Origin of the sequence: Nonomuraea terrae, from assembly GCF_044465245.1 — a bacterium.
Lineage (GTDB): Bacteria > Actinomycetota > Actinomycetes > Streptosporangiales > Streptosporangiaceae > Nonomuraea > Nonomuraea terrae.
In genome coordinates this window covers 280,791-336,218 of record NZ_JBITLL010000007.1, presented here as the reverse complement: position 1 = coordinate 336,218, position 55,428 = coordinate 280,791, and the positions used below count along the sequence as shown (strand labels likewise).

The window sequence follows — 55,428 nt, the reverse complement described above, 5'->3', positions numbered from 1 at the left end:
GGCGCGCGTCTGCGTCGTCGGCGCGATGAGCGCCCCGCACAACGGCGACCGGCTGCGCATCGAGATCGTGGTCGGCCCGGGCGCGGACCTCGAGGTGACCTCCGCCGCCGCGACCGTCGCGCTGCCCGGCCCCGTCCCCGGGCATGCCACGCTGGACCTCGTCCTGTCCGTGGCGGACGGCGCACGGCTGCACTGGCTGCCCGAGCCGGTCATCTCCGCCGGCGGCAGCGACCTGCGCCAGCGCATCGGCGTCGACCTCGCCCCCACGGCCCGGCTCCTGCTCGGCGAACGGCAGATCCTCGGCCGCGCGCACGAACCGACGGGCCGGCTGACCAGCCGCCTCACCGTGCGCCGTGACGGCCGGACGATCCTCGACCAGGAGACCGCGTACGGCCCCGGCGCACCCGGCTGGGACGGCCCCGCCGTACTGGCCGGCCACCGTGCCACCGCGCAGTTCCTGCTGATCGACCCCGCTCTCGACACGGAGCCGGCCCCGGCCCGGTTCCTCTGGGACGACCCGGCGGCCGGCCACGCCATGATCACCCCGCTCCCCGGAACCCCCGCCCGGCTCCTCACCGCCATGGCCCCGGACGCCGGCCCCCTCCACCCCGCCCGCCTCCTCCACCACCTCCACTCGGCCCCCTGATCAGGCAGCCCCCCGAGGAAGCGACGGTGGTGGTGCGCTCTGCGCGTAAAGGGGTGTCCAGGACGGGGGTGGGGTGGGGAGCATGGGGGCGATCGTCCGGCGTGGGAGGGGTTGTCGTCAGTAGGGTCGCGGCGCTTGCGAACCCACGGTTCCGCCTGCTGCTGGTCAGTCAGACGGTGGCGGTCATGGGGGAGCAGATGCTCGCCGTGGCGATCACCGTCGCCGTCGTGGCGGCCGGCGGTGACGCGGTCGCGCTCGGCCTGGTCCTCGCCGTACGCGGGATCACCCTGGTCGCCTTTCTGCCCGTCGGCGGCGTGTGGGCCGACCGGCTGCCGCGCCGGCTGCTGATGACGGCCGCGTACGCCGCCCAGGGGCTGGTGGCCGGGGCGCTGGCGGTGCCGGCGGCGCTGCCGGTCGGGGCCGCGGCCGCGGCGGTGTTCGTCCTGGGGATCGCCGAGGCGTTCGTGCGGCCGGCCTTCAACGGGCTGCTGCGCGGCGTCCTCGCCGACGAGGAGCGCGTGTCCGGGAGGTCCCTGGTCAGCGTGTCCATCCGTACGGGGATCATGGTGGGGCCCGCGGTGTGCGTGGCGGTGATCGCCGCGTCGGGCACCCGGGCGGCGTACGCGATCACGCTGGCGGTGTTCGCGGCGGCGGCGCTGGCGTTCTGGCGGGTGGCGGAGCCGCGGCGGGAGCCGGCGCCGCGGGCGTCGTTCGCGGCGGACATCCGCGCCGGCGTGGCCGAGGCGGGCCGCCGTCCGTGGGTGCGCGCGATCCTGGCGTTCTCGGCGGTGAACCTCATGTTCGTGCTGGCGCCGACACAGGTGCTGTTGCCGATCGTCAGCACCGCCGAGTTCGGCTCCGCCGCCGTGTACGGCGTCGCGCTCACCTGCTACGGGGTCGGCGGCCTGGCCGGCGGGCTGCTGACGATGGCGTGGCGGCCGCGCAGGCCGGGCGTCGTCGCGCTGGCCGCGATGACCCTCTACGCGGCCGCCCCGGCCTCGCTGATCTTCTCCACGGACGCCTGGCCGGTGTTCGCGGCGTACGCGGTCGCCGGGGCGGGCGTGGAGATCTACGCGATCCACTGGGAGGTCGCCCTGCAGCGCGAGATCCCCGACCACCTGATCGGCCGGATCAGCTCGTTCGCCTGGCTGTGCGGTTTCGGGCTGTTGCCGTTCGGCCAGGCGCTGACCGGGCCGCTGGCGGAGCTCGCCAGCCCGGCGGCCGTGCTGGGCGCCGCGGCGGCCCTCATCCTCGTCCTGCCGCCCGCGTTACTGCTGGTCAAGGGGATGCCGCACTTCCGCACCCAGGCCTGACGACCGGTGCGTCCGACGCCGATGCGCCGGCGCTGACGTAGCCGATCCGGATCGTGCCGGCGGACGTGACCTGCGTCACGAACGATCCGTGCACATCGACGGTACGCCTCATGGGCGAAGGCGACATCCAACCATGACCAACGATCTGGCCGACGGTTCGGGTCGAGATGATGTTACGGGGGAAAATCATGAACCACGCATATGATCCGGAACTGGCTCCGTCGCGGATGCCGTTCGCCCGTCTTGATCTGACCGACCCGATAGCCACACGGAACCTTCTCTTCGAGGCGCAGACCGCGATGCCCGCGCCGGAGGTCCCCGCCGACCTGCGGGTACGCGACGCCGTCGTACCGGGCCGGGCGGGAGCGCCCGACGTACCGGTGCGCGTCTACACGCCGACGCACGGTGCGAGACCGTTGCCCGCGCTGCTCTACATCCACGGCGGCAGTTTCGTGCTGGGCGACCTGGAGATGACGCACCCTCTGCTGATGCGACTGGCTCTCGACCTGGAAGCGGTCGTCGTCGCCGTTGACTACCGGCTGGCGCCGGAGAACCCGTTCCCGGCCGGCCTCGAAGACTGCTACGCGACCCTGACCTGGATGGCGCGGAACGCCGCCGACATCGACGTCGACCCCGACCGGATCGCGGTCGGCGGCGACAGTTCCGGCGGCACGATGAGTGCCGGGCTCGCCCTGCTCACGCGGGACCGCGGCGGCCCCCGTATCCGCTTCCAGTACCTGGGCGTTCCGGTGCTGGACGATCGGCTGGAAAGCGACTCGATCCGCGAACTCGTCGACGTACCCGTACTCGACCGGGAGATCCTCGAACTCACCTGGCGGCATTACCTCAGCGGATCCTCCACCGTCGACGGCAAGGACGGGATGAGCTACGCGGCCCCCGCCCGTGCCGAGGACCTCTCCGCGCTGCCTGCGGCCTTCGTCGCCGTGAGCGAACTCGATCCGCTGCGGGACGAGGCACTCGACTACGCGCGGCGCCTGATGAAGGCCGGCGTCAGCGTCGAGCTGCGTCTGTACGCCGGCACCGTGCACGGCACGTACCTGCTGGCGCAGACCAAGGCGGCTCAGCGCATGCGCGCTGACCTGGTTCAGGTTCTGCGGAGGGCGCTCTCGCCTGAACGGGCATGAACGCTCTTGTCGTCCGCGTCCGTTCGGTGACGAGGTGTCGATCCACCGGCTGACGGGGGTCACACTCTCCGGCGATTCTGTCGGTGCCGGCGTGCAGGATGCCGTCATCCCGTACGGCGAGGACAGGAGACGCCCGATGGCGCTGACGAATCGGCAGGTGGCCGGCCACCCCTTTCTTCAGGGCATGTACGACGACGGCTGGTTCCCCGGCCACCTGGTCGACAAGGGCCGGGCGATCCTGCTGCGGTTGTGCGCCAGGATCGAGGCCGAGCGGCCCGCCGGCCTGACCGCCCTCTACGCGCTCACGGATGCCGCGACGGAGGAGTTCCTCGCGGCCGACAGCGAGATCGAGACCGTCGCGCGGGAGCTGATCGCCGCCGACTTCGCGTTCGTGGCCGCCGCGTACGGATTCCCCGACGCCGACACGGAGACGCTGATCGGGGCACGCGACTGGTGAGCGGGCGCCGCCGCAGCGGGTAGGGGCCGTACTGGAAGGAAAGGGGCATAGTTGTGCAAACCAGACAGATGGCCTTGGTCACAGGAGCCTCATCGGGGATCGGGGCCGAATACGCCCGCCGTCTGGCCGCCCGAGGCTGGCACACCGTCCTGGTCGCCCGCCGCGGGTCGCGGCTCGACGAGCTCGCCCACAGATTGCGCAAGGAGACCGGCACGACGGTCGAGACGCTGGTCGCCGATCTGTCCGCGCCCGGCGACCTGACCCGGGTGACCGAGCGGGCGGCGGCCGGTGACATCGCGTTCCTGGTCAACAGCGCGGGCATCAACGGCTACGGCCCCTTCGCCGAGCTGGAGCCCGGCCTCATGACCAAGGTCATCGACGTCAACGTGACCGCGCTGACCACCCTGACGCGCGCCGCCGTGCCGGGCATGCTGGAGCACGGGCACGGCACGATCGTCAACGTGGCCTCCCAGATCGCCTTCGCCGGGTCGTTGCCGCCACACCCGCTTCCCCACCGCGCGATCTACGCCGGCACGAAGGGCTACGTGCTGACGTTCACCCGCACGCTGGCCAGCGAGCTGTCCGGCACGCCGCTGCGCGTGCAGGCGCTGGCTCCGGGGCTGGTCGACACGGAGTTCCATCTGTCACGCGGCCTGGAGCCGGTACGCGAGCACGACACGCCGGCGCGTCCCCTGGGCGGCATCCCGGCGACCCAGGTCGTGGAGGCGTCGCTGACCGCGCTCGACGCCGGCGAGGTGGTCTGCGTCCCCGGCCTGCCCGGCCACGACCCGATCGAACGGCTGGTCGAGGCCGAGGTGGCCATCAGGAGGTCCTCCCGCGCCGCCGGCGGGAGCGTCCCGACCCAAGGGGCCAGGAGCCGTCAGGCGTAGTGGCGGTAGAGGGCGCGGGCGACGCAGGCCGGTTTCGCGGAGCCGTCGACCTCGACGGTGAGGTCCACGACCATCTGCACGCCGTCTCCCGGCACGTCCTCCACCGACACGACCGTGGCCGCCAGCCGGATCTTCGAGCCGACCTTGACGGGGCTGGGGAAGCGGACCCGGTCCAGACCGTAGTTGACCCCCATCGAGATGCCCCGGATGTCGAGCAGCTCGCCGAAGAGCGGGATGACCAGCGACAGGGTGAGGTAGCCGTGCGCGATCGTGACGCCGAACGGCCCGTCCTTGGCCCGCTCGGGGTCGACGTGGATCCACTGGTGGTCGGCGGTGGCGTCGGCGAAGGTGTTCACCCGGTCCTGGGCGACCTCCAGCCAGGAGCTGTGGCCGAGGTCGCGGCCGGCGAGCTCCTTCAGCCCCGCGAGGCCGTGCACGGTGACGGTCATGGTCGCTTCCCTTCGTGGAGGCCGAGCAGGCGTACGGCGTTGTCCTTGAGGATCTTGGGGCGGACCTCCGGCTTGATGTCGAGCCGGTCGAAGTCGGCCAGCCACCGGTCCGGTGAGATCACCGGGTAGTCGGAGCCGAACAGCACCTTCTCCTTCAGCAGGCTGTTGGCGTACCGGACGAGCTGCGGCGGGAAGTACCTCGGCGACCAGCCCGACAGGTCGATGTGCACGGTCGGCTTGTGCACCGCCACCGCGAGGGCCTCGTCCTGCCACGGGAACGACGGGTGCGCCAGGATGATCTTCAGGTCGGGGAAGTCGGCGGCGACGTCGTCCACCAGCATCGGGTTGGAGTGCTTCAGCCGGATCCCGGCCCCGCCGGGGACGCCCGCGCCGATGCCGGTCTGGCCGGTGTGGAAGAGGGCGACGGCGCCCAGCTCCTCGATGGCCTCGTACAGCGGGTAGGCCATCCGGTCGTCCGGGGAGAAGCCCTGGATGCTCGGGTGGAACTTGAAGCCGCGCACGCCGTACTCGCTCACCAGGCGCACGGCCTCGCGGACGCCCGCCCGCCCCTTCCACGGGTCCACGCTCGCGAACGGGATCAGCACGTCGGCGTGCTCGGCGCAGCTCTCGGCGATCTCCTCGTTGGAGATGCGCGGGTGGCCGGTGGCGTGCTCGGCGTCCACGGTGAACACCACCGCGGCCATCCTGCGCCGCCGGTAGTACGCGGCCATCTCGGCGACGGTCGGGCGCTCGTGCGAGCCGAAGTACTCTTCCGACGCGCCGAACAGCCGGGGGCTGAGCGACCCGTGTCCGTCCTTGGAGACCTCGGCGTGGGTGTGGACGTCGATGGCGACCAGGTCGTCGACGTTGACAGGACCCGGCTTGCCCGGCAGATCCATGCACGCCACCTCTTCACGAGATATAGGGCAAATTTCAGACCTGCGCCACAGTTTTGCCGAGTAACCGTGATCCGTCCACACCCCGACCAGCGCCCCGGGCGTAGGTTCGCCCCTATGGGAAGCACGCGCCTCGGCGACGAGTGGGAGCTGCACCGACCCGCCGTCTTCGGCGCCGCGTACCGGCTGCTGGGGAGTGTCGCGGAGGCCGAGGACGTCGTCCAGGACGTCTGGCTGCGCGCGGCGGCGGCCGACCTGTCGCAGGTGGCGGACCTGCGGGCGTGGCTGGTGACGGTGGCGGCGCGAAGTGCCTACAACGTGCTGAACTCCGCGAGGGTGCGCCGGGACGCCTACGTCGGCCCGTGGTTGCCCGAGCCGCTGCTGACCGGCCCCGACGCCGGTCACCGGGTGCTGGTCGACGAGTCCGTCAGCACGGCGATGCTGCTGGTCATGGAGGAGCTGCCGCCGCCCGAGCGGGTGGCGTTCGTGCTGCACGACGTCTTCGAGCTGCCGTTCGGCGAGATCGCGGGCGTGCTCGGCCGGTCGCCGGTGGCCTGCCGCAAGCTGGCCTCGCGGGCGCGCGCCCGCCTCGCGCGGGCGCGGCGGCGGCCGTCCGCGAGCCGCGCCGAACGGGAGCGGGTGCTGGACGCCTTCCGCGCCGCATCCGAGAAGGGGGACTTCGCCCGGCTGGTGGAGCTGCTGGACCCCGACGTCGTGTACGTGGCCGACGGCGGCGGCAGGGCGACCGCCGCCCGGACGCCGGTACGGGGCCGCGAACGCGTGGCACGCCTGCTGGCGCGGCTGGGCATCCGCCGCCCGGGCACCACGATGCGGGTGGTCGAGGTCGGCGGCGAGCCGGGCCTCGCGACGTACCGGGACGGGGCGCTCGTCTGGATCGACACAGTCGATATCTCCGGCGGGCGCATCACGTCGTTCCGCCGGGTGGCCAATCCCGACAAGTTGCGGCACGCCGGTCACGTTCCTGTCTCCTGACTTGTCTCCCTCGCGGCATGACGTTCCGAAGGAGATGAGGACATGTCACACGTTGTGATCGTCGGAGGCGGGTTCGCCGGGGTCTGGGCCGCCGTCGCGGCCGCCCGCGTACGCGGGGGCCTGCGCATCACCCTGATCGCGCCGGGCGACGACATGGTGCTGCGGCCCCGGCTCTACGAGCCCGATCCGGAGCGGGCGGCGCTCCCCCTGCGCGCGGTGCTCGCCCCGATCGGCGTCCGTCACCTGCGCGCCACCGTGGAGGCGATCGACGTCGAGGCCCGCGTGGTGCACGCCGATGGGGCCGCCCTCGGCTACGACCGGCTGGTGCTGGCGGCCGGCAGCCGGCTCGTACGCCCCGAACTCCCCGGCGCGCGGCGGTTGTTCGACGTCGACACTATCGAGGGCGCGCGGCGGCTGGCCGCGCATCTGAAGGGCCGCCGCGACGTGACCTCCGTGGTGGTGGGTGCCGGGTTCACCGGGCTGGAGATCGCCGCCGAGCTGGCCGCGCGGGGCCGGGTGGTGCTGGTGGAGCAGGCGGAGGTGATCGGCCCCGACCTCGGCCCGGGCCCGCGACCGGCGATCGAGCAGAGTCTGGACGACCTCGGCGTCGAACGCCGGCTCCGCACGACCCTGGCCGCCGTCGAGGACGGCGTCGCCGTGCTGTCGGACGGGACGCGGATCACGTCCGACACGGTGGTGTGGGCGGCCGGGATGCGGGCCAGTTCGCTGACCGCGCAGATCCCCGGCCGCCGGGACGCGCTCGGCCGCCTGGAGGTGGACGCCCGGATGCGCGTGACCGGTGATGTCTTCGCCGCCGGTGACGTGGCGGCCGCCCGCTTCGACGCCGAGCACCGGGTCGTCCAGAGCTGCCAGCACGCCACCCCGATGGGCAAGACGGCCGGGCACAACGCCGCCGCCGACCTCCTCGGGCTCCCGCCGATCGACTTCGACCCGGCGCCGTACGTCACCGACCTGGACCTCGGAGCGGCCGGCGCGGTGTACACCCGGGGCTGGGAACGCGAGGTGGCCTTCACCGGCGCCCGCGCCAAGGAGATCAAGCGGTGGATCATGGAACGGATCCATCCGCCGGTGGACGACGTCCGGCGGCTCCTGGCCCTGGCGGGCCAGGTGAACCTGCCGGTGCCGTTCTGACCTGATCGTCAGGCCGCGACCAGGTCGGCGAAGCGGCTGACGTCGATGTTGCCGCCGGAGATGACGACACCGATGCGGCGCGGGACCTCGGGCGACCGTCCGGCGAGCAGCGCGGCCAGCGAGACGGCGCCGCTCGGCTCGATGACGATCTTCATGCGTTCGAACGCCAGCCGCATGGCCGCCACGATCTCGTCGTCGCTCACCAGGACGACGTCGTCCACCAGGCGCCGGTTGATGGAGAACGTCAGCTCGCCGGGGATCTCGGCGGCCAGCCCGTCGGCGATCGTCCGCGTGACCGGGACGGGCACCCGCTCCCCCGCCTCCAGCGACCGCTTGGTGTCGTCGCCCGCCTCCGGCTCGACGCCGACCACGGTGATCCCCGGCAGCAGCCCCTTGGCCGCGGTGGCGCTGCCGGCGATCAGCCCGCCGCCGCCGACCGGCACGACCAGCGCGTCGAGCTCGCCGACCTCCTCGATGAGCTCCAGTGCGGCGGTGCCCTGCCCGGCGATGACGTGGGGGTGCTCGTACGGGGGGATCAGCGCGAGCCCGCGTTCGGCGGCCAGCGCCTGGCCGATGGCCACGCGGTCGCCGGTGTAGCGGTCGTAGGTGACGATCTCGGCGCCGTACCCGGCGGTGGCCTCGCGCTTGAGCCGCGGGGCGTCCTCGGGCATGACGATCACCGCGCTGCTGCCCAGCTCGCGCGCCGCCAGTGCGACGGCCTGCGCGTGGTTGCCGGACGAGTACGCCGCGATGCCCCTGGCGAGTTGCGCCGGCGAGAGCCGCGAGACGGCGTTGTACGCACCCCGGAACTTGAACGCGCCGACGCGCTGGAAGTTCTCGCACTTGACGAAGACCTCGGCGCCCACCAGGGCGTCCAGGGTGCGCGAGCGCAGGACGGGCGTACGGTGGGCGACCCCCTTGAGCCGGGCCGCGGCGTCGTGGACGTCGTCCAGGGTGACCGGCAGTGCGTTCGTCATGCTTGCGGCTCCTTCGCTAGGTGTCTCAGCAGGAAGTCAATCAGGCCAGGAACGCGGCGACGGCGGCGAGCCAGCGGTCCGGCTGGTCCACGTGGGCCATGTGCCCGGCCTCGTCGAGGACGACCGCGCGGGCGGAGGGGATCAGCTCGGCGCCCTCTTCGGCCAGCGCGGCCGGGAACGTCATGTCCTGCCTGCCGTGCAGCAGCAGGATCGGCAGGCCGAGCGCGGCCAGCCGTTCGGGGGCGCGGTCCGGCCGGGCGGGCGGCAGGGTGCCCGCCCGCCAGGGACGGGCCCACTCGGCCGAGAAGCGGACATGGGAGAGCCGTTCGCGGTAGGCGTCGAGGGCCTCGGGACGCCAGACGTCGGCCTCGGCGCCGGCCAGCGCGGCGGCGCGGGTGAGGTCCGGTCCTGAGAGCCGCGGGTCGGACCAGATCGCGGCCTCCGCGGCGCGGCGCCGGTCGCGCTCGGCCCAGCCGTCGTACGCGTCCGGGGGCACGGGGAGCACGGCGCTGGAGGCGATCACGAGCCGCCGCACCCGGCCGGGGGCGGCCACGGCCAGGCGTTGCGCGAGGAACCCGCCGTAGGAGAAGCCGAGCACGTCGGCCTGGCGTCCACCGAGCGTGTCGAGCAGCGCGACGAGGTCGTCCGTCGCCGCGGCGGGCGTGTAGTGGTCGTCGGGGAGCCCCCGGGTGGATCGTCCGCATCCGCGCAAGTCCGGAAATATCAGGTTGTGACGGTCGGCGAGCTGCGTCAGAGGATCCCTCAGATAGGTGTGGTCCCAATCGGGCCCGCCATGGATCACCAGCAAGGGGCATGAACCAGCCGCCTCACCGGTGTACGCGACGAACAGCTCCATCGCCGGAGACACCCGGATGAACGTCTCCGCGACCATTACCGTCCTCCCACCGAGCCGCCACAGGCCTGAGGCGTCATGGAGCCCGACGTACCTCCCGAATCGATCCCACCACACCACTCGCGCCACTCCTCCGGTCTCTTCTTCAGCGCGGTTTTCTCCTCATGAGTCGCACGTCATCCCCCAGGGCCTGACCCACCACAACATCCTCGCCAGGCCTCGCCCCTGATCACCTCCACAGGGCGGACGCGTAATGCGCCGACTCGGGGGGCTCATGTCGCTGACTGATTCATAACTGGCGATCTTCCTGTCGAGTGAGGCGGGTCAGCCGCCCGAGAGGGGGACCATCAGCGTCGTGATCGGACGTTCCTCCACCTGGCTTCACTGGTGCCGCTTTTCTCCGGCTGCGACAGAATCCCCGCGTGACCAGCCTGTTCATCACCGGGATGCCCATCGGTATCGCGGTCTTCCCAGCCATTTCCACCTACCAGAACGAAAACCGGCACGCCGCGGCTTTCCTGCGCTACGGCATGTCCTGGCAGACTTCGCGCAAGACGATCCTGTACCCGCCCGCCCATTCGGAATTCGAATGGGTCGGAGACGCCGGCAGGGTGGAGTGAGCCACCCGCCTGCTAGCTTCGTCCCGATCTCCGGCGGAGCACGACGGCAGCGGCGAGCACGGCGGCGGCCGCGGCGAGCCGGCCCACGCTCACGTTCGTGAGCCAGGCGGTGAGCGCGGACTGCGCGGACGTGACCGCGCCCACGATCGGGTCGTCGGCGGCGGCGCCCGCCAGCACGCGGAGCTCGTACCAGCCGTAGTAGGCGACGTACAGGCCGGCCAGGACGAGCAGGGCGCCGCCGGCCCGCGAGACGTACGGCAGCAGCCGCCGCAGCCGGGCCACCGCGGCGGCACGGGCGAGGCCCACCGCGAGCGACAGGACGGTGACGACCAGGCCCATGCCGAGCGCGTACGCCGCGAAGGCCGCCGCCCCGCCCGCCAGCCCGCCGCCGGACAGCGAGGCCGAGGTGACCGCCAGGAACGGCCCCACCGTGCAGGACAGGGAGGCGACCGCGTAGGAGAGGCCGTAGCCGTACAGGGAGAGCGGCGCGGTCGTGGGGCGGCCGGTGGCGAGCCCCGGGACGCGCACGATCAGCTCCCGCCCGGACACCAGCCAGACGCCGAGCCCGAGCAGGAGCAGCCCGATGACGATCGTCGCCCACGGCAGGTACGCCCCCACCGACACGGCCAGCCCGCTCACCGCCAGCCCGAACAGCCCGAAGACGGTGACGAACCCGGCCGTCATCGCGCCGGAGAGCACCAGCGCCCGCACGACCGGCCGCCCACCGCCTCCGTCGCCGCCCCCGTCGCCGTCGCCGTCGCCGACCAGCAACGTCAGGTACGCGGGCAACATCGCGAAGCCGCACGGGTTGAAGGCGGCCACGGCGCCGGCGGTGACGGCCAGAGCGAGGGGCAGCTCCGTCATCGGGACAGCAGGGTTCGCAGGTGCCCGTCCAGCTCGTCCTGGGTGAGCGGACCTGAGGCTTTCAGAGTGGATCCGTCCGGCTTCATGAAGACGAACGTGGATTGTGAGCTGACGCCCAGCTTCGTCCAGACCGCGCCCTCATGGTCGGACAAGTGGGTGAGGTCCCCCGTTCCGGTGCTCCGGACGAAGTCCTTCATCGCCGGCTCGGTGTCGAGGCCCGCCACGCCGACGAACGCCACGTCACCGTGCTTGGCGGCGGCGGCCTTGACAGCGGGGGCCTCGGAGCGGCACTTGGGGCACCACGGCGCCCAGAACCAGAAGGCCACCGGCTTGCCGGCCAGGCTCGTGCCGTCGAAGGTCCGCCCGTCCAGCGTCTTCGCGGTGAACCGCAGCGCGTCGGGCACGCCGGCGCCGGACGAGGACGCCGGCGGGGAGAACGTCGTCTCGGTCGGCGTCGTGCCGCCGCACGCGGTCGCCAGCAGGACCGCGGATAACGCGGCCGTCGTTCGCATCGCCCTCATGGCGCCGAGCGTAGAGCGGCGCGGGCAGGCGGGATCTTACGTCCCGATGACGCTTACGTCCCGCTGACGGCCGTCAGGAGGGCTCCGGCGGGAGCAGGCCGGCCTGGCGGTAGACGGCCCGCAGGTAGCGGAGCATCTCGTCCGTGTCGGGCGGGTCGGGCTGGAGCGCGCGGTACATGACCGCGCCCACCATCATGTCGATCAGCACGTCCGCGTCGGCGTCCGCCGCCAGCAGGCCCTCCTGCCGGGCCCGTTCGATCAGGTACGCGGCCAGCCTGCGGCGCGGCAGGATGTACCGCTCCCAGGTCACCGCCATCAGCGACGGGTGACTCACGGCGGAGCCCCAGATGCGGGCGATCAGCGCCCGGTATCCGGGGCTCGCGGCCAGCTCGGCCGCCGCCGGAAGCGCCCGCTCGGTGATCTCGTACGGCGACAGGGCGTCCAGGTCGGCGAGCGAGAGCGTCAGCTCGTCGCTCACCATGGTCTGGATCGCCTGGGAGACGAGCTCCTCCTTGGTGGCCCAGCGCCGGTAGACGGTGAGCTTGCCGACGCCGGCCCGCTTGGCGACCTGCTCGATGCTCAACCCCTCGATGCCCCGCTCGACGAACACCTCCAGCGCCGCCCGCAGGATGGCGGCGTCGGTCTCCGGATCACGCGGACGCCCACGCCCCCGCGCGGGCGCCGTCACCGGCCGCCCCCAAGCGCGTCGCCCAGCCAGCGTTCGATGTCAGCAGCCCCACCCCGGCAGGCGAGATGCCCATCCGGCCGAACCAACCACACCCCACGAGCCTCCTTGCCGGTCGCGACCTCACCGGAGCCCATCTCACCATGCGCCTCGACGGGCGGGAGCCCGCCGGGTGCCTCTCGGAGCTGAGTCACCGTCGTCCCGCCGAGTCGTCTCCGGGCGGCGGCCAGCGTCTCACCGTCGCCTCCGAGAACAACCCAGTGCTCGCGGAGCTCCTCGTACAGCCGGACCCGGGCGCCGTCGGGACGCACGCAGGCGAGGTCGGCGACGCGCTCGCCCGGCCGTGGCCGGCGCCCGCCGCCGCCCAGCGGGCCGCGCCGGTAGCTCACCCAGAGCTGCGAGGTGGCGTACGTCGTGTACCGCTGGATCCATGGCATGCCGAACACCCGCACCAGGACCCGGTCGCGCAGGAAGCGGCCGATCGGGGTGGCGGCGATGTTCATCCGCGTGGTGGCGGTGCTGCCGCGCAGCACCTGGGTGGCCAGCGGCCGGCGTTCGGCCTCGTACGTGTCCAGCAGCCGTTCGTCCGCCCGCCCGGCGACGACCAGGGCGAGCTTCCAGGCCAGGTTCTCCGCGTCGCCGAGCCCGGTCAGCATGCCCTGCCCGCCGAAGGGCGCGTGCGCGTGCGCCGAGTCGCCGGCCAGCAGCACCCGCCCGCTCCGGTAGGCGTCCGCCAGCCGCCGGTGCACGCTGAACAGCGACGCCCAGCTCGTCTCGGCCAGCCGCGTGCCGGTCCGGCCGATGCGTTCGGCCAGGATGTGCCGCATGCGCTCGGCGATCTGCTCCTCCGACGGCTTCTCGTCGCGGAACTCCGGGTCGTACGCCAGCAGCCGCCACTGACCGTCGCCGGGCATCGGCATCGCGCCCAGCATCCCAGCGGGATGCACCCAGCCGTGCGAGCCCGAACGATCGAGCGGCGTCTCCAGCCGGCCGTCCACCAGCAGGAACCGTTCGCTGACCCGCACCCCGGGGAACCCGATCCCGGCGAGCTTCCGCACGGTGCTGCCCGTCCCGTCGCACCCGGCCAGCCACGCCGTACGCACCCGGCGCCCGTCGCCCAGCACCGCCGTGACGCCCGAGCCGTCCTGCTCGATCGCGGTCAGCGCGGACCCCCATTCGGGTACGACGCCCAGCTCGGCCAGCCGGTCGCGCAGCGCCGCCTCGACCCTGGCCTGCGAGATCATCATCGGCGGCGCCGCGGTCCTGAGGCCCGGGTCGCCGAACCGCACCTTCATGATCGGCCGGTCGCCGGCGTACGTCGTGATCGTCATGGCGCGTACGGACTCCTCCGGCAGACCGCCCAGCGCTCCCAGCCGGTCGAGCACCTCCGAGGCGCGGGCGTGCACGAAGTTGGCCCGTGACGTGGTGGCCGGTCCGTCGGCCCGGTCGACCACGCGCACGGAGAGGCCGTGCTGCCGTAGCCCGCAGGCCAGCGCCAGGCCGACCGGTCCGGCCCCCACCACCAAGACGTCCGCGTCCATGATCTCCTCCATTTTGTTTACGGAACGGTACCGTTAACAAAATCGAGTCTAACTCCATGTGGTGAACCGGCGCAGCACGTATTCGACGGGGCCGTAGCGGTGGCCGCGCAGCCAGAGGGCGCTCAGCCACAGCAGGACCGTGTAGATCACCAGGGCCACGCCCATGACCGCGAGCGGCGAGAGCGTGCCCGCGAGCGCCAGGCCGTACCCGGTGAAGACCAGACACGCCAGCACGGACTGGCCGATGTAGTTGGAGGCCGCCACCCGCCCGGCGGGCGCGAGCGCCCGACCGGCGGCCGGGTAGCGGCGTACGAGCCTGAGCAGCGTCGCGACGTACGCGGCGCCGAGCAGCGGCGCGGTGACGGCGGTGACCGCGAGGCCCACCAGCTGCCACGGGCCCTCGTCGGCCCCCGTCAGGGCGAACAGGACAGCGCCGGGAAGGCCCGCGCCGAAGCCGACCCACTGGACGCGCGGCAGCAGCCGCGACCACCGCTCGGGCTCCTCCAGCAACCTGGACTTGCCTGCGGCCAGCCCGAACAGGAACATCGCCAGCGCCATCGGCCCCTGAAAGCCCCAGATCACCGCCACGAGCATCGGGTAGAGCTCCAGCTGCAGGGTCAGGTAGTCGAGCGGCCCGCCGGTGGCCAGCGAGAGCGCGCGGGCCGCCGCGGCGGGATCGCCCACCGGCGCCTGGCCCGCCTCAGGGGCGAGGGTGGACAGCCACGCCAGCGCCAGGAGCAGCAGCGCCGGCACGCTGATGAGCGCCGAGCCGACGATGACGGCCTTCCTCGGCCGGATGTCGCGCAGGCCGAGCAGGATGAGGCCGAGCACGGCGTAGAGCGTGAGGATGTCGCCGACCCACAGCAGGATCCCGTGCAGCACGCCGATCACGAACAGGCCCAGGCACCTGCGCAGCGTCCTCGCCCGGACGCTCACCCCCGCCCGCTCCGCCGAGCGCATCTGCAGCGTGAACGAGTAGCCGAACAGGAACGAGAAGATCACATAGAACTTCGTCAGCACGAGGATCGTGATGGCGGTGGTCACCGGGTCGTCGGTGCTGGGCAGGCCGCCCAGGAAGCTGTGGCCGGGGTCGGCGAAGAAACCGATGTTGGCCACCAGGATCCCCGCCAGGGCGAACCCGCGCACCACGTCGATCTCGTGAACGCGCTGGGCTGGGGGTGTGCGGCTTTCCGTCATGCGGGGAGGCTACGGAGATCAGGCGCGACGACGCCTCAGACCTTGGTCGCGACCTTGGTGACCGAAGCACCGGATGAGGGCATTGGTGGGGTAGCCGGGGCAGAAGGTGATGATCTGCACCAGAATGGTGGGATGGCACAACCCCCTCAGCCCCCGCAGCCGCATCCCCACCAGCCAGGCGCTTGGGGCGGCGACCAGGGCGGCCAAGGAACGCCGCAAGGCTACGGCTCTCCCCAGTTCCCCGGACACGGCCCTTCGCCCGCCTCCCAGCAGAGCGCGCCGCCGTACGGCCAGGTCCCTTACGAACCGGCAGCCGCCGCTTACGGCCCGACCGGCCAGGGGCCCGCCTCCCACGGGACGCCGGGGAACGAGGCGCACGGGAGCCGGCAGGGGCCATACCAGCACGGCGGCCAGCCGAGCGCTTACCACCACCCTGGGCAACCAGGCGCCCACCAGCAGCCAGGCGCCTGCCCACCCGGCCAGCCGAACGTCTACCAGCAACCAGGCCGCCATCACCAACCTGGCCAGCCGGACGGCTACCCACCGGCACAACCTGACGCGTACCCACCCGCGCAACCCGGCGCATACCAACAACCAGGCCCCCATCACCAACCTGGCCAGCCGGACGGCTACCCACCGGCACAACCTGACGCGTACCCACCCGCGCAACCGAACGCCTACCAGCAACCAGGCCCCCATCACCAACCTGGACAATCGGACGCGTACCCACCCGCGCAACCCGGCGCATACCAACAACCAGGCCCCCATCACCAACCTGGACAGCCGGGCGCCTACCAGGCTGGGCCGCAGGGCACCTATGAGCACCCGGGCCGGCCGGGTGCCTACCCTCCCGGGCAGCCGGGGGCTCACCAGCAACCGGGCCGACCCGGGGCCCATCAGCAAGCCGGGCAGCCGGGCGCGTTCCAGCACCATGGGCAGCCGGGCGGCTACCACCAGCCCGGTGGGCAGCCGGGGGGCCACCCGTTCCCAGGGGGTCGTCCGGGGGCGTTCCCGCCCGGCGGCCAGCCCGGCCCCACGGGCGCCAAGCGCAACAACGCCCTGGTCATCGGCCTGGTGATCGGCGTGGCGGTGCTGCTGCTGGGCGGCGGCGGCGTCGGCGCGTACCTGTACGTCAACAACCCGCCGGAGCCCCCGCCGACGCTAGCCTTGCCGAGCACCGCCCCGCCGACGCCGACGACCACGCCGACGACCACGCCGACGCCGTCCGACCCGCCCACGTCAGAGCCGGCGGTGCCGTCCCCCAGTGAGACGCCGTCCGGCACCCACCGCGCGGCGCCGGGCTCGCCGATCACGCACAACGAGTTCGACGACTGGCGTTTCTCCATGGGGACGGTCAAGTTCAACGCCAACAAGGTGGCCGGCTGGACGTACGACTCCTGCGACCCGGTGGACGGGCGCGGCGTGCTGGCCAAGAACAAGTGCCAGCGAGCCATCCAGCTCGCCTACTCCGCGTACGGCGGGCACCTCAAGGCGGTCCAGATCGCGATGTCCTTCCCCACCGACCAGGCGGCGAAGACGACCGCCGACCGGCTGGCGAATCTGAAGTCGGACGCCGTCCGGTGGCGCGTGGACAAAACACACACCACGTACGCGTACGGCAAGATCATGTCGGCGGCGTCGAAGAAGTACCTGGTCATCACGATCGTCACCGCCGACAAGTCGGCCCGCGCGGCGGCCACGAACTTCCACGCCTACCTCCAGGCCGACCACGCCGGCTACTTCATGTCCCGCGACATGACCATCACCAGCTGAGCCCAGGAGCGCGACGGTCAGTCGATGCTGAAGCTGCCCTCGAAGGGCGCGCTGCGCACCCCGCCGAACAGCGCGCCCGCTTCACACCTCCCCGCCCCGCCGAGCAGGCTCGTGTCGAACGCGCCCCGGAAGCGCCGCCCCTCGAACGCGCCCTCCCGGACGACACCCCACATCGTGACCCGGTTGGCCGTGGTGTCCTCGATGGTGACGTCCGCCGTGCTCGTCGGCTTGGCCTGGCCGAGCCGCCACTGGAGCGTGGCGGTGCCCGTGCCGCGGCCGAAGTCACGATCCACGCACGCGAGATCCACGTCCTCGAACTCGGCGCTGAAACGGACGGCCGTGATGCCGAGCGCGCTGTGGTCGATGCAGTCCTGCTGGGTGCCGCGATAGGTGACGTGCTGCGACTGCCCGGACATCTGCACCCCGGGCAGGAAGTGCGCGTTCCCCGCGGCCCGGCACGAGATCTCGGTGGCGGCGTACGCCGGAGAAGGAGCGGTGAGAAGCGGCAGAGCGACGAGAGCGGGCAGTGCCCGGACGACAGCAGACAAGAATCTGCTCCTTTCGAGACCAGGAGGAGCCCCCGGCCTCCCGTGAACGAAGGGTTTCCCGGTCACCGGACGCTACGGCGCACCCCGCAAAGACCCCCCAAAGCCGCCACCCGTGGCTCCCCAGATCTCACCCCACCCCGGGGACGGATCCATGATCTCCACGTCGGGGCCGGCGGCACAGGTGGAAGTGCAGCGGCTTCGTGGTCTCCTCACCACCGCAGCAGCCGGATCCTGCGGCTCAGGCCGCTGCGGTGGTAGAGGTGGGCGACTCGGCCTCGGGCGCCGGCCCCGCGGGCGCGCGCGGAACCCGGAGCCGGTCAGCCGAGGAGGCCGCGTCGGCGGGCAGTGGCGGCGGCCTGGGTGCGGGTGGAGACGGCGAACTTGCCGAGGATGTTGGACACGTGGACGCTCACCGTCTTCTGCGCGATGAACAGCCGCTCCGCGATCTCCCGGTTGGTCAGCCCCTCGGCGACCAGCCGGAGCACCTCGACCTCACGCGCCGTCAGCCCGGCATCGGCCGGCGCCGCGGGACCGCCGCCGAACCGGGCCCGCCGCCCGAACTCCAGCAGCGCGTTCTCCAAGGGCACGGCCCGCAGCTTGCCCGCCACCTCCCGGGCGAGCTCCCACTCCGCGTGCGCCGCCTCCCGGTCGCCGGCCGCGAGGAGCGCCTCGGCGAGGCGCCACCGGGCCCGCGCGGTCTCGTAGACGAACCCGAAGTCGAACGCCTCCACCACGCGCCGCCACAGCTCCACGTCGAGCCGCCCGTGCACGCGGTGCCATTCGGCCTCGACGCGCAGGCCCCACGCCTGCCCTTCAGGCCCGATGTGACCGCCTTCGCCGGTGGGCCCGAGGTCGAGGGCGAAGCGGGCGCGCTCGCGCAACTCGTCGGCGCCCTCGGTGGTGCCGAGCTCGGCCAGCGCCCACAGCCCGGTGGCGGCCAGCCGGATGCTGCCGACGTCGCCGTCGATCAGCCGCGCCATGACGGCGCGTACGTGGTCGAGCGCCGTCGCCGGGTCGCCGTGCCACAGGGCGTGCTCGGCGGCCAGACCCCGCGACATGTAGGCGATCAGCTCGTCATCCCAGAACGGCCGCAGCCACCCCAGCCGCCCCTCGACCGCGGGCAGGTCGCGCCCGACCTCGACGAACAGCGCGAACGACGACAGCAGCGCCTCCGGCAGCGTGCCGACCCGCGCGCCGAACATGGCGGCCACCGTCTCGGCCTGGTCCCACTCGCCGGCCGCGTAGTGGACGAGGAAGCGCAGGAACCGCAGGTCGGTGCCGTATGTGCTCCACTTGAGCCCGGTCTCGGACGCCATCTGGATGCCCTCGTCGGCCGCCCCGGCGGCGTAGGCGAGCAGCCCCTGGTCGTAGTGGATGCGGGCGTGGTGGAACCGGGCGCGAAGGTCCATCGCGAGGTCGCTGCTGCCCTCGGCGCAGGCGGTGTCGACCAGCTCGTGCGCCCTGGTCAGGTCGCCGCGGTGCTCCAGGAACGTGGCCAGCGTGAGCAGCGCGCCGACCTCGGCGTCGCGGGCTCCGGCCGCGCGGGCGGTCTCGAGGGCCCGCAGGCAGTAGGTCTCCACCTCCTGGTGGCGCGAGCTCCACAGCAGTGTGCGGGCGTAGGTGGCCTGGGCGCGGGCCAGCTCGGACGGGCTGCCCGCGCCCGCCACGGCGTGCTCGGCCGCCGCCATCGCGCCGGCGCTGTCGTCGAGCTCGTAGAGGTAGTACGCCAGCCGCTCGCTCACCTCGGAGGTCTGCGGCAACGCGCGCAGCTGGGTGACGGCCCGGTGGTTGTCGCCGCTGTCGGCGGCCATGACGGCGCTGCGGAAGGCCAGCCGCTCGCGGCTTCCCCCCACCAGCCGCGCGGCGTCGTCGACGCGATCCCACAGGCCGAGGGCGCGGTCGTAGTGGCGGTGGGCCTCGGCGGGCGCGCCGACGCGCTCGGCGGCCCGCCCGGCCTCGGCTGAGGCCGCCAGCGCCCCGGCCAGGTCATGACCGGCGAGGTGGTGGTGGGCCAGCTCGGCCGGCGAGGTGAGCAGCCGGGCGAACGCGGCGTGCAGGCGGGTGCGCTCGCCGGGCAGCAGGTCGGTGTAGACGGCCTCCTGCAGCAACGCGTGGCGGAAGGCGTAGCCGGGGCCGTCGATCCTGAGCAGCCCCCGCGAGACGATCTCCCTGACCGCCTGCTCGAACTCCGCCAGCGGCAGCCCGGACACCTCGCGCAGCAGGTCGTCCTCCACCCGGCGGCCGGCCACGGCGGCGGCGCGCAGCACCCGCTGCCCGGCCTCGGACAGCACCTCGACCCGTGACAGCAGCAGGCTGGCCAGCCCGTCGGGCAGGCTGTCGCCCTCGGCCACGGCGGCGAACAGCTCCTCGGCGTAGAACGGGTTGCCCTCGGCGCGGGAGACGATGAGGCCGAGCCCGTGGGCGTCGAGGTCGCCGAGGCTCGCGACGTAGTCGGACAGGGCGCCGGGGTCGAGCGGGCCCAGCTCCAGGCTCATCACCGTGGGCAGCCGCTTCAGCTCGGCCAGCACGGACCTGAGCGGGTGGCGGCGGTGCAGGTCGTCGGTGCGGTAGGTGCCGACGACGCAGACGCGCTCGCTCTGCACCATGCGGCTGAGGAAGACCAGCAGGTCACGGGTGGAGCGGTCGGCCCAGTGGAGGTCTTCGATCACGAACAGCACCGGCTGCACCTCCGCCAGCAGCCCGAGCAGCGAGCCGAACAGCCGCTGCTGGGTGAGCCCGGTCGAGGGCGCGCTCTCCGAGCCGGGCAGGAGCTGGCCCAGCATGGGGTGGGCGGCGGCGGCCTCGCGCACGGCCGGCTCCGCGCCGCGCAGCGCGTCGGCCAGCGGGAGGTACGGCAGCGCGTCGCCGAGCTCGGCGCACTGGCCGACCAGCACGTTGAACCCGCGCTCGCGGGCCTCGGCGGCCAGCTCGGAGACCAGCCGGGTCTTGCCGATGCCGGCGTCTCCGCCGACGAGCGCCACTCCGGCCACGCCGTCGGCCGCGGATTGGAGCACACGCGCGAGCCCGGCCAGCTCGATAGAGCGCCCGACGAGAAGACCGTTCACGTCAAGAAACTATGCCATGCGCCACCGACAAGTAATTGGTCCAGAGAACGAGGCTCATATTGGCCTTCATGGAGATACCAAAGGCCGCCTACGCTGCTGTTTCGTGATCCCACCGACGACTTTCGCGCTCTTCGCGGCCGCCTCCCTCGCGATGGTCCTCATCCCGGGCCCCAACCATCTCTACATCACCGCGCGCGGGCTCGCCCAGGGCAGGGCGGCCGGGCTGGCCAGCGCGTTCGGCGTGGAGGTCGGCACGCTCGTGCACATCGCGGCCGCCGCCGCGGGCCTGTCGTACGTGATCGCGCAGTCCGCCACGCTCTTCGCGGTCGTCAAGTGGGCGGGCGCCGCGTACCTGATATATCTGGGCGTCCGGGCGCTCATCGGACGGCAGGCGAGCGCGCAGGCGCCGAAACCGCAGCCGCTGCGCGCGGTCTTCCTCGAAGGCGTGCTGGTCAACCTGCTCAACCCCAAGACGGTCCTGATGTTCCTGGCGTTCCTGCCGCAGTTCGTGGACCCGCGCGCGGGGTCACCGGCCCTGCAGGTGGTGCTGCTCGGCCTCACGCTGCTGCTCCTCGGCCTGATCTCCGACATCGTGTACGCGCTCACCGCCGGCGCGCTCGCCCACCGCCTCACCCGCGCCGCCCGCCCCATGCGGTACGCCAGCGGTGTCGTCTACCTCGGCCTGGGCCTCGCCACCGTGCTGACCGCGCGACAATGAGCCCATGGCGCCGAGGAAGCAGCAGGAGATCTTCGACGCGACGCTGCGGCTGGTCGCGGAGAAGGGCTACGACGGGCTGACCGTCGAGGGGGTCGCCGAGCGCTCCGGCGTCAACAAGACGACGATCTACCGGTGGTGGCCGTCGAAGGCCGCGCTGCTCGGGGCCGCGCTGGTCGAGGCCGACGTGCTGGGCTTCGAGCCGCCCGACACGGGCAGCCTGCGCGGCGACCTCGTCGCGCTGGTCGACGGCGTCAGGCGGCTGCTGACCGAGCCGCCCGCCAGCGACATCGCGGTGGCCGCGCTCGCCGCCGCCGTCCGCCACCCCGAGCTCGACGGGCGGCGCTTCTTCGCCGACCGGTTCGCCAGGGAACGCGAGGTCTTCGACCGCGCGGTGCGCCGGGGCGAGCTGAAGGCGTCGGCCGACCCGATGCTCATCGTCGACCTGCTGGCCGGGGCCGTGTGGATGCGGGCGGTCCTCCGCGGCCTGCCGGTGCCCGACGACTTCCCGGCCGAGGCGGTCGCCGCGCTGCTCGACGGCGTCTAACCGGCTTCCGACAACGCCTCGGGGATGCGTTCCAGCACCGGGTAAGGCACCAGCCCGTAGGCGTAGAAGTCGAGCGCCGCCGCCCCGGCCGCCTTGGCCCCGCGGGCCTTGGCCACGAGCCGGTCGGCGGAGTCGCTGTCAGGGTGGCCGGGCCGCAGCACGGCCCGCACCTCGCGGTCCTTGCCCACCGACCGCAGGTAGGCCCCCACGTCGTCGGCCACCCGCGCCGCGTCACGCGCGTACGCGAGCACCCCGAACGCGGGCACGAGGTCGCCCAGTGCCACCAGGTCGACGCCGAGCTGCCAGGCGTCGTGCGCAGCCAGGCCCGGTGCGGGCAGCCCGTCGGCGTACCCCTTGACCGCGCCGGTGGAGTCGACGAACACCAGCTTGGAGCCCTCCGCGGCCACCGCCGAGGCGACCTCGGACACCAGCGTCGTGACGCTCTCGGAACGCGCGCGTGCGTAGGCCACGACGTCGGGCCCGGCGTACGCGGTCAGCGCGGCCCTGGTCACCTCGCCCTGCGCGGGCGGGTCGCCGTCGAGCACGCCGCCGACGATGCGCGCGCACTCCTCGCGCGCCACCTCGGCGTCGACGCCCAGGTTGACGGCCCGGCGCATGCAGTGCTCGCAGAAGCACAGGCCGAACAGGTAGGCGTCCATCGGGCCGAGCGGCACGAACGACCGGTGCCGCCGCAGCGGCCGGAAGTGCAGCGACTCGGCGACCACGCTGTCGACGCCGAGCCTGGCCACCGCCCTGGCGAGAGCGACGGCGTAGTCGCGCGCGTCGGGGTGGGCGGGGCACAGGTCGGTCAGCGAGCCTCGGTCGCCGAAGCAGTCGCGTACGGTCACGTCCGGATGCCGCGCCCCGAGCGTGGCGTTGTACAGGAAGACCGTCCATGCGTGGAGCTTCAGCGACCTTTTCTCGCAGGCTTCGCGAAGCCCGTCGAAGACCTCGGGGTAGCCCGGCACGGGAGAAAGGCGGAGCCCGCCGAACAGGCCGGGCGCCGGGGTGAAGTGCGCGCCGTCGTGGCGCACGGTCAGCCGGGACAGCCCGTGCGGGGTGACGTCGCGGGTGGCGTGGTGGACGGCGCCGACGGTGACGCCGGCCACGCCGTAGCCGCGGATCCTGTCGAGCACCCGCTCGACGCCCTCACCGCGCAGGTCCTCGGCGAAGACGTACACGGAACTGTCCACACTGGCCACGAGCCGACTTTACGCGCTCTTGCAGGCGACGAAGTCGATCTCCACCAGGATGTCCAGCAGCTCGGACCCGACGGTCGTGCGCACCGGGTAGGGCGCGTTGAAGTACGACTTGTAGACCTCGTTGTAGGCGGCGAAGTCGCGCTTGAGGTGCTGCAGGTGCACCGTGGCCTTGACCACGTCGTCGAAGCCGAGGCCGTGCGCGGCGAGGATGGCGCCGAGGTTGCGCATGACCTGGTGGGTCTGGGTGGCGACGTCGTCGCCGGCGACCTCGCCGGTGTGGGGGTCGAGCGGGCCCATGCCGGAGGTGTAGACGAAGTCGCCCACGACGAGACCCTGGGAGTACGCGCCGATGGGGGCGGCGCCCTCCGTCGTCCTAAGCTCCTTTTTCACGAAATCTCCCTAGAAGTACGTGTGTATCGTGCCAACGACACGGTAGTCCCGGTCCACCAGCGGCAGCACGCGCCACTTGTCGAATGCCGTACACGGATGGGAAATGCCGAACGCCAGCAGGTCGCCGGGCTTGAGCCCCTCGGCGCGCACGACGGTGTGCTGGTCCTGCATCTTCACGACCGTCACGCCGCCGCGCCGCGGGATCGGCAGCCCCTCGTCGTACGGAGCGTCGCGCTTGCCCATGCCGACGATCGCGAGGCCCGGCTCGGGCGTGGACAGCACGTGGGCCCACACCTCCAGCGCGGGCCGCAGCTGACCGGCGATCCGGTTGAACGGCGTGCGCTCGCGGTAGAAGCCGTCGTCGTGGGTGACGTACGCGCCGCTGCGGAGCAGGATCCTGGCCCGGGCGCCGGCGAGCTCGCGCCCGATCACGTCGAACCACTGGCTGCCGCCCACGGACAGGATGGGCGTACGGACGCGGACGTGCTCGACCGCCTCCTGCAACAAGTCGAGATATTTCCGGACTTCTGCGGCGGTCGCCAGCCCGCCCTCGTACCCCGCCACCCCGGCCAGCTCGACGCCCGGCGTCTCCTGCGCGTACGCGGTCACCTCCAGCAGCTCCCCCAGCGTCCGGCAGCCGGCCCGCCCGCCCTCGTGACCCAGCTCGGCCAGCACCCGGAACGGCCGCGCCCCGGCGTGCCGGGCGAGGAGGTCGATGCCCGCCGCGGAGTCGGCGAAGCTCAGGAACTCGAACTCCGGGTCGCGCTCCAGCTCGGCCGCGGCCCAGGCGAGCCCGGCGGGGTCGACGACCTGGTTGGCCACCATGATGCGGCCCGCGCCGAAGCCCCTGACCGTCTCGGCCTGCCGCGGCGTGGCCACCGTCAGCCCCCAGGCGCCGGCCGCGAGCTGCCGATCGGCGATCTCGGGCGACAGATGGGTCTTGGCGTGGGGCGCCAGCTCCAGACCGTGGTCGCGGGCGAAGGCCGCCATCGTCGCCACGTTGTGCTCCAAGGCGTCGCGGTGCACGACCATCGCGGGAAAGCCGAGAGCGCCGTCGAAGATCGACCGATCGAGCACAATACCCCCTTCGTCCGCGCCCGACCCTATCTCCTGAATCCCGTGACTCTGGTGTGTCACGGCCGTAGCGCGCGCCCGGGCGTGGCCCCCGTGAGCTCGCCGCCGGCCAGCACCGGCACCCCGGAGACGAGCACGTCGTCCACACCGTCGGCCGGCGTGCGCGGGGCCTCGTACGTGGCCCGGTCGCCCACCATGGCCGGGTCGAACACCACCACGTCGGCCGCGAACCCGCGCCGCAGCAGCCCCCGGTCCGCCAGCCCGAACCGGCGCGCCGGGTGGCCGGCCAGGTGCACGACGGCCTGCTCCCACGTCCAGTCGCCGAGCTCCCTGACGTGCCGGCCGAGGAACCGGGCGAACGCCCCGAACCCGCGCGGATGCGGATGGCCGCCCACGTAGATGCCGTCGGAGCCGCCGGTCTGGGACGGGTGGCGCAGCATGCGGCGTACGGACTCCTCGCCTTTCGGGCCCTCGTCGGGGCGGGCGGAGACGACGCCCGCCTCCAGCCGTGTCTCCGTCAGGAGGCGGCGGCAGAACTCGGCCGGCGTCGCCCCGGCCCGCTCGGCCGCCGCGACCATGGTCAGCCCCTCGGCCCACTCCAGGCCGGGCGCGTGCGAGACGGTCAGCCGGGGCCAGACGTCGTCGAGCGTCGGCCACCAGGCGTCCAGCTCGGGCGAGGCGATCATCTCCAGGGCCCGGCCCGGCTCGGCCCCCGGCACCTCCGGCGGCAGCACGACCATGGCCAGGATCGTGTTGCCGCGCAGGTAGGGATAGGTGTCGAAGGTGAGGTCCACGTCCTGGCCGAGCGCCCGCTCGACCAGCGGCAGCAGCACGTCGGCCGGGCCGTGCAGGTGGGAGACGTGCATGGCGGCGCCGGAGCGCCGGGCGATGTCCACCACCTCGGCCATCCCGATCCCGGCGCGGGGGCCGTAGGCCCGCATGTGGGTGACGTACGGGAGGCCGCCCAAAGGGGCGCACAGGGCGGCCAGCTCCTCGGCGGAGGCGTAGCGGCCCGGGAGGTACTCGAGCCCGCTCGACAGGCCGACGGCGCCCTCCGACAGCCCGCGTTCGACGTGGCGGAGCATCCTCGCCAGGTCGTCGCGCGAGGCCGGCTCGGGCGAGGGGCCCATGACGTCGTAGCGGATGGTGCCGTGCGGCAGCAGGTACGCGGTGTTCACGGCGACGGCCTTGTCGTAGCCGCCGAGCAACTCGCCGACGGTCAGCGGCCCCACGGTGAGCGCCCCGTTGACGGCGGCGAAGTAGCGCGAGACGTAGGCCACGGTCTCGGCCGAGCCGGGCGCGAAGGAGAGCCCGTCCTGGCCGAGCACGAACGTGGTCACTCCCTGCCGCAGCGCCGCCCGCTGCACGGCCGGGTCGAACACGGCGGCGTCGCCGTGGGCGTGGCAGTCGACGAAGCCGGGGGCGACGAGGCGTCCGGTGGCGTCGATCACGGTCTCCGCCGCGGCGCCGGCGAGCCGGCCGACGACCTCTATGCGCTCTCCCGTGATCGCCACGTCCGCCCGGTACGGCGGGGCGCCCGTGCCGTCGAGCACCCGGCCGCCGCTGATGACTACGTCGAAGCTCACCCCTGGATTCAACCAGAGCCGCGCGAGAACGCCGGGGGGCAGTCCGCGGTGGAGCGGATCGGGTGCTTCGCCAGCAGGTCGCGGGCCTGGGAACGGGCCAGGTTCCAGCCGTTCCACGGGTCGGGGCGGTCGAGGTCGTTGGCCGCGACCACGTCGGCCAGCACGCAGCTGCGCTGCGGCTCCGGCAGCCGGTCGAGCGCCGGGACGGCCTCCGCGCCGAGGTCGCCCAGGTAGTCGGAGTCCATCTTGGTGACGCCGCGCACGTCGACCTGCGACTGCGCGACCCGCAGGTCGGGGTTGACGATCGCGAACGCGCCCAGCGCCAGCCCGGTGACCAGGACGACCGTACGGGGCAGCCGGCCGGAGCCGCGGCCGGCCAGCCGCGCCGCGCCCGCCACCATCACCAGCGTGAACAGCGCGCCGAGCCACCACACCGTCGCCTCCACCGACAGCCGCAGCCGGGACAGGCCGTAGGCGTCGGTGTAGAGGTTCATCCGGTGCAGCGCCGAGGCCAGCACCACCATCGTCAGCCCGCACAGCACGCCGAGCAGCCCGGCCAGCACCCAGCGTTCACGCCGCTCAACCTTGAGCAGCCCGGCGGCCACCGCCACGATGCCGAGCACGAACACGCTGACCACGACGAGCTGGAAGAACCCCTGCCTGGCGTACTCGGCGTAGGTCAGGCCCGCCGTGCGCAGCACCAGGGTGTCGCCGCCGAACAGCGCCGTGATCTGCACCGCGACGAACGCGGCGAACAGCAGGTTCACCGCCGTCAGCGGCAGCAGCCAGATGCTCCTGCTGACGGCGAACTTCGTCCCGGGCCCCACGGGGTCGGCCACCGGCCGCAGCGCGACCAGCACCACGGCGGCCAGCAGCACCCCGAAGAGCACGAACAGGAAGATCCGCAGGGGTGCGGAGTCCGCCCAGTCCGGCGTGGTGGTCAGCCACTTCACGTACGAGGCGAACACCGCGTCCGCCGAGGCGAACAGCAGCCCGAACACCGCCAGCAGCACCGCCGTGATGCCCAGCGCGGCCACCGTCGGCAGCACGCGCCGCCGGTTCGTCAGCTTCTTCACCGGCCCGGCCAGGAACCACGGCACCGGCCCCAGCGCGAGCAGGACGGAGGCGCCACCCCTGATCACGCCGAGCCAGCCGGCCCCGGCTCCCGACACCGCCAGTGCGCCCAGCCCGGCCCCCGCCACGAGCAGGATCGCGACCAGCCAGTCGGCGTCACGCACCGCCGCCATGGAGATCAGCCCGTACGCCGTGAGCCCGAACGCGACCGTCCACGGCGTCATCCGGCGCGTCACCGCGGGCAGCGCCCCCGCGCCCAGCACCATCGCGACCAGCACGAGCCCCAGCCCGGCCTGCGCGTCCGGCAACGCCACGGCCGCGAACGCCCCGGCCCCCGCCGCCGCCGGCAACAACCACCGCGGCGCGTCGGGCACCTCGGGCCGCGGCAGCAGCGGCGGCGGCACATACGCCGGCGGCTGCCCAGGCCCGCCCCCCTGCCCGCCGGGATACGGCCCGCCCCCCTGCCCGGGATACGACCCCCGCCCGGAATACGAACCCACCTGACCGGCGTGCGAACCCACCTGACCTGGGTGCGAACCCACCTGACCTGGGTGCGATCCCACCTGACCGGCGTGCGAACCCACCTGTCTTGGATGCGGCCCCACCTGACCTGGGTGCGAACCCACCTGACCGGCGTGCGAACCCACCTGACCTGGGTGCGAACCCACCCGACCTGGGTGCGAACCCACCCGACCTGGGTGCGATCCCACCTGACCGGGATACGGCCCGGCCGCCTCGTACGTGGCGGTCGCCGCCCGACGCCATGACCCGGCCCCCACGGCGGCCCCGACGCCGCCCATCAGCGCGACGCACAACACCAGCGTGACCAGCGCCGCCTCATCCCCGACGGTCACACTGACGAACACCGCCGCGAACATCCCGACGAGGAACCCGAGCAGCAACCCGACGACCCCGCCCCCGACCATCCGCAGGAACCCGCCACCAGGCGCCGCCCCACCGGCCGGCTGTCCACCGCCGTTCCCCGCACCACCAACCCCCGCGGGGACACCGGTGGAGCCCGCATCGGTACGGCCGTCGTCACTGAGGCGGCCGCCGGCCCCAGCCACCCCCGTGAGGGTTGTGTCGCCAGTGGTGTCACCACCGGCCCGCCGACCGACGCGCCCCCCATCGGAGTGGTGGCTGTCCCTGGGGTGGTCGGGGGTGGACGGATCGACGGCCGCGCTGGCGGCGAGGCGGCCTCCGGCATCCGCGTCACCGCCGGTCGCGGTGGCCAAGGCAGGCGCGGTGGCGATCGGTTCGGGCTCGGCGGCGAACCGCTCGGAGGTGGACGGGCCGGCAGTGGACGGGCCGGCAGTGGACGGGCCGGCAGTGGACGGGCCGGCAGTGGACGGGCCGGCGGCGGGCTTCGCGGCGCCGGCGCCCTCGCGGGCTACGGCAGTACGCTCCTGCGCCCCCATGCCGACCCCGGACGACGTGAGCACGCCTCTCGTCTCGTCATGCGTGCCGACCCCGGACGACGTGAGCACGCCTCTCGTCTCGTCGCTCGTGACGATCCCGGACGGCGTGGGCACGCCTTCCGTCTCGTCCCCCGTGTTCGGTACCAATGGCACGTCGGCCACAGTCGTCCTCCCTGGTAAGTCCACGACCATGCGGCATCCCGCACAGTCGTCGATGCGGATGGATCCCCCGTGCAGTTCGACGATCTCCTTCACGATCGCCAGCCCCAGCCCGGCGCCCCCGGCGTCGGCCGCCCGCCCGGCGTCCAGGCGGGAGAAGCGTTCGAACACCCGCCCCCGCGCCTCGGCCGGGATCCCCGGACCCGAGTCGGCGACGACGAGACGGATCCCGTCCCCCTCGGCGGAGCCGCCCACGGTCACCGAGCCACCCGGCGGGCTGTGACGTACGGCGTTGTCGAGCAGGTTGGACAGGACCTGCGCGAGCAGGTCGGGGTCGGCGCGCACCACGAGGTCGTCCGGGACCGCCGCCTGGATGACGACGTCCTCGCGCGCCAGCGACGCCTCCAGCACCGCCTGCTCCACCAGTGCCGCCGGCTCGACGTCCTCGGCCTCGATCAGCCGCGTCCCCGAGTCCAGCCGCGACAGGTCGAGCAACTGGGCGACGAGCCGGCCGAGGCGCTCGGTCTGGGCGAGCGCGGTGCGCATGGTGACGGGGTCCGCGGCGGAGACGCCGTCCACGACGTTCTCCAGGATGGCGCGCAACCCGGTGATGGGCGTGCGCAGCTCGTGGCTGACGTTCGCGACCAGCTCGCGCCGCTGCCGGTCCACCTCGCCGAGGTCGGCCGCCATCGCGTTGAACGCCCTGGCCAGCTCCCCCACCTCGTCCCTGGACGTGGCCCGCACGCGCAGGGTGTAGCTGCCCTTGGCGATGGTCTGGGCGGCGCGGGCCATCTCCCGCAGCGGCTTGGTCATGCCCATGGCCAGCACCTGCACCATGATCAGCGCCAGCACCACGGCGACCGCGATGCGCACCTCCCGCGACAGGCCGGAGTTGATGCCGACCTCGTTCACCACGAACGCGGTCGCCACGGCGAGCACGATGACGATGCCGAGCTTGACCTTGATCCGGCCGAGGAAGTCGAGTGGTCTCATCGCCGCACCAGCGCGTAGCCGACGCCGTGCACCGTCCGCACCACGTCGGGGCCGAGCTTGCGGCGCAGCGCCCTGACGTGGCTGTCGACGGTCCTGGTCGCCGCCGCCTCGGAGAAGCCCCAGACGTCCGACAGCAGCCGGCCGCGCTCGAAGACCTGCCCGGGACGCTCGGCCAGGCGGCGCAGCAGGTCGAACTCGGTACGGGTGAGCTGCGCCTCCGCGCCCCGCACGAACACCCGCCGGGCCGCGGTGTCGATCTCGACCTCGCCGACCCTGATCACGGTGTCCTCGGCGGCGAGCTGGACCGCCCGCTCCACCCGGCGCAGCAGCGCGTGGATCCTGGCCACCAGCTCCCGCATGCTGAACGGCTTGGCCAGGTAGTCGTCGGCCCCGACGCCGAGGCCCACGAGCACGTCGGTCTCGTCGCCGAGCGCGGTCAGCATGAGCACGGGCACCGGCCGGGCCGCCTGCATCCGGCGGCAGACCTCCAGTCCGTCGAGCCCGGGCAGCAGCCGGTCGAGGATCACCAGGTCCGGTTCCCCTCTGGCGTACTGGACGAGGGCGTCCTGCCCGTCGCCCGCCACTCTGACGTCGAAGCCCTCGGCGGCCAGCCGGTTCCGCACGGCCAGCGCGATGGTCTCGTCGTCCTCGACCACGAGGATGCGTCGCTGCTCAAGCACGAACGAAAGCCTAGAAGCGTGCCGTGCAGACGACACTCCTAAATGTGTGCACAAACCGTGCAGACTGTGGTGGTGAACACCCCCGCATACCTTCGCCGTCTCGGTCTGCCCGAGCTCCTTCACGCCCCCGTCACCGCGGAGTCCCTGCGGGCTCTCCACTCCGCACACGTCGAGAAGGTCGCGTACGAGGTCCTGGAGATCTGGCTGGGCCGCCCGACCACGGTCGATCCGGTCGAGTCGGCCGGGCGCATCGTCCGGGGCCGCGGCGGCTACTGCTACCACCTCAACGGCGCCTTCTCCGAGCTGCTCACGACCCTTGGCTACGACGTGACCCGGCACGTGGCGGGCGTCCAGTTACGGGGCGGCGAGCCCGGCATCAACGGCAACCACCTGGTGCTCACCGCGCGCGGCCTGCCGTCCGCCGCCAACCCCGGCGGGGAGTGGCTGGTCGACGTCGGGCTCGGCGACGCCCTGCACGAGCCGCTCCCCCTGGTGCCGGGGACGTACCGGCAGGGGCCCTTCACCTACGGGCTGCGGCCGTCGGAGGTGGCGCCGGGCGGCTGGCGGTTCGATCATGATCCGAGCGGTTCGTTCGAGGGCATGGACTTCGGCATGGAGCCAACGGGGATGTCGGCGTTCGCGGAGATGCACCGGCACCTGACCACGTCGCCGACGTCGGGGTTCGTCCGGATCGCCACGACCCAGCGGCGCGACGCGTACGGCGTGGACATCCTGCGCGGGCTCCTGCTGACCCGCGTCGGCAACGGCAAGCAGTCCGTCACGCTCCACTCCGCGCACGACTATTACGCGGCCCTGGCCGACATCTTCCTGCTGCCGCTGGAGGACGTGACGCCCGGGGAGAAGGACAAGCTGTGGCGCAAGCTCAGCGAGGCCCACGAGGGCTGGCTCGCCGCGGGCTCCCCCTGATGGATTCGCCCGCGTTCGTAGCGCTATCGTCGCCTCGACATGGCTGAGACCAGGAAGCTGCATGGTCGTTACCGGCTGCTGAACCCCCTCGGCGCGTCCGTCCGCCTGGCCTTCGACGAGGCTGAGCACCGCGACGTCGCGGTCAGGGAGCTGCGGGTGCTCCCCGAACTGCGCGAGGCCGCGGTGGACGAGGCGCGCCGCGCCGCCGCGCTGCGGCACCCCTTCGCGGTGCCGGTGCTCGACGTGCTGGTCGATGAGGGCACGCCGTGGCTGATCATGGAGTTCGCCTCAGGGGTGTCCCTGGAGCAGGCCGTACGCGCGCGGCGCCCGCTGCCCGTCGCGCAGGCGGCCAGGGCCGGCGTGTGCGTGCTGGCCGCGCTGACGGCCGCGCACGAGGCGGGCATCGTGCACGGACGGGTGGATCCGGGCAAGGTGCTGCTCACGCCGACAGGGCGGGCGCTGCTCACCGGGTTCGGCTCGCCCAGCCTGAGCGTGCTGCCCTCCGCCGACCTGTGGTCGCTGGCCGCCACACTGCACTTCGCGGTCGAGGGCCGTCCTCCCGGCCAGGTGCCCGCCGCGGGCGCCGACCCGCTCAGGTCGCTGATCAGGGCGATGCTGCACCCGTCGGGGCCGCCGCCGGTGGAGGTGGTGCGCGAGACGCTCGACCGGCTGGCCGTGGACCGGTCGCTGGACGCGGTCGTCGCGGCCTCGGGCCCGCTGCCGCCCGCCCACGTCGCGGCGATCGGGCTGGGCGTGCTCGACGGGCTGGCGGCGGCCGGGTTCCACGGCGGGGTGCAGCCGGGCAACGTCTTCCTCGACGCGGACGGCCGGGCGCGGCTGCTGCCGCTGCTTCACACGGGAACGTTCCCGGCGTACACCGCTCCGGAGGCCGCCGCGACCCCGGCCGCCGACCTGTGGTCGCTGGGAGCCACTCTCCACACCGCCGTGGAGGGCGCGCCGCCCGCCCCCGGCGCGACGCTCACCAGGGCGGGCGTGCTCGGCCCCGTGCTGCTGCGGCTGCTGTCGGGGGATCCGTCGCGGCGTCCGACGCCGGCCGAGCTGCGCAGGGAGCTACGCGCGATCGCCGGCGAGCCCGTCTGACCGACCGGCGAGAATTGAGATACATCGCGAAAAGGAACCCGGGGGTGGGTTCACACGTTGGACTTGAGACGCAGAATGTGAGAGAGGCGGGGCGTGCGCTCCGCGTTCGGAGGAAGTTAGAGGATGTCGCCAGTCCAGAAGTACGCCATCGGCGCAGGCGCCGCGGTCCTGCTCTCGCTGATCTTCCTTCCAGGGTGGCTCACCCTCCTGGTGGTCCTCGGCGTGGTCGCCGCCCCCGTGATCGGCTATCTGATGCTCGACCCGTCGCAGCGCGAGCGGCTCAAGCGGGCCCGCAGGCGCGGCATCGGCCACTGAACCCGGGTGGCGGGGGCCTGAACGTCAGGCCTCCGCCGCGGCCTGTCCCGCCGTGGCCGTCCCCACCCGCCGGGTCACCCGCCGCTCGACGTAGAACGACAGGAACGGCACCGTGCCGCCCAGCATCACGCCCAGCATGTACGGCCACGCCCAGCGCGCCTTCATGCCCAGGTTCATGACGGCAACCAGGTAGAGCATGTAGAGGCCGCCGTGGATGGGCGCGACCACCTTCGACAACGAGGGCTCGCCGAAGCCGTAACGCAGCACCATGCCCACGCAGAGCACGAGCAGCATGCAGCCGACCACATACGCGAGCACCCGGAAGGGCTTGAGAGCCGATTCCACCGTTCAACCTTCCAGAACCATCTCGGGGGAGGACTTGCCGCGCTCTCGATCCGCTCGCACGGCGTCGCGTACGAAGTGGAACCACATGAAGACGGCGAATCCCGCGAAAATCCACCAATTGGCGGCGTAAGCCAGGTTACGCCAGGTCAGCGTGCCTCCGACCACCGGCGGGGCGGCCTTCACCTGCGTGAGCGAGCCCGAGGGCGGCTGCGCGACCACGAATCCGGTGCGCACCTTCTGCCCCACCCACAGGTTGACCAGCTCACCGGTCGAGACCGTCTGCACCTGGCCGGCGGGCAGGCCCTCCGCGCGCCGCTGAACGCTGTCGGTGCCCTGCTGCGGCCGCAGCCGGCCGGCCACCGTGACCCTGCCCTGCGGCACGTCGGCCACGGCGGGGTCGTCGGCCGTGGCCGTCCAGCCGCGTACGACCGGTATGAGCGTGCCGTCGTCGAGCCGGATCGGCGTGAGCACCCAGTAGCCGTGGTCGCGCGAGACGTTGCCGCCCGGCGCGTCGACGTCGGCCCGCCGGTCGGCGACCAGCAGCTGGCGGCCGGCTTCGTACACGCCCTGGGCGGTGACCTTGCGGCCCACGACGGGGCCGGTCATCTGGGCGCCCACCGGGGCCAGCGACGCGACCGGGACGGGCGCCGGGTCGGTGGCGGCGTGCGGCTTGCCAGAATCCTGGAAGACGCCGAGCTGCCAGCGCCCGAGCAGGATGAACGCGACGAGGACCCCGATGGTCAGCAGGTGCAGCCCCAGCAGCCGGGGTGAGAGCAGGGTCCTCAGCATGTCTCAAAACTATCCGGCGGGGGGCGTGGTCCCGTCATCAACCCGTGCCGGGGCTCCGCGGTACGGCAAAGGTTGTGCCCTGTGGATCCCGCCAAACAGTGCAAACTTCGCAAGCGATCACGCTAGGCTGCTGGCCATGTCTGACCAGCACATCGACCCGGCGGGCAACACCCAGGCTTTCCGCGCGTTCGCGAACGCGCGCGAGCAGGAGTCCGCCGCGGCCAAGCCCAAGAAGTCGCCCCTCCTGCCCATCCTCGCGGTCGTCCTCGGCATCGCGATCGTCGGCGTCGTCGCCTTCCTGCTGCTGCAGTAGTCGCCTCCGACTGAAGTCACCCGCCGCGGGGGCCGTGGCGGGTTTCCGTCGTTCCCGGACACACCGGGCGAACGCCGTGGCCTCGCCGTCGAGGTGTCGAAGCTGGATGAGTGAGCGCCCTGCTCGGCGGGGCGGCCCGCCGGGCAGGGCGACACGGGGTCATCCGCGGGAGGAGACGACCATCGCGCTGCCGCCGCCGCGGCGGGTGGGTTCGGCGACGGCCTGGACGCGGTCGCGGCTCAGGAATTCCAGGGCCGTGGCGGCGCCGATCTCCGGGTTCGAGGTGAAGCTGTGCCCCTTGGCCTCCAGCTCGGCCCGGTACCTGTCCAGGAACGCCGGCTCGGCCTGCGTCTGCGCGGTGTTGCGCTGGGTGGCGCGCGGCGCGGCCAGGGCCTCGGGCAGGCTCATGCCCCACTCGTACCGGTTGAGCAGGATCTGCAGCACGGTCGTGATGATGGTCGAGCCGCCGGGCGAGCCGACCGCCAGCACAGGACGCCCCTTCTCGAACACCAGCGTCGGCGCCATCGACGAGCGCGGGCGCTTGCCGGGCCCGGGCAGGTTCGGGTCACCGGGGGCCGGGCCGAACGTGAAGTCGGTCAGCTCGTTGTTGAGCAGCACGCCGCGGCCGGGCACCACGATGCCGTTGCCGCCGGTGGACTCGATCGTCAGGTTGTAGGCGATCACGTTGCCCCAGCGGTCGGCGACGACGAGGTGCGTGGTCTCCGGGCCCTCCTTCGCGACCGGCGTCGCGGTGCCGCCGGGCTCGGCGCACGGCCCGTACGAGCCGTCGGGGCTGCCGGGAGCGGCCGGGTGGGGCATGGCGCGCTCGTCGATCAGGCAGGCGCGTTCCTTGGCGAAGCCGTCGGACAGCAGCTCGTCCAGCGGCACGCCGGGGATGTCGCCGACGTACTGGCCGCGGTCGGCGTAGGCCAGCCTGGACGCCTCCAGGTATTCGTGCAGGCCCACCTCGGGCAGCGCCTCCATGATGTTGAGCGCCTCGCTGACCGTGGAGCCGCCGGACGAGGGCGGCGCCATGCCGTACACGTCGAGGTTCTTGTACGACACCTTCGTGGGCTCGCGCAGCAGGGCGCGGTAGTCGCGCAGGTCGGACAGCTCCATCAGGCCCGGCCGCACGTTGCGGGTGCTGCCGGCGGTGACCGGCGGCCGCTTGACCGTGGCCACGACCTCCTTGCCGAGCTGCCCGCCGTACAACCATTCGGGGCCGCGCCTGCCCAGCTCCCGGTACGTGGCCGCGAGCTCGGGGTTCCTGAACACCGAGCCGACCCGCGGCGGGGCTCCGTTCGGCAGGTAGAGCTCGGCCGTGGAGGTGAAGTCCTTGAAACGGTCGGCGTTGGCGGCCGTCTGGTCGTGGAACGTCTGGTCCACGACGAAGCCCCTGGAGGCCACCTCGACGGCCGGCTGGAGCGCCTGCCTGAGCGAGAGCGTGCCGAACCTGCGCAGGGCCACGTCCCAGTTGGCGACCGTGCCGGGCACGCCCGCCGACAGCCCGCTGGTGACGCCCTCCTCGAACGGGACGCCCTCGAACGCGGTCGGCCCCATCGCCTTGGGCGCGGTCTCGCGGCCGTCGATGGTGAAGACTTTACGCTTGCGCGCGTCGTAGTAGACCATGAAGCCGCCGCCGGCCAGGCCCGCCGAGTACGGCTCGGTGACGCCGAGCACCGCGCCCGCCGCGACGGCCGCGTCCACGGCGTTGCCGCCTCTCTTGAGCACGGCGATGGCCGCCTTGCTGGCCTCCAGGTCGACGGTGGCGACGGCGCCGCCGTACCCCTCGGCGACCGGTGTCTTCCGTGGCGGGTCGGCCGACGCGGGTGGCGCGTGCAGGAGAGAGACGGCGAGGACTGCTGCTGCTGCTGCGGGAAAGATCACACGGCGCATGTTGTCCACAATGACGCAGATACGCCCATCGCGGTAGTGCTCCGTCACACGCTGGGATGATGCGCGGGGCACGGTGCTGGCCTACGTTGGTGCTCGTGCGCAGGACGTTCGACCCTTATCTCGCCCTCATCGTGGCGGCGGTCACGATGGTGACCTCCAGGGGCGCTGCGTGGGGCCAGCCGGACCGCGTGCCGCCCGACGCCTACGCCTACGCGCTGCTGCTGGTCGGGCCGGTCGCGGTGCTGCTCAGCAGGCGCTTCCCGCTGCTCACCACGGCCGCCGCGCTGGGCGCCTGCGACCTGTACCTGATCGCCGGATACCCCTACGGGCCGTGCTTCTTCAGCCCCGCCGTGCTGCTGTTCCTGCTGGTCGCGCGGGGCCGCAGGCTGGTGGCGTGGAGCATGGCGGGGCTGACGCTGGTGTCGTTCCTGAGTTACGCCTGGCTGGTCGGCAACCGCGACTTCTTCCACAACGTGTGGATCCTCACCTCCATCATGCTGCTGATGGTCCTGGCCGAGCTGGTCAGGATCGTCAAGGAGCGCCGGGCCGAGCGCGAGCGCACCGCCGAGGAGGAGGCCAGGCGGCAGGCCAGCGAGGAACGGCTGACCATGGCGCAGGAGCTGCACGACGTGCTGGCCCACAACATCTCCCTCATCCACGTGCAGGCCTCCACCGGGCTGCACCTCATCGACGCCAACCCCGAGCAGGCCAGGACCGCGCTGGCCACCATCAAGACGGCCTCCAAGGAGGTGCTCGGCGAGATGCGCTCGGTGCTGAACGTCCTGCGCGAAGGCGCCCCCCGCTCCCCCACCGCCGGGCTCGACCGGCTCGACGAGCTGGTCGAGCGCTCGGGGCTCACGGTGACGCTCAAACGGGTCGGCTCCCGGCCGCTGCCGTCGCAGGTGGAGCGGGCGGCGTACCGGATCGTGCAGGAGTCGCTCACCAACGCCGCCCGGCACGCGCCCGGCGCCGATGTGGGCGTGCGCCTGGAATACGCCGATAAGGAGCTGGTCGTACGGGTCACCGACACCGGCGCCACGACACCACCCGCGCCGTCGGAGTCGTTGTCGGAGTCGGGCAGCGGCAACGGCATCCCCGGCATGCGCGAACGCGCCGCCGCGCTCGGCGGAACGCTGGTCGCCGGCCCGTCAGGGCCCGGCTTCCAGGTCGAGGCTCGGTTCCCCCTACCCGAGGAGACCTCATGATCAAGGTGCTGCTGGCCGACGACCAGGCGCTGGTACGGGCGGGCTTCAAGGCGCTGCTCGACGCCCAGCCCGACATGACCGTGGTCGCCGAGGCGTCCGACGGCGCACAGGCCGTGCGGCTGGCGGCCGAGCATCAGCCCGACGTCGTGCTGATGGACATCCGCATGCCCGGCACCGACGGCCTGACCGCCACCCGGCAGATGCCGCCGGGGCCGCACATCATCATCCTGACGACGTTCGAGCTGGACGAGTACGTCTTCGAGGCGCTGCGCGGCGGCGCCAGCGGCTTCCTGGTCAAGGACACCGAGCCGGCCGAGCTGATCCAGGCCGTGCGGGTGGTGGCGGCCGGGGAGGCGCTGCTGTCGCCGAGCGTGACCCGCCGTCTCATCGCCGAGTACGCCTCCCGCGCCAAGGAGCCGGTCGCCGCCGACGGCCTCGACCAGCTCACCGAGCGCGAACGCGAGGTGCTCTCCCTCGTCGGCACCGGCATGACGAACGACGAGATCGCCGCGAAGCTCTTCATGTCGCCCGCCACCGCCAAGACCCACGTGAGCCGGGCCATGATGAAGCTGCACGCCCGCGACCGCGCCCAGCTGGTCGTCATCGCCTACGAGTCGGGCCTGGTCAAGCCGGGCTGGCTGTGACCGTCGCGCCGAACCAGCGTTCGGCCGCCTCCTCGATGCCGTCCGCGCCCCACCAGGCCACGTAGCCGTCGGGGCGGATCAGGAGCGCGTCCGCGGGCGGGTCGTCGCGGCGGGCCCGGATCACCTCCATCCAGTCGTCCCCCGCCCAGCGCTCCCCCAGAGTGCCGCCGGTGAGGTCGAGCAGCACGGGCCGGCCCTCGCACAGCGCCCCGCGCGCCAGTTCCGCCAGGCCCGGATCGGTGAGGAACCGGCCGGCAGGTTCCGTGCCGGTGTCGTACCGGATGCCGGAGTCGTGCAGCAGTGTGGCCAGGTGGCGGGCGGGCTGCTCGAAGGCGAACACCTCGGCGAGCAGGTCGCGCAGCGCGGCGCCGTCCTCGCCCTCCGCGCCGTCGATGGCCGCCTGCGCGCGAGTCTGCATGAGCGTGCGCTCGCCGACCGGCCGGCGTTCGGACTCGTACGTGTCGAGCAGCGCGTCCGGCACCCGCCCGCGCAGCCTGGCGGCCAGTTTCCAGCCCAGGTTGACCGCGTCCGTCATGCCGACGTTGAGCGCCGACCCGCCCGCCGGGAACAGGTGGGCGGCGTCACCCGCGAGGAACACCCGCCCGGCCCGGTACCGCTCGGCGAGTCTGGCCTGCGCGGCCGTGCTCGACAACCAGATCGGCTCGTCGAGCGGCATGTCGGCGCCGAGCACGCGGCGGACGGCGGCGCGGAAGTCCTCCGGCGTCACGGTGTCGCCGGTGACGCCGCCCCGCTCCCGCACGGCGGCGACGAGCACGCCCTCGTGCAGCGAGTTGAACAGCACACGGCCGTTCGGCCGCCGGGTCCAGCCCGGCTCGAGGCCTGCCTCCTCCAGGGACTCGAACACCTTCATGTCGGCCTTGAAGTGGCCGATCAGCATCCTCTCCTCGTCGGTGGTTCCGAGGAAGGCGATCCCTGCCTGCTCGCGCACGAGACTCCCGGCGCCGTCGCAGCCGACCGCGTACCGGGCCCGTATCCGCCCGTCGCCGACGTCGAGCGTCACTCCTTCCTCGTCCTGGGAGAGCGAGCGGACCTCGCACCCTCGTCTGACCTCGACCCCGAGCTCCCGCGCCCGCTCGGCCAGCAGCCGCTCCAGCCGCGGCTGCTGGATCAGCAGCAGCCGCAGCGGGCTGTCCTCGATCCCGCCGAGCCACAGCGGCACCGACCCGAACGGGAACCCCGGTGCCCGGCCGACGAACGGGCCGGCCTCGGCGAACCGCTCCAGCAGCCCTCTGTGATCCAGTAAGTCGACGATCTGCCCGGCCAGCCCGTTGGCCTTGGGCAGCTCGCTCGGCTCGGGTCTCTTGTCCAGCACGACCGGGCGGGCTCCGGCCAGGCTCAGCTCGCACGCGAGCATCAGCCCGACCGGTCCCGCCCCCACGATCAGCACATCCTCCATGCCTGTCAGGCTAGATTGACAAATCCGCCGTTGTCAATCTAGCCTGACACCGTGGACGTAACAGAGCTGTCCGAGCGGATCCGCGCCAACGACCCGGCCATGGGGCTGCGGGCGGTCGGCGCGCTGCACCGGCTGGCCGAGCAGGTCGAGGCGCTGTCCGTGGCGCTGGCCAGGGAGCAGGGGTGGACCTGGGAGCAGATCGGCGACGCGCTCGGCATGTCACGGCAGTCGGTACACGCCAAATACGGAAAATGAGGGCGAGGCGATGTTCGGCAAGGAGAAGAACCCGCTGGCAGTCGTGATCAAGGCCTCCTTCGAGGAGGCCCGGCTGCGCGGCGACCGCCGCATGGGCACCGAGCACCTGCTGCTCGGCCTGCTCCACCACGCCGAGTCCGCGCAGGCGCTCGGCGTCGACCTGGCCGCCGCCCGCGCGGCGCTCGAAGACCTCGACCGCGCGGCGCTGCGCATGCTGGGCCTGGAGGTCGGCGACCTGCCCGGCACCCCCCGCAAGCACCCACGGGTGCCCGACACGGCGCTCACGTCGAGCGCCCGCTCCGTGCTCAACCAGGCCGTCAAGGCCACGACCATGAAGACCAGACACGAGGTGCCGCGCCACCTGGCGCTGATCCTCCTGGAGCAGCCCCCGCCCGACCCCGTCGCGCAGCTCGTCGACCAGCTCGGCATCGACCGGACGACGGTACGCAGCCGCATCCGATGAGGAAATTTGGTTGTCTGCGGAGGTCGTCCACTGCCAAGGTCATAACATGCGGCGCTCGTATGACGACCTCGTCCAGGAGGCCAACACGGTGTCCGTGGCGGGCTGGGACTTCTCCTGGCTCGACGGCCGGGCCAGCGAGGAACGCCCTTCGTGGGGTTACGCCCGGCTGCTGGGCGAGCGGATGGCCGGGGCGCGGGCGGCGCTCGACGTGCAGACCGGCGGCGGCGAGATCCTGGCCGGCGTGCCCGCGCTGCCGCCCGTCACTGTGGCCACCGAATCGTGGCCGCCCAACCTGGCGCTGGCCGCCGCCCGGCTGCGGCCGCGCGGCGCCTGGGTGGTGGCCGACGACGACGAGCCGCGCCTGCCGTTCCGCGACGCGTCCTTCGACCTGGTGACCAGCCGCCACCCGGTCGAGACGTGGTGGGAGGAGATCGCCCGCGTGCTGCGGCCCGGCGGGTCGTACTTCTCCCAGCAGGTGGGGCCGCGCAGCGTGGCCGAGCTGACCGAGTTCTTCATCGGCCCGTACGACGGCACCGCCCGCGACCCCGAGGAGGCCAGGAAGGCCGCGCAGGCAGCCGGGCTCGAAGTCGTCGACCTGCGGTTCGAGCGGTTGCGCATGGAGTTCCGCGACGTCGGGGCGGTGATCTACTTCCTGCGCAAGGTGATCTGGATCGTGCCGGGGTTCTCCGTCGAGCGCTACGCCGAGCGGCTGCGCGAGCTGCACCAGCTGATCGAGTCGGAGGGGCCGTTCGTGGCCCACTCCTCCCGTTTCCTGGTCGAGGCGAGGAGGCCCGATGGCGAGACTGCATGACGTGGTGATCGACTGCCGGCATCCGGCCTCGCTGGCCAGGTTCTGGGCGCAGGCGCTGGACGGCTACGCCGTGGCGCCGTACGACGAGGAGGAGCTGACGCGGCTGCGCGCGAAGGGCGTCCTCGACCCGGAGGACGACCCGACGGTGCTGGTCGACGGCGGGCTGCCGCGGTTGTGGTTCCAGCGGGTGCCGGAACGCAAGGTGCACAAGAACCGGCTCCACCTCGACCTGCGCGCCGACGACCTCGACTCCGAGATCGACCGCCTGCTCGGCCTGGGCGCCCGGCTGATCACCACGTTCGACGACTGGGTCGTCATGATCGACCCCGAGGGCAACGAGTTCTGCCTGGCGTGACCCCCGTACGCCCGTCGTCGTAGGGCGGCAGGGGCCTGGGCACTCCCTGCGGCGGATCGGGGAACGGGACCGGGGTGCGATTCGGGGTGGGCTTCTTCGGCGGAGTCTGGAGGCATACGCCGAAGGAGGAGAAGATGCACACGATCGCACAGATGGCGCCGCACTGGGGCGCCGGGGGTTTCACGCCGGTCTTCCCGATCATCTGGGGGCTGGCCTGGGTCGCCGTCATCGCGCTCGCCGTCACCGGCCGGCGCAGAGGCTGGTGGGGGCCGCGACGCCCGGCCGCCGCCACCGCGTCCCCGCCGTCGCCGACCGCGTCGGCGGAGCAGATCCTCGCCGAGCGGTACGCCCGCGGCGAGATGAGCGACGACGAGTACATGGAGCGGATGTCCGTCCTCAAGGGCGGTTCATCCTAAACCTCACGAAATTGTTACTGGCCGCATCCATGGCGTCGCGTTACGTTGCGTATACCGACGTCATGGAGAGTGGGGACGGACATGAGCGTCAGCTTCCGCGGCCGGTACACCGCCGAGCTCCTCGCCCGGCCCTGAGCGCGCAGGCCGCCGCCCTGCTCGCCGGCGGCGTCGCGGCCGGTCTGCTGGCCGGCACCGCCACGTGCACCGCGACGCAGGGCGGCCTGCTCATGGGCCTCGTGGACGACCGCCGGGCGACGGTGGGCTGGTTCCTCGCGGGCCGGCTCGTCTCGCACACCGCGGTGGGGGCGCTGCTCGGCCTGCTCGGCTCGGCCGTCAGCCTGCCGCCGCAGGCCCGGGCGGTGCTGCTGGTCACGGCCGGGCTCACGATCGTCGGCTTCGCGGTACGGCTGTGGCGGCGCGGCCCTGACCGCTGCGCGCCCGAGCCCCGCACGCGCCGTGCGTACAAGGCTCCGCTGCTGGGGGCGGCCACCATCCTGGTGCCCTGCGGGGTGACGCTGAGCATGGAGATGATCGCGATCTCCAGTGGATCGCCGCTGGCGGGGGCCGCGGCGATGGCGGGGTTCGTGCTCGGCACCGCACCCGCCTTCGCGCTGCTCGGCTGGGTGCTGCGGCGCGTCTCGCGCACCAGGCTGGCCCGGCTGGCCGGGGTGGTGGCGATCGCCGCCGGCCTGTGGACCGCGGCGGCGGGCGTCAGCCTCGGCGGCTGGCTCACCGCACCCGCGCCGGCCGCGGCGGGGCCGCCGCAACCGACCGTCACCGTCTGGGCGACCCGCGACGGCTACCGCCCGTCCATGGTGAACGCGCCGGCGGGCGTGCCCGTCGAGGTGGTCTTCAAGGTCGCCGAGCCCGGCTGCACCGGCACGGTGTCCATCGACGGGCGCGACGTGGCGCTGCCGGCCGTCGTACGGCTGCCGCCGCAACCGCCCGGCTCCCTGCGGTACGTCTGCGGCATGGGCATGTACGCGGGATTCATCATGTTCTCGTGACGGCTCGCTGGACGCGGGCGAGGATGTCAAGTGTCGGCCATTACGGTGGGCAACCGGGCGATCACGTGCCACTCTGTCGCCATGGCCTGGCAAGGAGAGGCGCCGGCGCCGTCCGTACCGGCGCCGCGCGTGGGAGACGAGGCCGAGTTGCTGGCCACCGCGCGGGAAGGCGACGCGCAGGCCGCGCACCGGCTCGGCAAGCTCTACGCCCAGTTCGGCGACCGCGCGGCGGCGAAGCTCTGGTGGGAGCTGGCCGCCCGCCTCGGCAACATCGACAGCGCCTACAACCTGGGCGTCTGGCACGAGCAACACGGAACCCTGGAGGAGGCCGTCACCTGGTACGAGGCCGCCGCCAGCACCGGCGACGCCGAGGCCGCGACCAACCTGGCCACGCTCCTGCTGGAGCAGCGCGGCGACGTGGCGGCGGCGCGGGTGTGGTTCGAGAGCGCGGCCATGGCCGGGTCCAGGACGGCCGCCCGCCGGCTGGCGCAGCTGTGCGAGGAGGAGGGCGAGCAGGCCGCGGCGCGCGAGTGGCACCGCCAGGCGGCCGCCGACGGCGACGTGGCCTCCGCCCACGACCTGGGGTTCCTGGCGTACTCGGCGGGCGACGACGAGGAGACCGTGCGCTGGTGGGAGTGCGGGGCTCGGGGCGGGCACGCGGAGTCGGCGTACTGCATGGGTCTCTACCTGCACGCCAGCCGCGATCCCGAGGGCGCCGAGGCCTACTACCGGCTGGCCGCCAAGAACGAGCACCCGGGTGCGGCCTCCCGGCTCGGCGGCGTGGCGTTGTCGCGGGGCGACCTGCGTACGGCGCGGGCCTGGTTCGAGCAGGCGGCGGGCGCGGGGCGGGTCGAGGACCAGCGGATGGCCGGGTTCGTCTGCGTGGAGCTGGGTGACACCTCGGCGGCCAGCCACTGGTTCGGGCGGGCCGCGGCCGGCGGGGACGCCGAGTCGGCGTTCAACTACGGCCTGCTGCTCATCGCCGAGTACGGCGACCTGGCGGGCGGCCAGCACTGGTTCCGGCAGGCGGCCAGGGCCGGGCACCACGCGGCCGCCGTCGAACTGGGCGGGCTGCTGTCGGTCGCGGGCCGCCACGGCGAGGCGCAGGCGTGGCTGTCGGATCCGCCGCCGCCCGCGTGGGGGCGGCCGACCGAGCCGGAGCTGACCGCGCGGGCCGAGCTGGCCGCCGCCGCCACCGGGCGCGGCGGCGGGGTCGCGCTGGACGTGGCCGACCTGGCCGAGGTCCTCGGCACGTGGGACGTGGTGACCAGGCCGCTGCACGACCACTCCGACGTCATCGGGTGGCTGGTGCGGCGCAGCGGGGTGCACGCGAGCGCGGTGGAGCACCTGGCGTCGGTACGCGGCACGCTGCTGCGCCCGGGCAGCGCGCCGTGGCCGAGCCCGGGCGAGCTCCAGCACGTGCTCGCCACCGCCCGCGACCTGCGCCGCCGCCTCGGCGTACGGTGAGGCGGCGCGTCCTGCGGCGTCCCAGCGCCGTACGGCGAGGCGGCGGGGCTACCACCTCAGAGGACCGCACGTCGGGACCCCGACCTTGCACTTGTAGCTGCCCTCGTAGATCGGCGGGTCGTAGATCTTCCCGGGGTTGCGGAAGGGCTTGCCGGTCGGGGTGCCGTCGGAACGCACGACCGTCTCCTCCGCCTTCCCGTCGACCGAGAGCTTGACGACGAGCTCCCAGTCGACGTCCCAGGTGCTGACGGTGATGACCTCGAAGACGATGGGCTCGTTGAGGGCGAGATGCACGAATTTCTCGTCGAAGTACGCGCGGCCCGGCCGGCCGTCCTCGCCCAGGCTTTTCAGGCGTTCGACCGTCGAGTTCTCCCCGAAGAGGAGCACGCCAGGCTCGATCTCTTCGGCGCCCGCCGTCGGCCCCGACAGGAGGGCGCCCTTCGGCGGCTCGCGGCGCTCCAGGACCCGGCCGACGATGTCGGTGATCCTGACCTCGCCCCTCCTCCGTCCGGTGAGCGCCAGCTTGAACCGGGTCCGCGCCGCGTCACATGCCGCGGAGGCGAGGCAGGACTTCGAGAAGCGCAGGCCGCCGTGAGCGGTGGCGAAGCCGACCACGGACGGCCCGTCGGTCGGCAGGCTCATCAGCTCGCCGACGGCCTGGGCAGGCAGCGGACGATCGAAGACCCACTCCATGTCGACGTCCTCGTTCCAGGACTCCTCGACGCCCACCCGGACGGGCGGCTCCGAGACCGACACCCCCTCCTTGACGTCCTCCTGGAACGGCCCGATCACCACCGTGGCCACGAAGACGACGACGGCCAGGACGATGGGCAAGGTGATGCCGGTGACGATCGCCATCCTCCGCTGCGACCGATCCTGCGCCGGCGGGGCCGGGGATGCCGGCGGAGGATCGGGAGGTCCGCTGTGAGGAGGAGCGGACGCCGGCGGGACCCACCTCGTCGCGGGATCAGGAGGAGGAGCGGGCGCCGGCGGGACCCACCTCGTCGCCGGATCGGGCCGAGGGGCCTTGCGTGATCGGCGGGATGCTCCAGAACCGTCGTGCGGTCGTGAGGAGCGATCCCCTGGCGTGGTCATGAGATCATGATGGGGCGGCGCATCGGCGCGGTCCAGAGAAACTCAAAGGCCGGACACCCGGTGGGCCACGACCCGTCCGTCGCGGTAGGCGGCGATCAGCACGTCGGGGGCGGCCCAGGCCAACGCCGCCACGGCGGCCCCGCCGTCCAGCGTGCGGGCGGGCCGCAACCTCGCCTCCGGCCGGCCGGAGGTGGCCCGCCACAGGGCGATCGTGCCGTCGTCGCCGCCGCTGGCCAGATGCCCGTCCGACCCGGGCCGCCAGGCCAGCGCCGTGATCGTCTCGTGGCAGGTCAGCGAACGGGGGGCGGTCCCGGCCGGGCCCTTGCCGGAGAAGTCCCACACGGTCACCTCGGGCGCGCCGTCCGCGGCCAGCCAGGTGCCGGTGTCGTCGAAGGCGAGGCGGCTCACCTTCTCCGGGTAGCCGGACATCGTCAGCTCCGACCCGTCGCGGCTGCGCCAGATATGGATGGAGGCGTCCTGGTTGCCGCTGCAGATCCACCGCCCGGTGGCGGGGATCGCCAGCGCCAGGTGGGATCCGACGTAGCGGTAGGTGGCCACCGGCACAGGGGTGTGCCGTTCGTGGCAGCTCACCGCGCCGTAGGCGGCCACGGCCAGGCGGCGGCCGGCGCGCATCCAGGCCACGTCGGTCACGGTGCTCGCGGCGGGTTCCGGAGCCCAGAGCTCCCGGCCCTCGGTGTCGAGGACGAGGGCGCGCCGGCCGGAGGCGATCGCGACCCGCTCCTTGTTGGCCCAGGCCGCCTTCGACGACCACGCGCCGGTCTCGAGGACGCTCGCACGGCCGCCGTCGCGCGCCCACAACGCGTGGCCGAGAGGTCCGGCGGCCGCGAGATGCCGCGCGTCGGGGGCCAGCGCCACGTCCAGCGAGCCGCCCGGCAGGTCGAGGACCTTGGCGCCGGCGCCGGTGGCGACGTCCAGCACCCAGACCGTGCCCTCGGCGCCGGCGACGGCGACGAGGTCGCGCCGCACGCTGAGCGCGACAGGCGCGTCGTCGACGCCGGACTCCCAGGCGAGGGCCTCGGGGATCGCCGTGACGCTCATACGGCGGCCCCCGCGGTGACCAGGCAGCCGGCGAAGGCGCGTTCCAGGGCGTCGCGGTCGAGGTCACGGCCGATGAACACCAGCCGGTTGCGGCGGGCCTCGCCCTCCTGCCAGGGCCGGCCGAACTCGCCGTCGAGCAGCATGTGCACGCCTTGGAAGACGTACTGCCGGGGCTCGTCCGCGATGGCGAGGATGCCCTTGGAGCGGAAGATGTCGGCGCCCTTGGCGCGCAGCAGCTCTCCCAGCCACCGGTTGAGCCGCTCCTCGTCCAGCTCGCCGGGCAGGTCGATGCCGACCGAGGTGACGGTGGCGTCGTGCTGGTGCTCGGTGTCGGTGAGGAAGGCCGGGTCGTCGCGGAGCACCCGGTCGAGGTCGAACGCGCCGACGTCCATGACGCGGGCGAGGTCGACCTCGGCGTGCCGGGCGGGGATGACCTCCACCGGAGCGTTGATGGCGCGGATGCGGGAGATCACCTCATCGATGGTGTCCTGGCCGACCAGGTCGGTCTTGTTGAGCACCACGCGGTCGGCGAAGGCGATCTGCTCGACGGCCTCGTTCTCCACGCCCTCGGGCTTGGCCTCGTCCAGGTGCCGCAGGACGTGGGCGGCGTCGACCAGGGTGACGATGGCATCCAGGCGCAGCTGCGCGGCGATCTCGTCGTCCATGAAGAAGGTCTGGGCGACGGGCGCCGGGTCGGCCAGGCCGGTGGTCTCGATCAGAATGTGGTCGAACTTGTCGCGCCTGCGCATGAGCGCGCCGAGGATGCGGATGAGGTCGCCGCGCACGGTGCAGCAGATGCATCCGTTGTTCATCTCGAAGATCTCTTCCTCGGCGTCCAGCACGAGGGCGTCGTCGATGCCGACCTCGCCGAACTCGTTCTCGATGACGGCGATCCTCAGCCCGTGCTGTTCGGTGAGGATGCGGTTGAGCAGCGTCGTCTTGCCCGAGCCGAGGAAGCCGGTCAGGACGGTGACGGGAACACGCCCGTCCGCGGAGGTGGTCATCGGGTCAAACTCCTTGAGGTACGAGGGGGACGGGCATCATTGCTCTCCTTCGCCGGCGAGGGGAGGGGTGGCGGAGCGGCAGGCCGCGCAGATTCCGCTGAGCTCGACGGTGTGCTCGACCGCGTCGAACCCGGCGCTCTCGCCGATCTCGTCGACCCACGCCTCCACCACCTCGGCGTCCACCGGCCGGCTGCGGCCGCAGGATCGGCAGACGAGGTAGTGGCGGTGGCTGCCGGACGGCCGTAGCCGGTACAGCCGTTCTCCGGCGTCGTCGCGCACGACGTCGACCCCGCCGTAGGCCTCCAGCTCCCGCAGCGTGCGGTAGACGGTGGTCAGCCCCACCCCGATCCCGTCGGCGGTCGTCAGGGCGTGCAGCTGCTGGGCGGAGACGAAGTCCGGGCAGTCCACCAGCACGTGCAGGACCGCGCCCCGCTGCCGTGTACGGCGTCCGGCCGGCAGGGCGCGCGCCAGTTGTTCGACGTTCCCGCAGCTCATAGCGAATCCCCCCAACTGGACATTCATCGCCGGATCCGGCTGTAGCACCATATATGAAAATGAATACCATTTCTATTGGGGACGGTCGTCGAAGGGAGGCGTGATCGTGGACTCCGGCACCAGGCGCCAGCGTTCGAGCGCCTTGCGGATCTGCTCGGCGGCGTCGATGTTCAGGGGGCTGCTGGTCCACAGGGCGTAGGGCAGGTTCAGGAACCGCCGCTCGGCCACCGCGGGCAGATCCTTGATGCCGGCCCGCGAGGTGAGCAGGCGCACCTTCTGCTCGAAGGTCTGCGGCGGGTAGTCGACGAAGACGAACGCGTCCGGCTCGGCCGCGGCCACCCGTTCCCAGGACACCGTGGTCCAGCTGTCGTCGACGTCCTCGATCGCGTTGCGGCCGCCCGCGCTGTCGATGATCGCCTGCGGCGCGCCGAACCGGCCGCTGGAGAACACCGTGTCGCCGGCGCTGTCGAACAGGAAGATCGTGGGCCGTTTCCCGGGTTGCGGCGCGTTCCGCAGCGCGGTGAGCCGCCGGTCGATGTCGTCGATGACCTGCCGGGCCCGCCGGGTACGGCCGGTGATCGTGCCGAGATTGGCCAGGTCGTCGCGCAGGGCCTGCCACGGTTCGGCGATCCCCCGCCGCCGGCCGCCGTTCTGCCGGCAGCTCTCGGAGAGCACGTACGGGGCGATCCCTCGTTCGCGGAGGGAATCGGGGGTCAGCCGGGTCTCTTCGCTGTAGCCGTAGTTCCAGCCGGCGATCATGACGTCCGGCCGCTGCGCGAGCACGGTCTCGCGGGAGGGATATCCCGGCGCGACGACGTTCAGCCGGTCGACGACGCCGCCGTAGTGGCGGCGCAGCGTGCCGGCGTCACGTTGCAGACTGGAGACCGCGGCCAGCTGGTCCTCGGCCCCGATGGCCAGGGCCATGGCGATCATGTTGCCGTCGTTGACGAACAGCCGCCGCGCGGGCGAGGGGAAGCGGGCGGGCTCGCCGCAGTTGGTGACCGTGATCGCCGCGGGGTCCGGCCGTGCGGCGGCGGTCGTGCCGCAGGCGGCGAGCGAGACGGCCGCCGCGACGGTGGCGGTGGCGAGGACGATGCGGTTCATGGTGTGCACTCCGGGCGGAGCGGGGTGATCAGCAGGTGCGTGTCACCGGTGACGGGATGGCGGATCGGGGTGGCGTCCACGCCGAAGACGGCGCCGACGACGCCGGGCGTCAGCGCCTCGCCGGGTGGCGCGAGGGGCAGGGCCCGGCCTTCGTGCAGCACGAGGACGCGATCACAGGTGGAGGTGGCCAGGGTGAGGTCGTGCAGCGCCAGCACCACGGTGCGGCCGAGCCGGCGCACGAGCCGCATGAGGTCCAGCTGGTGCCGTACGTCGAGATGATTGGTCGGTTCGTCGAGCAGGAGGAGCGGAGTGCGCTGCACCAGCCCTCTGGCCAGGAGCACCCTGCGGCGTTCGCCGCCGGACAGCTGGTTCACGGGCCGGTCGGCGAGATCGGCCAGCGCGACCTGGGCGAGCGCGTCCGCGACGGCGGCACGCTCGCGGGGGCCGACGCCGTTCCACGGCGATCGGTAGGGGGTGAGGCCCAGCGCGACGACTTCCCAGGCGAGCAGGTCAGGGGGCAGGTCCTGCTCCTGGGCGACCAGCGCGACCTTGCGTGCCCGCTGCCGGGCGCCGAGGCCGTGCAACCGGACACCGCCGACGTGCACATGACCGGCCGAGGGGTTGCGCAGCCCGGCGAGGACGCGCAGCAGCGTGGACTTCCCGCATCCGTTCGGCCCGACGATCCCGATCGTCTCCCCCTCGCGGACGTCGAGCCGGACGTCGCGGAGGACGACGCGCTTCCCCGCCGAGCAGGCCAGCCCCTCGGCGCGCAGGTGGACGCTCACCCCTCACCCCCGAAGCGGTAACGCCGGCGCCCGAGCAGGACGAGGAACGCCGGTGCGCCGATCAGCCCCGACACGACGCTGAGCGGGATCTCGGTGGGCGGCACGAGGATCCGGGTGACGACGTCGACCCACAGCAGGAACAGGGCGCCGCACATCGCCGAGGCCGGCAGCAGGACCCGGTGCCGGGCGCCGACCAGCAGCCGTGCCGCGTGCGGCACGACCAGCCCGACGAAGCCGATGCCGCCCGAGACCGCGACCAGCACGCCGACGAGGATCGCCAGCAGGACGAACAGGCCGACGCGCACCGCGCGGACCGGGACGCCGACCGACGCCGCGGTGTCGGAGCCCGTCGCGAGCGCGTCGAGCCAGCCGCTGCCGGCCAGCATCGCCGCGGCGACGGCCCCCACCGTGATCGCCGGTATCGCGAGCTGGTACCACTCCGCGCCGGCCAGGCTGCCGAGCAACCAGAACAGCACGGACTGCGCCGCGGCCGGATCGGGACTGCGGAAGACCAGATAACTCGCCACCGCCGAGAACGCCGAGCCGAGGACGGTCCCCGTGAGCACCAGCCGCAACGGGGTCAGCCCGCCTTGGGCGGTGGCGATCACGAACACCAGCACCGCGGCGCCGAGCGCCCCGATGAGCGCGCCCCCGGACAACGTCAACGCCCCCGCGCCGGCGAACAGACCCGAGGTGATCACCGCGGTGGCGCCGACGCTCGCGCCGGAAGAGACGCCCAGCAGGTAAGGATCCGCGAGCGGATTGCGGACGAGCGTCTGCATTCCGACTCCGGCCAGCGCGAGACCGGCGCCGACGAGGGCCGCCAGCAACGCGCGCGGCACCCGCAGCTGCCACACGATCGTGTCGTACGCGAGGTCCGCGACCGGCCCGCCGGTCACCCGCCCGACCAGCACGTCGATCACCATGGCCGGCGACAGGGGCTCCGCCCCGAACGCGGTCGACAGCGCCAGGCTGGCGAGCAGGACGAGCGTGACGAGGAAGAAGGCGAGTGGGGCGCGGAACCGGCGCCTGCCCCGCGGAGCGTCCGTCACCGCGGTCGGCGATAGGGGGCCGGACCGAGCCGATGCGAGTTGCACTGATGACACAAAGCCTCCTCGGGCTCACGTGACCGAGTCATCACCGGAGCAGCTTTGGCTCCGGTCTCTCGCAGCGCACTCTATTTGATAATGATTTTCATTCCCAACTCGGGGCACGGCCGGGGGCGGGCAGTACCGCAGAGCGGCCCCGCCGCATCGCCCCGACTCCAGCCGGCCGCCCTGCTTGGCAGTGAAGAGCCCCAGAACGCCGACGAGGCCCCCGGCATGCCGGGGGCCTCGTTCGGAATGGCAGGGTCTAGATCACTTCGGAGACCGGCGTGTACGGGAGGTCGAGGGCCTCGGCGACCGGCTGGTTGGTGAGCAGGCCGGCGTGCGTGTTGAGGCCGCCCGCGAGGCCGGCGTCCGTCCGGACGGCGTCGCGCCAGCCGAGCCCGGCCAGCTTGACGGCGTACGGAAGGGTCGCGTTGGTCAGCGCGTACGTCGAGGTGTTCGCCACGGAGCCGGGCATGTTGGCCACGCAGTAGAAGATCGACTCGTGCACCTTGTACGTCGGGTCGGCGTGCGTGGTCGGGCGCGAGTCCTCGAAGCAGCCGCCCTGGTCGATGGCGATGTCCACCAGCACGGAGCCCGGCTTCATCCGGGAGACCAGGTCGTTGGAGACCAGCGTCGGGGCCTTGGCGCCGGGGATCAGCACCGCGCCGATGACCAGGTCGGCCTGGAGGACCTCCTGCTCGATCGCGTACCGGGTGGAGACCAGCGTCTTGAGTCGGCCCTGGTAGATCGCGTCGATGTGACGCAGGCGGTCGATGTTGAGGTCGAGGACGGTGACGTCGGCGCCCATGCCGACGGCGATCTGCGCGGCGTTCAGACCGGAGACGCCGCCGCCGATCACGACCACCTTCGCCGGGGCCACGCCCGGCACGCCGCCCGGCAGGATGCCCCGCCCGCCGTTGAAACGCATCAGGTTGTACGCGCCCACCTGCGGCGCGAGCCGGCCCGCGACCTCCGACATCGGCGCGAGCAGCGGCAGGGAGTTGCCCACCTGCACGGTCTCGTACGCGATGCCCGTGGTGCCGGCCTGCAGCAGCGCGTCGGTGCAGGTGCGGGAGGCGGCCAGGTGCAGGTACGTGAAGAGCACCAGGCCCTCGCGCAGCCGGTGGTACTCCTCGGCGATCGGCTCCTTGACCTTGAGCACCATGTCGGCGCCGCCCCACACGTCGTCGGCGCTGTCGATGATCTTCGCGCCCGCGGCGAGGTACTCCTCATCGGTGATGTGTGAGCCGAGGCCTGCCCCACGCTGGACGGTCACCTCGTGGCCGGCCCGCACCAGTTCGTGAACGCCCGCCGGAGTCGCAGCGACACGATACTCGTGGTTCTTGACCTCGGCGGGTACGCCGATCTTCATTGCGGTGAATCCTTTCGGGAACCCGGCACGTCGTCGTGCCGGGGTTTGAGGTTCAGAGGCGTTTCCACGCCTCACTCAGGACGCCGCGCAGGATCGACGCGATCTCGTCGAACTCCTTCTGACCTGCGATCAGCGGTGGGGAGAGCTGGATCACGGGGTCGCCCCTGTCGTCGGCGCGGCAGTAGAGGCCCGCGTCGAACAGCGCCTTCGACAGGAAGCCCCGCAGCAGCCGCTCGGACTCGTCCGCGTCGAACGTCTCCTTCGTGGCCTTGTCCTTGACCAGCTCGATGCCCCAGAAGTAGCCGGAGCCGCGTACGTCGCCGACGATCGGCAGGTCGCGCAGCCCTTCGAGGGTCTCGCGGAAGCGCGGCTCGTTGGCGGTGACGTGGCCGAGCAGATCCTCGCGCTCGAAGATGTCGAGGTTGGCCAGGGCCACGGCGGCGGAGACGGGGTGGCCCCCGAAGGTGTAGCCGTGGGCGAACATCGTGTCGCCGCCCTTGAACGGCTCGAACAGGCGCTCGTGCGCGATCATGGCGCCGATCGGCGAGTAGCCGCTGGTCATGCCCTTGGCGCAGGTGATGATGTCCGGCACGTAGTCGAACTTCTGACCGCCGAACATCGTGCCGAGGCGGCCGAAGGCGCAGATGACCTCGTCGGAGACGAGCAGCACGTCGTACTCGTCGCAGATCTCGCGCAGGCGCTGGAAGTAGCCGGGGGGCGGCGGGAAGCAGCCGCCGGCGTTCTGGACGGGCTCGGCGAAGACGGCGGCCACCGTGTCGGGGCCCTCCATCTCGATGGCGCGGGCCACCCGGTCGGCCGCCCAGATGCCGTACTGCTCGGCCGTCATGCCGGGGACGCCGGTGATCTCGTCGGCGCGGTAGTGGTTGGTGTTCGGCACGCGGACCGAGCCGGGCACCAGCGGCTCGAACATCTGCTTGAACGCCGGGATGCCGGTGATCGACAGCGCGCCCTGCGGGGTGCCGTGGTAGGCGATCTGGCGGCTGATGACCTTGTGCTTGAGCGGCTTGCCGACGAGCTTGTAGTACTGCTTGGCGAGCTTCCAGGCGCTCTCGACCGCCTCGCCGCCGCCGGTGGTGAAGAAGACGCGGTTCAGCTCGCCGGGAGTGTGGGAGGCCAGCCGCTGGGCCAGCTCGGCCGCCTTGGGGTGGGCGTACGACCACAGCGGGAAGAACGCCAGCTCCTGCGCCTGCTTGGCGGCCGCTTCGGCGAGTTCCTGCCGCCCGTGGCCCACCTGGACGACGAAGAGGCCGGCCAGACCGTCGAGGTAACGCTTGCCGTGGATGTCGTAGACGTAGGACCCCTCACCGCGGACGATGGTCGGGATCTCGGACTGCTCGTAGGCGCTGTGTCTGGTGAAGTGCAACCACAGGTGGTCCTGCGCGGCCTTCAGGACGTCGTTTTCGGGCTGCGTCATGGTTATCTTCCCTCGTGTCTGAACTCTCCACAGTCTGCATCGAGACGTCCGGTTTGCCAAGCGAATCGGTCGTGACACTCTGCAAGAAATCCGAGATCCGCAGAACCGTTTTGTAACAGCAACGAAATCCGCAGGATAGATTCGTCACGCGCGCGCGAACCCGTTTTCCCCAGCGTGGCCCGCCGTGATCCAATGTGAGCAAATCGCTGTGAACTGGTATGCACTCCTGTGAGCTGCGACGATCGTCGGAAGCCGGTGTCCGCCGGCCGCGACCGCCGCGGACAACCGTAGACCACCCGTTGAGAACAACCCCCGGGGGACCGTCCCGTGACTCCTGACCAGATCGAGAGCGCCGTCGCCGCCGCGATGCCGCAAGCCGTCGACGAGCTGCGGCGACTTGCCGCCATCCCCTCCGTGGCCTTCCCCGGGCACCCGGAAGAGCCCGTGTACGCCGCCGCCGCCATGACGGAGGAGCTGCTGCGCTCCGTGGGCCTGCCGCGCGTCCAGCAGGTGCCCGTCGAGGGCAGCTTCCCCGCCGTGTACGGTGAGGCCCCCGCGCCTCCCGGCATGCCGACGGTGCTGCTGTACGCCCACTACGACGTCCAGCCCGCCGGTGACCTTGCCGCGTGGCGGACCCCGCCGTTCGAGCCGACCCTGATCGACGGCCGCCTGTACGGTCGCGGCTGCGCCGACGACAAGTCGGGCATCATCTCCCACGTCACCGCCCTGCGTACCTTCCAGGGCCGGTTCCCCGTGGGCATCAAGGTCATCATCGAGGGCCAGGAGGAGTACGCCGGCGAGCGGCTCGAGGCGTTCGTCGAGCGCAACCCAGACCTGCTGCGGGCCGACACCATCGTGGTGGCCGACGTCGGCAACCCGCGGGTGGGCGACCCGGCGGTCACCACCTCGCTGCGGGGCATGGCGGCCTTCACCATCGAGGTCGGCACGCTGCAGGAGCCCGTGCACAGCGGCTCGTTCGGCGGCGCCGCGCCCGACGCGCTGGCGGCGCTCATGCGCATGCTGACCGCCCTGCACGACGACAACGGCGACGTCCGCGTCCCGGGCCTGCCGCGCGGCACGTTCCTCGGGCAGGGGCCGTCGGAGGAGGAGTTCAGGCGGACGGCCGGCGTCCTCGACGGGGTGTCGCTGGTGGGCTCGGGCTCGCTGGCCGACCGTCTGTGGTCGTCGTTCTCGATCACCGTCACGGGGCTCGACGTGCCGACGGTGTCGGGCGCGATCAACGCGGTGCAGCCGAGGGCGCGGGCGCGGGTGACCGTGCGGGTGCCTCCGGCGGGCGACCCGAAGACGACGGTGAACGCGATCGTGGAGTTCCTGCGGCAGGTGGCCCCGTGGGGCGTGCAGGTGTCGTTCGGCGACTTCACGGTCGGCTCCGGCTTCCAGGCCGACTCGGGCGGCAAGGCGCGGTTCGCGCTGAACCGGGCGATGGAGCGCGCCTTCGGCCGCCCGCCGCGCGACGTGGGCGCCGGCGGCTCGATCCCGCTGGTCAACACGCTGCTGAAGCAGTTCCCCGCGGCGGAGATCCTGCTCTTCGGCGCCGAGGACGAGGAGGCCGCCATCCACGCCCCCAACGAGCGCGTGGACCTGGAGGAGCTGCGCCGCGTGGCCACCACGGAGGCCCTCTTCCTGCACGAGCTCGGCCAGCCCTCCGTGCTCGGCGTCTGACCACCGGCGCGTCGAAGGCCCGTGCGGCGGCGCACGGGCCTTCGCCGTTCCCGGACGGAAGTTCCCGGACGGAAGTTCCCGGACGGAAGTTCCCGGACGGAAGTTCCCGGACGGAAGTTCCCGGACGGAAGTTCCCGGACGGAAGTTCCCGGACGG

55 protein-coding genes (1 of these 55 cut by a window edge) are annotated in these 55,428 nt (G+C 72.6%); 25 read left to right on the top strand and 30 right to left on the bottom strand.

The window, feature by feature from the left end:
* From ACIBP6_RS35615 to ACIBP6_RS35595, 5 genes are all read left to right on the top strand, one after another.
* On the top strand, positions 1-646 hold the 3' portion of the coding sequence (locus ACIBP6_RS35615; protein ID WP_397058204.1) for an urease accessory protein UreD. 191 nt of this gene lie to the left of the window's left edge; only the last 646 of its 837 coding nucleotides appear in the window; its start codon lies off the left edge, out of view; the stop codon is at positions 644-646.
* 26 nt (positions 647-672) lie between these two features.
* A complete protein-coding gene (locus ACIBP6_RS35610) occupies positions 673-1,959 on the top strand; it encodes an MFS transporter (RefSeq protein WP_397058203.1) in 1,287 nt (428 codons plus the stop codon).
* 188 nt (positions 1,960-2,147) lie between these two features.
* Entirely contained in the window at positions 2,148-3,104 is a 957-nt protein-coding gene (locus ACIBP6_RS35605; protein ID WP_397058202.1) for an alpha/beta hydrolase, read from the top strand.
* A 91-nt stretch (positions 3,105-3,195) separates the two neighbouring features.
* Entirely contained in the window at positions 3,196-3,561 is a 366-nt protein-coding gene (locus tag ACIBP6_RS35600; RefSeq protein WP_397058201.1) for a DUF5713 family protein, read from the top strand.
* 68 nt (positions 3,562-3,629) lie between these two features.
* Entirely contained in the window at positions 3,630-4,451 is an 822-nt protein-coding gene (locus tag ACIBP6_RS35595) for an SDR family NAD(P)-dependent oxidoreductase (RefSeq protein WP_397058200.1), read from the top strand.
* Here the strand turns inward: ACIBP6_RS35595 and ACIBP6_RS35590 are convergent.
* Both ACIBP6_RS35590 and ACIBP6_RS35585 read right to left on the bottom strand, forming a co-directional pair.
* The gene (locus ACIBP6_RS35590) at positions 4,442-4,900 is read right to left on the bottom strand and encodes a MaoC family dehydratase (protein WP_397058199.1); all 459 of its coding nucleotides are present in this window, start codon (positions 4,898-4,900) and stop codon (positions 4,442-4,444) included. The genes ACIBP6_RS35595 and ACIBP6_RS35590 overlap by 10 nt on opposite strands.
* Positions 4,897-5,799, bottom strand: a complete 903-nt coding sequence (locus ACIBP6_RS35585) for an amidohydrolase family protein (RefSeq protein ID WP_397058198.1) — start codon at positions 5,797-5,799, stop codon at positions 4,897-4,899. Before ACIBP6_RS35585 ends, ACIBP6_RS35590 begins: the two co-directional genes overlap by 4 nt.
* Before the next feature lie 114 nt (positions 5,800-5,913).
* On the opposite strand from ACIBP6_RS35585, the gene sigJ reads away from it, so the two are divergent.
* Together sigJ and ACIBP6_RS35575 are read left to right on the top strand one after the other, a co-directional pair.
* The gene (gene sigJ / locus ACIBP6_RS35580) at positions 5,914-6,789 is read left to right on the top strand and encodes an RNA polymerase sigma factor SigJ (protein WP_397058197.1); all 876 of its coding nucleotides are present in this window, start codon (positions 5,914-5,916) and stop codon (positions 6,787-6,789) included.
* Between the two features lie 42 nt (positions 6,790-6,831).
* Entirely contained in the window at positions 6,832-7,941 is a 1,110-nt protein-coding gene (locus ACIBP6_RS35575; protein ID WP_397058196.1) for an NAD(P)/FAD-dependent oxidoreductase, read from the top strand.
* Positions 7,942-7,949: 8 nt separating this feature from the next.
* On the opposite strand, the gene ACIBP6_RS35570 is transcribed toward ACIBP6_RS35575, so the two are convergent.
* Positions 7,950-8,918: a threo-3-hydroxy-L-aspartate ammonia-lyase gene (locus ACIBP6_RS35570; protein WP_397058195.1), complete on the bottom strand. Its 969-nt coding sequence runs from the start codon at positions 8,916-8,918 to the stop codon at positions 7,950-7,952.
* Between the two features lie 40 nt (positions 8,919-8,958).
* Positions 8,959-9,810 carry an alpha/beta fold hydrolase gene (locus ACIBP6_RS35565; RefSeq protein WP_397058194.1) on the bottom strand — a complete coding sequence of 284 codons (852 nt, stop codon included), beginning with the start codon at positions 9,808-9,810 and terminating at the stop codon, positions 8,959-8,961.
* A 383-nt stretch (positions 9,811-10,193) separates the two neighbouring features.
* Between ACIBP6_RS35565 and ACIBP6_RS35560 the strand changes: the two genes are divergently transcribed.
* Positions 10,194-10,391, top strand: a complete 198-nt coding sequence (locus tag ACIBP6_RS35560; RefSeq protein ID WP_397058193.1) for a hypothetical protein — start codon at positions 10,194-10,196, stop codon at positions 10,389-10,391.
* A gap of 12 nt (positions 10,392-10,403) precedes the next feature.
* On the opposite strand, the gene ACIBP6_RS35555 is transcribed toward ACIBP6_RS35560, so the two are convergent.
* The 5 genes from ACIBP6_RS35555 to ACIBP6_RS35535 form a co-directional block, all read right to left on the bottom strand.
* Positions 10,404-11,255, bottom strand: a complete 852-nt coding sequence (locus ACIBP6_RS35555) for a cytochrome c biogenesis protein CcdA (RefSeq protein WP_397058192.1) — start codon at positions 11,253-11,255, stop codon at positions 10,404-10,406.
* Entirely contained in the window at positions 11,252-11,776 is a 525-nt protein-coding gene (locus tag ACIBP6_RS35550) for a redoxin domain-containing protein (RefSeq protein ID WP_397058191.1), read from the bottom strand. Before ACIBP6_RS35550 ends, ACIBP6_RS35555 begins: the two co-directional genes overlap by 4 nt.
* A 73-nt stretch (positions 11,777-11,849) precedes the next feature.
* Positions 11,850-12,464, bottom strand: coding sequence for a TetR/AcrR family transcriptional regulator (locus ACIBP6_RS35545; protein WP_132617986.1), 615 nt, complete (start codon positions 12,462-12,464; stop codon positions 11,850-11,852).
* Positions 12,461-14,002 (bottom strand): FAD-dependent oxidoreductase, encoded by a 1,542-nt coding sequence (locus ACIBP6_RS35540; RefSeq protein ID WP_397058190.1) that lies wholly within the window; start codon positions 14,000-14,002, stop codon positions 12,461-12,463. The genes ACIBP6_RS35545 and ACIBP6_RS35540 overlap by 4 nt, the downstream gene beginning before the upstream one ends.
* Before the next feature lie 48 nt (positions 14,003-14,050).
* Positions 14,051-15,199: a DUF418 domain-containing protein gene (locus tag ACIBP6_RS35535; RefSeq protein ID WP_397058189.1), complete on the bottom strand. Its 1,149-nt coding sequence runs from the start codon at positions 15,197-15,199 to the stop codon at positions 14,051-14,053.
* 1,074 nt (positions 15,200-16,273) lie between these two features.
* Here ACIBP6_RS35535 and ACIBP6_RS35530 point away from each other — a divergent pair.
* Complete coding sequence (locus ACIBP6_RS35530) at positions 16,274-16,972, top strand: hypothetical protein (RefSeq protein WP_397058188.1); 699 nt, start codon at positions 16,274-16,276, stop codon at positions 16,970-16,972.
* A 17-nt stretch (positions 16,973-16,989) separates the two neighbouring features.
* Here ACIBP6_RS35530 and ACIBP6_RS35525 read toward each other — a convergent pair whose 3' ends face one another.
* Together ACIBP6_RS35525 and ACIBP6_RS35520 are read right to left on the bottom strand one after the other, a co-directional pair.
* Positions 16,990-17,520 (bottom strand): hypothetical protein, encoded by a 531-nt coding sequence (locus tag ACIBP6_RS35525; protein WP_397058187.1) that lies wholly within the window; start codon positions 17,518-17,520, stop codon positions 16,990-16,992.
* Positions 17,521-17,837: 317 nt separating this feature from the next.
* Positions 17,838-20,585: a helix-turn-helix transcriptional regulator gene (locus tag ACIBP6_RS35520; RefSeq protein ID WP_397058186.1), complete on the bottom strand. Its 2,748-nt coding sequence runs from the start codon at positions 20,583-20,585 to the stop codon at positions 17,838-17,840.
* Positions 20,586-20,688: 103 nt separating this feature from the next.
* Between ACIBP6_RS35520 and ACIBP6_RS35515 the strand changes: the two genes are divergently transcribed.
* Both ACIBP6_RS35515 and ACIBP6_RS35510 read left to right on the top strand, forming a co-directional pair.
* A complete protein-coding gene (locus tag ACIBP6_RS35515; RefSeq protein ID WP_397058185.1) occupies positions 20,689-21,303 on the top strand; it encodes a LysE family translocator in 615 nt (204 codons plus the stop codon).
* Positions 21,304-21,307: 4 nt separating this feature from the next.
* Entirely contained in the window at positions 21,308-21,847 is a 540-nt protein-coding gene (locus tag ACIBP6_RS35510) for a TetR/AcrR family transcriptional regulator (RefSeq protein WP_397058184.1), read from the top strand.
* Here ACIBP6_RS35510 and ACIBP6_RS35505 read toward each other — a convergent pair.
* The 6 genes from ACIBP6_RS35505 to ACIBP6_RS35480 are packed head-to-tail and all read right to left on the bottom strand — an operon-like array spanning position 21,844 to position 30,423.
* Positions 21,844-23,049 carry a hypothetical protein gene (locus tag ACIBP6_RS35505; protein ID WP_397058183.1) on the bottom strand — a complete coding sequence of 402 codons (1,206 nt, stop codon included), beginning with the start codon at positions 23,047-23,049 and terminating at the stop codon, positions 21,844-21,846. The two genes, ACIBP6_RS35510 and ACIBP6_RS35505, sit on opposite strands and share 4 nt — an antisense overlap.
* A gap of 9 nt (positions 23,050-23,058) precedes the next feature.
* A complete protein-coding gene (locus ACIBP6_RS35500) occupies positions 23,059-23,439 on the bottom strand; it encodes a RidA family protein (RefSeq protein WP_132617994.1) in 381 nt (126 codons plus the stop codon).
* 9 nt (positions 23,440-23,448) lie between these two features.
* Positions 23,449-24,516 (bottom strand): alanine racemase, encoded by a 1,068-nt coding sequence (locus ACIBP6_RS35495; protein ID WP_397058182.1) that lies wholly within the window; start codon positions 24,514-24,516, stop codon positions 23,449-23,451.
* A gap of 56 nt (positions 24,517-24,572) precedes the next feature.
* Positions 24,573-26,099, bottom strand: coding sequence for an amidohydrolase family protein (locus ACIBP6_RS35490; RefSeq protein WP_397058181.1), 1,527 nt, complete (start codon positions 26,097-26,099; stop codon positions 24,573-24,575).
* Between the two features lie 8 nt (positions 26,100-26,107).
* Positions 26,108-29,743: a DUF4153 domain-containing protein gene (locus tag ACIBP6_RS35485; protein WP_397058180.1), complete on the bottom strand. Its 3,636-nt coding sequence runs from the start codon at positions 29,741-29,743 to the stop codon at positions 26,108-26,110.
* Positions 29,740-30,423 carry a response regulator transcription factor gene (locus ACIBP6_RS35480; protein WP_397058179.1) on the bottom strand — a complete coding sequence of 228 codons (684 nt, stop codon included), beginning with the start codon at positions 30,421-30,423 and terminating at the stop codon, positions 29,740-29,742. Before ACIBP6_RS35480 ends, ACIBP6_RS35485 begins: the two co-directional genes overlap by 4 nt.
* Before the next feature lie 72 nt (positions 30,424-30,495).
* Here ACIBP6_RS35480 and ACIBP6_RS35475 point away from each other — a divergent pair, with 72 nt between their 5' ends.
* From ACIBP6_RS35475 to ACIBP6_RS35465, 3 genes are all read left to right on the top strand, one after another.
* Positions 30,496-31,350 (top strand): arylamine N-acetyltransferase, encoded by an 855-nt coding sequence (locus tag ACIBP6_RS35475; RefSeq protein WP_397058178.1) that lies wholly within the window; start codon positions 30,496-30,498, stop codon positions 31,348-31,350.
* 39 nt (positions 31,351-31,389) lie between these two features.
* Entirely contained in the window at positions 31,390-32,451 is a 1,062-nt protein-coding gene (locus ACIBP6_RS35470) for a protein kinase domain-containing protein (protein WP_397058177.1), read from the top strand.
* A 123-nt stretch (positions 32,452-32,574) separates the two neighbouring features.
* The gene (locus ACIBP6_RS35465; protein WP_397058176.1) at positions 32,575-32,766 is read left to right on the top strand and encodes a hypothetical protein; all 192 of its coding nucleotides are present in this window, start codon (positions 32,575-32,577) and stop codon (positions 32,764-32,766) included.
* Positions 32,767-32,790: 24 nt separating this feature from the next.
* Here ACIBP6_RS35465 and ACIBP6_RS35460 read toward each other — a convergent pair whose 3' ends face one another.
* Both ACIBP6_RS35460 and ACIBP6_RS35455 read right to left on the bottom strand, forming a co-directional pair.
* On the bottom strand, positions 32,791-33,111 hold the full coding sequence (locus tag ACIBP6_RS35460; RefSeq protein ID WP_132621837.1) for a DUF3817 domain-containing protein: 321 nt from the start codon (positions 33,109-33,111) through the stop codon (positions 32,791-32,793).
* Between the two features lie 3 nt (positions 33,112-33,114).
* Entirely contained in the window at positions 33,115-33,900 is a 786-nt protein-coding gene (locus ACIBP6_RS35455) for an SURF1 family protein (RefSeq protein ID WP_397058175.1), read from the bottom strand.
* A 136-nt stretch (positions 33,901-34,036) separates the two neighbouring features.
* Here ACIBP6_RS35455 and ACIBP6_RS35450 point away from each other — a divergent pair, with 136 nt between their 5' ends.
* On the top strand, positions 34,037-34,213 hold the full coding sequence (locus ACIBP6_RS35450) for a hypothetical protein (RefSeq protein ID WP_165970145.1): 177 nt from the start codon (positions 34,037-34,039) through the stop codon (positions 34,211-34,213).
* Positions 34,214-34,372: 159 nt separating this feature from the next.
* Here the strand turns inward: ACIBP6_RS35450 and ggt are convergent, their stop codons facing one another.
* Positions 34,373-36,109 carry a gamma-glutamyltransferase gene (ggt, locus tag ACIBP6_RS35445; RefSeq protein WP_397058174.1) on the bottom strand — a complete coding sequence of 579 codons (1,737 nt, stop codon included), beginning with the start codon at positions 36,107-36,109 and terminating at the stop codon, positions 34,373-34,375.
* Between the two features lie 95 nt (positions 36,110-36,204).
* Between ggt and ACIBP6_RS35440 the strand changes: the two genes are divergently transcribed.
* Both ACIBP6_RS35440 and ACIBP6_RS35435 read left to right on the top strand, forming a co-directional pair.
* Positions 36,205-37,314 carry a sensor histidine kinase gene (locus tag ACIBP6_RS35440; RefSeq protein ID WP_397058173.1) on the top strand — a complete coding sequence of 370 codons (1,110 nt, stop codon included), beginning with the start codon at positions 36,205-36,207 and terminating at the stop codon, positions 37,312-37,314.
* The gene (locus ACIBP6_RS35435) at positions 37,311-37,958 is read left to right on the top strand and encodes a response regulator (protein WP_132621831.1); all 648 of its coding nucleotides are present in this window, start codon (positions 37,311-37,313) and stop codon (positions 37,956-37,958) included. Before ACIBP6_RS35440 ends, ACIBP6_RS35435 begins: the two co-directional genes overlap by 4 nt.
* Here the strand turns inward: ACIBP6_RS35435 and ACIBP6_RS35430 are convergent.
* Complete coding sequence (locus tag ACIBP6_RS35430) at positions 37,939-39,375, bottom strand: FAD-dependent monooxygenase (RefSeq protein WP_397058172.1); 1,437 nt, start codon at positions 39,373-39,375, stop codon at positions 37,939-37,941. The genes ACIBP6_RS35435 and ACIBP6_RS35430 overlap by 20 nt on opposite strands.
* Positions 39,376-39,426: 51 nt before the next feature.
* Between ACIBP6_RS35430 and ACIBP6_RS35425 the strand changes: the two genes are divergently transcribed.
* From ACIBP6_RS35425 to ACIBP6_RS35395, 7 genes are all read left to right on the top strand, one after another.
* A complete protein-coding gene (locus ACIBP6_RS35425; RefSeq protein ID WP_397058171.1) occupies positions 39,427-39,630 on the top strand; it encodes a helix-turn-helix domain-containing protein in 204 nt (67 codons plus the stop codon).
* Between the two features lie 10 nt (positions 39,631-39,640).
* Positions 39,641-40,093, top strand: a complete 453-nt coding sequence (locus ACIBP6_RS35420) for a Clp protease N-terminal domain-containing protein (protein ID WP_397058170.1) — start codon at positions 39,641-39,643, stop codon at positions 40,091-40,093.
* A 46-nt stretch (positions 40,094-40,139) separates the two neighbouring features.
* The gene (locus ACIBP6_RS35415) at positions 40,140-40,904 is read left to right on the top strand and encodes a class I SAM-dependent methyltransferase (protein WP_397058169.1); all 765 of its coding nucleotides are present in this window, start codon (positions 40,140-40,142) and stop codon (positions 40,902-40,904) included.
* On the top strand, positions 40,888-41,259 hold the full coding sequence (locus ACIBP6_RS35410) for a VOC family protein (RefSeq protein ID WP_132621823.1): 372 nt from the start codon (positions 40,888-40,890) through the stop codon (positions 41,257-41,259). Before ACIBP6_RS35415 ends, ACIBP6_RS35410 begins: the two co-directional genes overlap by 17 nt.
* A gap of 134 nt (positions 41,260-41,393) precedes the next feature.
* Positions 41,394-41,675: an SHOCT domain-containing protein gene (locus ACIBP6_RS35405; RefSeq protein WP_397058168.1), complete on the top strand. Its 282-nt coding sequence runs from the start codon at positions 41,394-41,396 to the stop codon at positions 41,673-41,675.
* 62 nt (positions 41,676-41,737) lie between these two features.
* Positions 41,738-42,682, top strand: a complete 945-nt coding sequence (locus tag ACIBP6_RS35400) for an urease accessory protein UreH domain-containing protein (RefSeq protein ID WP_397058167.1) — start codon at positions 41,738-41,740, stop codon at positions 42,680-42,682.
* 81 nt (positions 42,683-42,763) lie between these two features.
* Positions 42,764-44,149 carry a tetratricopeptide repeat protein gene (locus tag ACIBP6_RS35395; RefSeq protein WP_397058166.1) on the top strand — a complete coding sequence of 462 codons (1,386 nt, stop codon included), beginning with the start codon at positions 42,764-42,766 and terminating at the stop codon, positions 44,147-44,149.
* A gap of 48 nt (positions 44,150-44,197) precedes the next feature.
* On the opposite strand, the gene ACIBP6_RS35390 is transcribed toward ACIBP6_RS35395, so the two are convergent.
* The 9 genes from ACIBP6_RS35390 to ACIBP6_RS35350 form a co-directional block, all read right to left on the bottom strand.
* Positions 44,198-45,007, bottom strand: coding sequence for a hypothetical protein (locus ACIBP6_RS35390; protein WP_397058165.1), 810 nt, complete (start codon positions 45,005-45,007; stop codon positions 44,198-44,200).
* Between the two features lie 279 nt (positions 45,008-45,286).
* Positions 45,287-46,303 (bottom strand): WD40 repeat domain-containing protein, encoded by a 1,017-nt coding sequence (locus tag ACIBP6_RS35385; protein ID WP_397058164.1) that lies wholly within the window; start codon positions 46,301-46,303, stop codon positions 45,287-45,289.
* Positions 46,300-47,307: a CobW family GTP-binding protein gene (locus tag ACIBP6_RS35380; RefSeq protein WP_397058163.1), complete on the bottom strand. Its 1,008-nt coding sequence runs from the start codon at positions 47,305-47,307 to the stop codon at positions 46,300-46,302. The genes ACIBP6_RS35385 and ACIBP6_RS35380 overlap by 4 nt, the downstream gene beginning before the upstream one ends.
* Before the next feature lie 36 nt (positions 47,308-47,343).
* Positions 47,344-47,802: a Fur family transcriptional regulator gene (locus ACIBP6_RS35375; RefSeq protein WP_397058162.1), complete on the bottom strand. Its 459-nt coding sequence runs from the start codon at positions 47,800-47,802 to the stop codon at positions 47,344-47,346.
* A 72-nt stretch (positions 47,803-47,874) separates the two neighbouring features.
* A complete protein-coding gene (locus tag ACIBP6_RS35370; RefSeq protein WP_397058161.1) occupies positions 47,875-48,906 on the bottom strand; it encodes an ABC transporter substrate-binding protein in 1,032 nt (343 codons plus the stop codon).
* Positions 48,903-49,691, bottom strand: a complete 789-nt coding sequence (locus ACIBP6_RS35365) for an ABC transporter ATP-binding protein (protein ID WP_397058160.1) — start codon at positions 49,689-49,691, stop codon at positions 48,903-48,905. The genes ACIBP6_RS35370 and ACIBP6_RS35365 overlap by 4 nt, the downstream gene beginning before the upstream one ends.
* Positions 49,688-50,743 carry a FecCD family ABC transporter permease gene (locus ACIBP6_RS35360; protein ID WP_397058159.1) on the bottom strand — a complete coding sequence of 352 codons (1,056 nt, stop codon included), beginning with the start codon at positions 50,741-50,743 and terminating at the stop codon, positions 49,688-49,690. Before ACIBP6_RS35360 ends, ACIBP6_RS35365 begins: the two co-directional genes overlap by 4 nt.
* A 301-nt stretch (positions 50,744-51,044) precedes the next feature.
* Positions 51,045-52,154, bottom strand: a complete 1,110-nt coding sequence (gene ald / locus ACIBP6_RS35355; RefSeq protein ID WP_397058158.1) for an alanine dehydrogenase — start codon at positions 52,152-52,154, stop codon at positions 51,045-51,047.
* Between the two features lie 52 nt (positions 52,155-52,206).
* Complete coding sequence (locus ACIBP6_RS35350) at positions 52,207-53,589, bottom strand: aspartate aminotransferase family protein (protein WP_397058157.1); 1,383 nt, start codon at positions 53,587-53,589, stop codon at positions 52,207-52,209.
* Between the two features lie 327 nt (positions 53,590-53,916).
* Between ACIBP6_RS35350 and ACIBP6_RS35345 the strand changes: the two genes are divergently transcribed.
* Positions 53,917-55,272, top strand: a complete 1,356-nt coding sequence (locus ACIBP6_RS35345; protein WP_132620317.1) for a dipeptidase — start codon at positions 53,917-53,919, stop codon at positions 55,270-55,272.
* Positions 55,273-55,428 lie beyond the last annotated feature (156 nt).

Coding starts and splice junctions, on each gene's coding strand:
- ACIBP6_RS35590 (WP_397058199.1), bottom strand. CDS start 4,900: ATGACCGTCACCGTGCACGGCCTCGCGGGGCTGAAGGAGCTCGCCGGC.
- ACIBP6_RS35535 (WP_397058189.1), bottom strand. CDS start 15,199: ATGACGGAAAGCCGCACACCCCCAGCCCAGCGCGTTCACGAGATCGAC.
- ACIBP6_RS35435 (WP_132621831.1), top strand. CDS start 37,311: ATGATCAAGGTGCTGCTGGCCGACGACCAGGCGCTGGTACGGGCGGGC.
- ACIBP6_RS35605 (WP_397058202.1), top strand. CDS start 2,148: ATGAACCACGCATATGATCCGGAACTGGCTCCGTCGCGGATGCCGTTC.
- ACIBP6_RS35430 (WP_397058172.1), bottom strand. CDS start 39,375: ATGGAGGATGTGCTGATCGTGGGGGCGGGACCGGTCGGGCTGATGCTC.
- ACIBP6_RS35510 (WP_397058184.1), top strand. CDS start 21,308: ATGGCGCCGAGGAAGCAGCAGGAGATCTTCGACGCGACGCTGCGGCTG.
- ACIBP6_RS35565 (WP_397058194.1), bottom strand. CDS start 9,810: ATGGTCGCGGAGACGTTCATCCGGGTGTCTCCGGCGATGGAGCTGTTC.
- ACIBP6_RS35410 (WP_132621823.1), top strand. CDS start 40,888: ATGGCGAGACTGCATGACGTGGTGATCGACTGCCGGCATCCGGCCTCG.
- ACIBP6_RS35450 (WP_165970145.1), top strand. CDS start 34,037: ATGTCTGACCAGCACATCGACCCGGCGGGCAACACCCAGGCTTTCCGC.
- ACIBP6_RS35395 (WP_397058166.1), top strand. CDS start 42,764: ATGGCCTGGCAAGGAGAGGCGCCGGCGCCGTCCGTACCGGCGCCGCGC.
- ACIBP6_RS35470 (WP_397058177.1), top strand. CDS start 31,390: ATGGCTGAGACCAGGAAGCTGCATGGTCGTTACCGGCTGCTGAACCCC.
- ACIBP6_RS35550 (WP_397058191.1), bottom strand. CDS start 11,776: ATGAGGGCGATGCGAACGACGGCCGCGTTATCCGCGGTCCTGCTGGCG.
- sigJ (WP_397058197.1), top strand. CDS start 5,914: ATGGGAAGCACGCGCCTCGGCGACGAGTGGGAGCTGCACCGACCCGCC.
- ACIBP6_RS35555 (WP_397058192.1), bottom strand. CDS start 11,255: ATGACGGAGCTGCCCCTCGCTCTGGCCGTCACCGCCGGCGCCGTGGCC.
- ACIBP6_RS35570 (WP_397058195.1), bottom strand. CDS start 8,918: ATGACGAACGCACTGCCGGTCACCCTGGACGACGTCCACGACGCCGCG.
- ACIBP6_RS35455 (WP_397058175.1), bottom strand. CDS start 33,900: ATGCTGAGGACCCTGCTCTCACCCCGGCTGCTGGGGCTGCACCTGCTG.
- ACIBP6_RS35540 (WP_397058190.1), bottom strand. CDS start 14,002: ATGGACGCGGACGTCTTGGTGGTGGGGGCCGGACCGGTCGGCCTGGCG.
- ACIBP6_RS35595 (WP_397058200.1), top strand. CDS start 3,630: ATGGCCTTGGTCACAGGAGCCTCATCGGGGATCGGGGCCGAATACGCC.
- ACIBP6_RS35370 (WP_397058161.1), bottom strand. CDS start 48,906: ATGAACCGCATCGTCCTCGCCACCGCCACCGTCGCGGCGGCCGTCTCG.
- ACIBP6_RS35350 (WP_397058157.1), bottom strand. CDS start 53,589: ATGACGCAGCCCGAAAACGACGTCCTGAAGGCCGCGCAGGACCACCTG.
- ACIBP6_RS35485 (WP_397058180.1), bottom strand. CDS start 29,743: ATGAGACCACTCGACTTCCTCGGCCGGATCAAGGTCAAGCTCGGCATC.
- ACIBP6_RS35575 (WP_397058196.1), top strand. CDS start 6,832: ATGTCACACGTTGTGATCGTCGGAGGCGGGTTCGCCGGGGTCTGGGCC.
- ACIBP6_RS35465 (WP_397058176.1), top strand. CDS start 32,575: ATGTCGCCAGTCCAGAAGTACGCCATCGGCGCAGGCGCCGCGGTCCTG.
- ACIBP6_RS35390 (WP_397058165.1), bottom strand. CDS start 45,007: ATGGCGATCGTCACCGGCATCACCTTGCCCATCGTCCTGGCCGTCGTC.
- ACIBP6_RS35380 (WP_397058163.1), bottom strand. CDS start 47,307: ATGACCACCTCCGCGGACGGGCGTGTTCCCGTCACCGTCCTGACCGGC.
- ACIBP6_RS35385 (WP_397058164.1), bottom strand. CDS start 46,303: ATGAGCGTCACGGCGATCCCCGAGGCCCTCGCCTGGGAGTCCGGCGTC.
- ACIBP6_RS35405 (WP_397058168.1), top strand. CDS start 41,394: ATGCACACGATCGCACAGATGGCGCCGCACTGGGGCGCCGGGGGTTTC.
- ACIBP6_RS35375 (WP_397058162.1), bottom strand. CDS start 47,802: ATGAGCTGCGGGAACGTCGAACAACTGGCGCGCGCCCTGCCGGCCGGA.
- ACIBP6_RS35420 (WP_397058170.1), top strand. CDS start 39,641: ATGTTCGGCAAGGAGAAGAACCCGCTGGCAGTCGTGATCAAGGCCTCC.
- ggt (WP_397058174.1), bottom strand. CDS start 36,109: ATGCGCCGTGTGATCTTTCCCGCAGCAGCAGCAGCAGTCCTCGCCGTC.
- ACIBP6_RS35415 (WP_397058169.1), top strand. CDS start 40,140: ATGCGGCGCTCGTATGACGACCTCGTCCAGGAGGCCAACACGGTGTCC.
- ald (WP_397058158.1), bottom strand. CDS start 52,154: ATGAAGATCGGCGTACCCGCCGAGGTCAAGAACCACGAGTATCGTGTC.
- ACIBP6_RS35585 (WP_397058198.1), bottom strand. CDS start 5,799: ATGGATCTGCCGGGCAAGCCGGGTCCTGTCAACGTCGACGACCTGGTC.
- ACIBP6_RS35400 (WP_397058167.1), top strand. CDS start 41,738: ATGGAGAGTGGGGACGGACATGAGCGTCAGCTTCCGCGGCCGGTACAC.